The sequence below is a fragment of the Nocardia sp. NPDC127526 genome, assembly GCF_042672265.1.
In the GTDB taxonomy this organism is placed as follows: domain Bacteria; phylum Actinomycetota; class Actinomycetes; order Mycobacteriales; family Mycobacteriaceae; genus Nocardia.
The window spans coordinates 55659-112792 of record NZ_JBHXVO010000025.1 but is presented as its reverse complement, the minus strand read 5'-3'; the positions used below and the strand labels follow the sequence as shown (position 1 = coordinate 112792).

Sequence of the window (57134 nt, the reverse complement as noted above, 5' to 3'; positions counted from 1 at the left end):
TCGGAGTTCTCCCCCTCCCGCGCGTCGTGGTCCGGCTCGCCACCCCGGGTGGTGTGGAGACACCGACAAACCCCCACGCCGGGATGACAAGAGGGGTTCCCGCCGACAGTCGAAGACGTGGCGACAGGGGTGGCCTGGATGTCCTTGGGCAGCAGGAGGACCGCGGGTCCGCCGGCGAAAGCCGCCGCGATCGCATGGTCCAGCGCGCCGGGTAGGTCCCGCGCACGAGTGATCTTCGCGCAGAACCGTGATACCGCCCCGAAGATCCGCTCGGCATCCAGCAGCCCGGGCCCACCGCTGGTGTCCTGAAACGCCCCGCACCCTTCCAGCCCGGTCGGCGGCTGCCCCACCAGCGCCAACACCGGCACCCGCGAGTCGTAGGACTCCGCAAGGGCGGCAAGCAGATTCATTGCCCCGCCGCCGGAGGTGGCGGCCACCACCCCGAGCCGGTTGGTGGCGCGCGCGTATCCGTCCGCCATGGTGGCGGCCCCGAATTCGTGTTTGGCCACAATGCCGGTCATGACGTCCGGCCGCCGCTGCACCGCGTCGTAGACGTCCTCGATATTCGCACCGCCCACCCCGAAGAGGTGATCGGTGTGCTCCGCCAGCCGCGCGATGATGACGTCCGCGACCGTCCGGGTCACCGGTCCGCGTTCGGACATGATCCCCCCTCTCGAATTGCATTGTGCGCGATACATCGCACACAAGGTATCCAGGCCCTCGTCGCCCGGGCAATGTGTCCCGGGTCACGTTCTTGCTCGAAACATGCTGATAGACAGCACATTTGGGTGCACGAATACCCTGCCGCGGAATCCCGGCGGGGCAGCTGCTCATCCGGTAGAACGGATCGCGCGCCCGCTCGGTTCAATGCACTGGGGCAGGCGGCGCTGACCTGCGGAGTTGGCCGACATTTGCCCTGGTGTTGCCCGAATCGCAACCGCTAGCCCCCAAAATGGGCGGGAGGACGCAAAACGGTGGTTCGCCATATCCTCGGGCCATGGGGCTTTCGTGGCATTCCGCCGCGCCTCGTTCGATGAAGGGTCACCAATGCCACGCACGACACGGATCACCGTCATGCTGCTGTTCGCGGCATGGGTCGTCGACTACATCGACCGGACCGTGATCAACTTCGCGCTGCCGGCCATCGGTGAGGATCTCGGTCTCGACCACACCCAGCAGGGACTGCTGGTCTCGATCTTCTTCGTGGCCTACGCGGCCATCCAGGTCCCGGCGGGGCTGCTGGCCGATCGCTACGGCGCCCTGCGGGTCGGCGTGGTCGGGCTCGTCGCCTGGTCGATCTTCACCGGATTGACCGCGGTGGCCTGGTCTTTCGCGGTCCTGCTGGCCATGCGGTTCCTGTTCGGTCTGGTACAGGGCGTCTTCCCGGCGGCCGCCATCAAGGCGCTGGCCGAACGCAGTGTGCCCGAACAGCGCACCACCGCGACCGGATGGATGAACTCCTCGAATGCGGTGGGGATCCTGCTGGCCTCGGTGATCGCGGGCATCATGCTGCCGACCATCGGGTGGCGATGGATGTTCGCCATCATCTCCGTGCTCGGCGTGGCGGTCATCCTGGCCTGGCGCAAGTGGATGCCGGAACCGCTCACCCAGGACGTGCAGCCCGTCACCATGGGCCTGAGTTCGGCGGAACGGCGCAATGTGCTGTTCTCCCCGGCCATTCTGGGCTTCGCCGTCATCTTCTTCGGTTACGACGTGCTGGTGTGGGGCGTGACGGCGTGGACGCCGACCTTCCTGCACGAGGATCGCGGAATCTCCTTCGCCGCCATCGCCTTCGCCGCGGTGCCGTCCACGCTCGGCGCGGCGGCGGGCGTGGTGATCGGGGCGCGCATGTCCGATCGCCTGGGCGGGCGGCCGCGGGTGATCGTGGTGCCGTCCATGGCCTTCACCGCCCTGATGCTGTTCATCCTGCCGCGCATCGAGTACTTCCCGCTGTTCGTGGTCGCGGGCACGGCCATGACGCTGGTGGCGGGCATGGCCATGATGCCCGCCTTCTCGGTGCCGCTGCGGGCGCTGCCCAGCGCGTACATCGGCGCGGCGACGGGCGTCATCATCTTCGGCGGGCAGCTCGCGGGTGCGCTCAGCCCGTTCACCTTCGGCGTGGTGACCGACCACTTCTCCTACCAGACGGCCTTCGCCACCATGGCCATCGGACCGGCGCTGGCCATTGTCGCGGCCGTGCTGGTGCCGCAGACCGCCGAAGCGTTCCGGGCCTCGGTGGCGGGCCGCAAAAGACCCATGAGCCTGCCGCTCTGAGCCGGGTCAGGCCGCCCGGACGGCGGCGGCGCGGCGCGCGTAGCTGCCCGCCGAGCGGGTGATGGTGGGCAGCAGCAGCGAGGTCAGGATCATGTCCACGGGGAGCCGGAACAGGTCCAGCCGGTTGTGCACGAAGCCCACGGCCAGACCGGAATCCGGATCGGCCCAGCCGCCGGAGCCGCCCAGGCCGATGTGCCCGAAGGCGTGGGGCGCGCCCAGGGTGGGGAACGGATGATAGCCCAGGTGCCAGAAGGTCAGCGGGTTCGAATCGGGGCTGAGGCCGGTGCGGCGATCGAGGGCGCGCACGGTATCGGGGGCGAGCAGCTGCTGGCCGTCGAAGGCGCCGTCGCCCGCGATGAGGGCATAGATCCGGGCGATGGCGTCGGCGCTGAAAACGCCGGTGGCCGCGCCGTTGCGGGCGGTGCCGAAATCCGGGAAGGGGCCCAGCAGGGCGGCTTCGGCGCCCGCGACATGGGCGGAGCTGATGAGTGTGCCGAGCACCGGGATGCGGGTCACGGCGGCGGTGAGCGGCCGGCCCAGCCGGGTGCCGGTGAAGGACAGGGCCGGGCCCACCATCTCGGCCACGGCGGCGCCGGCCGGGTGGCCCAGGTGCAGGCCGGAAAGACCCAGCGGCTCGGCCAGTTCGACGCGGTACAGCTCCTCCATCTCCTGGCCGGTGATGGCGCGGGTCAGGCCGCCGAGCAGCCAGCCGAAGGTCACCGCGTGGTACATGGGCAGACCGCGGGTCCAGTCGGGCGTGGCCGCGGCCAGTCGCTGCTCCATGAGCGCGTGGTCGAGGACATCGGCCGGATCGTCGAGCAGCCGCCGCAGATCGCCCAAGCCGGCACGGTGCGCCAGCACGTCGCGCACGGTAATGGAATGCTTTCCGCCGTCGGCGAATTCGGGCCAGTACTCGGCGACCGGTACGTCGTAGTCGATCGAGCCGCGGTCGGCCAGGCGGTGGATCACCATGGAGGTGATGCCCTTGGTGGTGGAGAACGAGAGGGCGGCGGTGTCGGCCTCCCACGGGATTTCACCGGCGGCGTCGGCCGTGCCGGTCCAGATGTTCACCACCGGTTCCCCGCGCAGGTAGACCGCGAGCGCGCCGCCGGTGCGCACATAGCGCGAGAACAGCAGCGCGAAGGCGCGCACGGCGGGAGCGAAGGCGGGATCGGCGGCGCCGTTGATCCCGGTGGGCAGTGTGAACATGGCAAACCTCGTTGTCCGGCCGCGCGGGCGCGGCGCTCATTCGTCGAAGGTTATGTGCAGATCATCGGATTCCGGCAGGGTCTGGCAGGCCAGGGTGTAGCCCCGGGCGAGCTCCTCGTCGATCAGGGCCTCGTTCATGATCATGCGAGTGCGGCCCCGCCGGACACGGCACACGCAGGTCCCGCACGCGGATTCACGGCAGACATAGGGTGCGTCGATGCCGCGATCGAGCAGGACATCGAGCAGTTTGCGGTGCCGCGGCCAGGGCAGTGTGTGCGTCTCGCCATCGATCTCGACCTTCACGGTGGCGGTGTCGCCCGCCGGCCGCGCAGGGACCGGATCGGGAGCCGCCACGGGTTGGTGGTGCTCGAATGGATTGTCGGTGAGCGAGCGGTATTCCTCCTCGCGGATCGCACGCTCCGGTATCCGCAATTGTGCCAGTGCGTTCTTGGCGGCGGTAGCGAATCCCGGTGGGCCACAAAGGTATACATCAAACCGACGATATGGTTTGGCGAGCGTTCCGAGCCCGCGCGCGGTGGGGACGCCGCGTTCGGATTCCAGCCAGTGCAGCACCGTCAACCTGCGTGGATGGCGGCGCGCCAGCTCGCGCAGCTGGGCGGCGAAGATGATCGACCGCCGGTCGCGATTGGCGTACAGCAGCACGATCCTGCCCTTGCCGAGGGCGAGCGCGGACTTGAGAATCGAGAAAATAGGGGTAATCCCGCTGCCCGCCGCGCACAGCAGGAAATCGCGATTCCAGCTGCGCGGCACGAAGTTTCCGGCCGGCTCCAGCACGGTGAGCAGGGAGCCGGCCGCGAGGTTGTCGCAGATCCAGTTCGAGGCATAGCCGCCGGCGGTGCGCTTGACGGTGACGGTGGGACGGTCGCCGCAGTGCGGGCTGCTCGACAGCGAATAGCAGCGCGCCACCGAACCGGTACGCGCGCTGGGCACCCGCAAGGTCAGGTATTGCCCAGGCGCATAGGCGAATCGGCTCACGAGGTCGTCCGGAATGTCGAAGACCAGCGAGACCGCATCGGCGGTCTCCGTGACGACCTCGCGCACCTTGATCTGATGAACGCGGCTCATCCCGGCACTCTCCTACCGAGTAGATACTCACCTGCCGCCTGGATACGCTCCATCGAGAGAGGTTGTGTCATACGGCGATTGACGCCGGGCGCGAGGCGCAGCATGAAATAGCCCAGCCAGGCCTCGGCGCGCACCGGGACGACGGCCAGGTCGTAGCGCACCGCGCGCACCACGGCCCGGGCCACCAGATCCGGGCTCAGCGGCGAGAACGGCAGGCGGGCCGCGAATTCCTGGATCTCCCTGGCGATCTCCTTGCCGCGCGCGACCAGATCCGGGTCGACGCCGACGGTGACGGCGTGCTCGCCGATATTGGTATTGATCACGCCGGGGCAGATGGCGCTCACCCCAACCCCCTTCGGCGCCAGCTCCAGCCGCAGGCATTCGGTGAGCATCTTCACCCCGGCCTTGGACACCGAGTAGGCCGACATGACCGGGGTCGGGGTGAAGGCGGCCGCGGAGGCGATGTTCACGATGTGGCCGCGGCGGCCCTCGTCGATCATGAGCCGGGCGAAGGTGCGGCAGCCGTAGACCACGCCGAGCAGGTTGACGCTGAGCTGGAGCTCCCAATCCGCGGGCTCCAGATCCAGGAAGGCGCCGCTGACCAGGATTCCGGCATTGTTGACCAGGATGTCGGGGACGCCGTGGTCGGCGTGCACGTCCCGGGCGAAGGCCGTCCACGCCTCCGGATCGGTCACATCCAGTTGCATGGCCACCGCGCGCCGGCCGTCGGCCTGGATGGTGGCGACCGTCGCCAGGGCGGCGTCCTTGTCGATATCGGAGACGACGACCTGTGCGCCCATCCGGGCGAAGCGCTGGGCGACCGCCCGGCCGATGCCGCTGCCCGCCCCGGTGACCACGACCAGTCGCGGATCGATGTCGTTGACCTTCATGATGCTTCCTCCGACAGGACGGCGGGCGCGGGCACGGGCGCGCCCACGGTGTAGCGGTAGACGTCGAGATCGAAATGGCGGTTCTGCCAGTACATCTCGCCGTGGGTGGACGGCCGGAACGGGGAATCGCCGTGATTGTCGATGTAGTAGGTGTTGGAACCCGCGCACACCGGCGTGAAGAGGAAGTTCCGCTGCTGCCGTTTCAGGCAGGCGGCGAAGTACTCGTCGTGTACCTCCTGCCGGATCTCGATCTCGGTGGCGCGCCGGCGTTTCGATTCGGCGATGACCCGGCTCAGATGGGCGGCGGTGGCCTCGATCATCCAGATATAGGAGCCGAGCACGAAGCCGTAGGGGCCGGTGATGGTGAAGGCATTGGGGAAGCCCGGCACCGAGACGCCCTGATACGACTGGTAGCGGTGCTCGTCCCAGAACCGTTGCAGGTCCTTGCCATTGCGTCCGCGCACCGGGAACGGCGGCACCGCGCCCTTGTCCCAGAGTTTGAAGCCGGTGGCGCAGATGAGCACGTCGATCTCGTGTTCGCGGCCGTCGGCGGTGACCACGCCGCGCTCGGTGATGCGCTCGATGGACTCGGTGACGAGGCTGACGTCGGTGCGGTTGAACGTCTTCAGGTAGTCGTTGGACATGGACGGCCGCTTGCAGCCGAGACCGTATTTCGGCATGAGCCGTTCGCGCAGCACTGGATCGGCGACCTGCCGCCGCATCCATTGCCGCACCGGGATTTCCGCGAGCTTCCGACCGGTCTCGGTGAGCCAGGGCGGTCCGGCGACCATCCCGCTCATGGCCAGTTCGGTGCCGAGATTCCCCGCCAGCCGCAGCACCGATCGGATTCGCTTGTTGCCCAGCACCTGCCGCCCGAACCGGCCGATGGCGGCATCGGTCTTCGGGAACACCCAGATCGGGGTGCGCTGGAAGACGGTGAGATGGCGGGTCTCCCCCGCGATCGCCGGAATCAGCTGCAGGGCGGTGGCGCCGGTGCCGATGACGGCCACCCGCTTGTCCCGCAGCTCGACGTCGTGATCCCACAGGGCGGTGTGCAGGAGCGCGCCGCCGAAGTCCTGCAAGCCCGGGATATCCGGCATCTTCGGCCGTTCCAGCCCGCCGACGGCCAGCACCGCATAGCGCGCGGTGAGCTCCTGCCCGCCGTCGGTGGTCAACCGCCACAGGCTGTTCCGGTCGTCGAAGTCCGCGGCCACGACGGTGGTGTTCATGCGCAGCTTGTTCCGCAGACCGTACTTGTCGACCATGCTCTCGGCGTACTCGCGAAGTTCGGTGCCGGGCGCGAAGACTCGCGACCAGTCGCCGCGCTGCTCATAGGAGAAGCTGTAGATGAACGACGGGATGTCGACCGCCACACCGGGATAGGTATTGGCGTGCCAGGTGCCGCCCACCCGATCCCATTTGTCGACGATCACGAAGTCGTGGATGCCTTTGCGCTGTAGTGCGATACCGGTGCCGATGCCACCGAATCCGGCGCCGACCACGATGACCTCGTGGTCGGCCCGGCCCCCGGCGGGCGCACCCCAGCCGACGACGTTGCTCATGTGATTCCTCGAATCTAGTTACGGGCGTATTCAGCTCATGCGGTCGAGCAGCTCGCCGTCCGCCCCGAACAGTTCCCGCCGCCAGTGCTCGAGCAGGGCATCGGTATCGATGTCGTCGGGATGGAAGCCCGGCCGCATATAGGGCCGGATCTCCTTCATGAACCCGCGCACGATCGGGCCGCGATACAGCCGGATCGATTCGCGCAGCACCTTGATCGGCCGCCAGCTGTGCGGATCGCCGAGGATCGACGCGGCCACGCCGAGCGAGACGACCGGAATGGTGAAGGCGTAGGTGCCCGCCATGAGCACGATCCGCACGACCTCCGAACCGCCCGTGGCGCGGTACACGTCGAAGGCCACCGACTTGTGCTCGAGCTCCTCGAAGGCGTGCCAGTTCAACAGGTTCCACACCTCCGGGTCACCGGGGATGGCCTGGATATCCGGATTACCGAGCACCCGATTCGCCAGGGTGGAGGTGTAGTGCTCCGCCAGCGCCGTCACGGCCAGGTGCATGTGCCTCGGCACCAGGTTCTCGACCATGATCAGCGCACGCTCCCGCAGCGCGCCGGGCTCGAAGGTGAATACCCGCACGATCGGGAAGCCCATGTCGATGAGCTGCTCGTTGAGGGCCCGATGCTGGTTGCCGTGCATGGCCTCCTGGCCGATGAAGCCCGCCACGCGCTTCTTCAGCACGGGATCGGTGATCTCACCGGAGAATTTGCGCACCGAGCGGATGAAGGATTCCTCGCCCGGCGGGAACGCCCCCGACAGCAGCGCCACCAGATGCGTGAGCGGAATATCGTCCTGGACGAAGTGGTGGGCCATGGGTTCGGGCCGGCCGAACCGGAAGCGCATGCGCCGCACCTTCGGATAGGGGGTGGGGGACGCGGTGTCCTGACCGATCGCCATTGGTCGGTCCTTTCTCGATGGAGTTGTCCTACTTCAGGTGGTCGACGAGAGCGCCGTCCGCACCGAAAAGCTCGCGCTGCCAGCGCTCGAGCAGCGCGGTGGTGTCGATGTCGTCCGGGTGGAAGCCGGGCCGCATGTACTTGGCCAGGTCACCCATGAGCCCGCGGAAGATGGGGCCGGTGAACAGCTGATACGCCTCGCGGGCGATGCGCACCGGCTGCCGCCGCGCCACCGGATCGCGGGCCAGCGAAACCGCCAGGGAGCCATAGGTGAACGGGATGGTGAGCGCGTACAGCACCGCCATCACGCCGATCCGGGTGCTCTCGGTGCCGCCGACGGCGCGGAACACGTCGAAGGCCACCGACTTGTGCTCGAGTTCCTCGAGCGCGTGCCAGTTCAGCAGGTTCCAGAATTCGGGTGAGGCCGGAATGGCCTGGATCTCGTCACTGGAGAGCACCCGCTGCGCCAGCACGGCGGTGTAGTGCTCGGCCGCCGCGGTGGCCGCCAGATGCGCGAGCGGAGAGAGCCGGTTCTCGATCCGGCGGGCGCGGTCCTTGGCCTTCTCGGTATCGATCCATTCGATGGGATAACCCATTTCGAGGAGTTTGTGATTGAGCCGGCGGTGCTCCTGCCCGTGCATGGCCTCCTGGCCGACGAAGCCGCTGACCCGTTTCTTCAGGTCCGGATCCGTAACCTGCTCGGCCACCCGGCGGACCGAGCGGATGAAGGATTCCTCGCCGGGCGGGAAGCCGCCCGAGAGTCCGGCCACGAAATGGCTGAAGACCATATCGCCGTCGACGAAGTACTTGTCGTTCGAATCATGGTGCTCGAAGCGGAATCTGATCCGCCGAGCCTTGGGGTAGCTGAAAACGGTGCTGGCCATCTTGCCCATCCTTGGTGCAACACTGAGTACCTAGTACTGCGTGTTCGATGTGAGCTCAGTGTAGAATTGTCCCAGACAGATAGGCAAGGGGTGCGCCGTAACGGATCGAATTACAATCTGCCGCATGGCCTCCCACCCCAATCGCGACCGCCCGGCCGCCCCGAAGGGTGATGCCCGCTACGACCGCTGGCATTCGCATCGCGCCTCGGTGCGGGCCGAGCTCATCGAGGCCACCATTCGCGCCATCGATGAGCACGGACCCGATCTCTCCATCGACGATGTGGTGAAAACCGCTGGTATACCGCGCCCCAAGCTGTATCGCTTCTTCGGCGACAAGGTCGAGTTGCTGGCCGCGGTGAGCGGCCGGGTGCAGGAGCTGATCGTCGAGCGCGTCACCCCGCTGTTCGACCCGGCCGCCTCGGCGCGCGAGGCCATCCGCACGGCCCTGGCCGCCTATATCGATCTTGTCTCCGAGCGCCCCAACCTGTTTCGCTTCATTGTGAGCTCACACGTGGTCGCGGCCTATGGCGCGGCCCGTTTCCTCGAAGACGGGCGGCCACTGTCCGATACAGTTTCCGAGTTCCTCGCCGGCATACTGCGGGTCCGCGGCGCCGATGGGGACCATCTCCAATACAGCGTGGACGCACTGCTCGGCGCGATCGGCCTCGGCGTGCTGCGCTGGCTGAACGAACCGTTGATCAGCGGCAAGGAACTCGCCGATCAACTGGCCGCCTTCGCCTGGGGGGCGCTCTACGCCACGGCCGAATCCCGGGGGCTCACACTCGATCCCGACGAACCCCTGACCGCGTTCGCCGAACTCGCCGCCCCCGATCAGGCCTGACTCACGAACCGTCGGCCGCCATTTCGCGGCGCACGGTGGTGGTGATCTCCGAGGCGGTCATGATCATGGCAACCAGGAAGTCGACCAGCTGGGCGCGCTCGATCGCGAGATCGCCGCGCAGCCATTCGGTGATCAACTCCAGGCCGCCGTGGGCGATGGTGCGGGCCGCCAGTTCGGCGTGGATGCCGGTGACGGCCTCCTCGCCCAGCAGTTCGCGGCCCTGGGCGAGCATGGTCCGAGCAGCCAGATCGACCAGTTCCGTACGCCGGCGGCGCAATTCGTCGCCGGACTGGAATTCGACGACCAGGCGGCGGCGCACCGGATCGTCGGCGAGGACGGCCACGCCGTGCTCGACGACAGCGCGCAGGCGGATCCGGGTATCGGCGGGGGCATTGGCGATGACGTCGAACAGTCCGGCCATGAGTTCGGCCAGCTGGGCGTCCACCAGCTCGAACAACAACTGGTCGGTATCGGCGTAGCTCTCGTAGAAGTAGCGGTCGTTCAATCCCGCGCGGGTGCACAGCGCGCGCACCTTGAGTCCGGCCAGGCCCTGCTCGGCAATCAGCTCCCGGGCGGCCGCGCGCAGCTTCTCGCGCCGCTGGGCGCGCCGCTCATCGCCGCTCAGTCCGGCATATCGCCCCCGGTCCGATGCCATGTCACCACCACCTGTTGCCATGCCGCCGACTTTGGTGAAGACTATCACCAAATAGTCTGGTGAAGTCATTCACCAGAGTGGGATGCCTAACAGGAGGCACGCAATGGCGCGTACCGAGCAGTTGCCCGAACCGGTCGTCTTCCAGGAGCCGATGTTCAAGCTGGCCATGAAGATCCTGGCCCCCGGCGATATCCGGCCCACGCCCGAACAGCGCGACGCCTATCGCCGGTTCACCGAGCAGGGCGATCCGCTCGCCGACGCCGTCGTGGACATGTTCCGCCGCCTGCCCACCGGCCACGGCCGCAAACTGTTCGAGATCGCCCTGGAACGCGGCATCGACGCGGTGCCGGACGCGCCCGCCGAACTGCGCGCCTTCTTCGCCCACCTCGATGCCCCGCCCTTCTGGCTGGACCAGGCCAAACTCGACAAGGCCGCGCGGGTCTGCGGCCGGGTCAGCCCGTGGGCGACCAATCTGGCCCTGTCCATGTTCTCGCTCAATGGCGGCTATCTGGCCTCGCGGGCGGACAAGGTGCTGATCGGGACCGGCGGCCTCTCCGCCGAGAACATGGCCCCGCGCCGCGTGACCGAGACCGCCACCTGGTGGATGGATGTGACCGCGGCCGGCGGGATGGGACGCTTCCAGCCCGGCTTCAAGAACACCGTGCGGGTGCGGCTCATGCACGCCCAGGTGCGCGCGGGCATGAACCGCCGCGCGGACTGGGACTACGCGAACTGGGATCACCCGATCAACCAATCCCTCACGGCGGGCACGCTCATGCTGTTCTCGCTGGCCACCATTGCCGGCTGCCAGGCGCTCGGGTTGCAGTTCACCCGCAAGGAGAAGGCGGCCGTGTACCACCTGTGGCGTTATGTCGGCCATGTGATCGGCCTGGACCCGGAGATCCTGCCCGCCGACGAGACCGACACCTGGCGGCTGCTGTGGCTGCAGGCGGACTACGAATTCAAGCCGGACGCGGATTCGCGCGCCCTGTCCGCGGCGCTGGTCGGCGCGCTGCCCGCCATCTACGGCCTGGATCGCGGCGGCCCGGCCGGCCGCCTGGCCGGTCGCGCCTTCACCCTCTACTCGGTGTCCTACAGCCGAATCCTGCTGGGCCACACCAATTCCGACTTCCTCGGCATGCCCTACAGCCGCGTCTTCACCGCCGCCGTCCTGGCCACCGCCGCACTGAACGGCGCACTCGAGATCCCCCGCCGCGTGATTCCCGGCGCGACCCGGCTGGCCGAGCGACTCGGCCGCCGCACGACCGAGCGCATGATGGCCCGGTCCGTGCTGGCAACCGGCCCCGACCGCAGCTACGGCCGCCACGACCGGCTCGCCGAAACCCGCGCCGCCTGAACCACTCTCCCGCTCGGCGCCACGCGGGGCCGAGCGGGAACTCCGGTCAGGCGAGGCGGCGCAGATCCTTCGACTGCGCCTGCTCCAGACATTCGCCCAGGAAGCGCAAGGCGGGCCGGGCGAAGGCGAAGGCGCCGGTGACGTGTTCGCGGCGGTGCATGGTGTGCATGGTGACGTCCGCGCCGAGGGCCTTCCAGCTCTCGGCCAGGGCCACGGCCTGCGGGAACGGGATGATCTGCTCGGCGGTGCCGCCGGCGACCAGAACCGGTGCGGCCGGGGCGATTCCGCCCAGTTTGTTCTCTTGCAGGCGCGCCTTGACGGCCGGGACCTGGAACGGCGGCGTGTGACAGAAGGTGTCGACGTGGGTGGGGATCACCAGGCCGCCGGCAATGCCGACCACCGCCGCCGCGGCGGCATGGGTGCGGCGGAAGAGGGCGGCCAGGGCGCGACCCTGGGGCTTGAGGTATTGCAGGACATCGAGTTCCGGGTAGGCGGCGTCGAGGCCGAGCACGCCGTAGAACAGCAGGAAGGCGTAGGGGGTGCCGTCCAGGAAGGCGATCATGTCCTCCAGATCGGCGGGGGCGGAACCGATCGCGCCGCCGGCGAGCTCGAGGTCGGGAGCGTAGCCGGGCTGGAGTTGCAGCGCCCAGCCCGCGGCATTGCCGCCCTCGGAGTAGCCGTAGATGCCCAGTGGGCCGTCGGGGTCCAGGCCGGCGGCGGGCAGGCGGCGCGCGGCGCGCATGCTGTCCAGCACGGACGGGCCCAGCGAGCGGCCCATGACATAGGGGTGCGTGCCCGGATTGCCCAGTCCCGGATAGTCGGTGATGGCGAGCGCCCAGCCGCGGCGCAGGGCGGCCCGGATGAACAGCGATTCGTATTCCACGCCGAAGCGCAGCTGCCACGAGGAGGCGGCGATTCGGTCGGCCAGGCCCTGGGTGCCGACGGCGTAGCCGATGAGCGGCTGCGGGCCCGCGCCCCGCCAGGGTGCGCGCGGCACCAGCACGGTGCCGGTGACCTCGACCGGGTCGCCCGCGCCATTGGTGGAGGTGTAGGTGATGCGCCAGGCGCGGGCGGGAAGTCGCAGGCCGGGCAGCATCCGCGCGACCATCGGCGATGCCGCCAGCAGCCGGCCCGGAGCTCCCGCCGCCGCTTCGTCGATGCGGTGGGTGTATGCAGTCATCATTGCCTGCCCTTCTTGCACGAACGCGCCTTATGCAGTTGTCGCGCAATCGAATCCGGGCGTTAACGACTGTCCGGGACAGCGCGCATGATCGTTACCATACCCAACGCGAGAAAAAGTGACACCTCGTGTTGCAGTAACTCTCACTCACTGAGACAACACTGTGAAATACGCTCTTGCACCGCCATGTTGCCCACGGGGTGAGCACACCTCAGCGAATCCTGTTGATCTCGGGCAGCACCCGCGACACCTCCACGAATACGGCCGCCCTGCGGACCATTGCCGACCTCGCACCGGCGGAGATCGAAGCGCGGCTGTACGACGGACTGGTCGGACTGCCCGCCTTCATTCCCGGTGACCAGGCCGCCCCCGCCGCAGTGGCCGCGCTGCGGGCGGAGATCGGCGCGGCGGACGCCGTCCTGATCTGCGCGCCCGAGTACGCGGGCATGATTCCGGGCAGTCTGAAGAACCTGCTCGAATGGACCGTGGGCACCGGGGATCTGTACGGCAAGCCCGTCGCCTGGATCAATGTCGCGCACGAGGGGCGCGGCGATGCGGCGGTGGCCACCCTGCGCACGGTGCTGGGCTACGTCGGAGCCGATATCGCCGAAGCCGCGTGCGGGCGGATCACCGTGCTGCGCGACATGGTCGGCGCGGACGGGACGGTCGCCGATCCGAGCGTCCGGGAGCGATTGGCCATCGCGCTCACGGCATTGGCCGAACATGCGAGCATCGCCGAACCATCCGAGATCTAGATACCCCCATAGGGTATGACATGAATCACTAGGCGGAGGCATTCCGTCCAGATACCCCCCATGGGTATACAAATGGGACCGGATTTCCCTCTGCCAAGGAGTGATTCACATGTCCACCGCCAACCCGGCGCCACCGTCCTCGCGACGGTGGATCGCCCTCTCCCTCATTGCCCTCGCCCAGTTCATGGTCATCATGGACACCTCGATCATCGGCGTCGCGCTGCCGGAAATGCAGACGGCCCTCGGGTTCTCACAGGAGAACCTGTCCTGGGTCTTCAACGCCTACGTCGTCGTCTTCGGCGGACTGCTGCTGCTGGGCGGCAAGCTGTCCGACATTCTCGGCGCGCGGCGCATCTTCCAGCTCGGCTGGGCCGTACTCGGCGCCGGATCGCTGGTGGCGGGCATCGCCTCCACCGCCACGGTCGAGCTCATCGGGCGCGGCATTCAAGGTGCGGGCGCGGCGCTCATCGCGCCCTCGGCATTGACGCTGCTCATGATGCTGTTCGGCGGCAATCCGCGCGAGCTGACCAAGGCGTTCGCCGTCTACGGCGCGGCCGCGCCCGCGGGCGGCACCGCCGGTGTCTTCCTGGGCGGCGTCATTACCGAATACGCTTCGTGGCCTTGGGTTTTCTATATCAACATCCCCATCGCCCTGCTGGCGCTGATCGCCGCTCCCGCCCTGGTTCCCGGCGGCGCGCTGGCCCCGCACGGCTCGGTCGACCTGCTCGGCGCGGCGACCGCCACCCTCGGCCTCGGCGCGGCCGTGTTCGCCGTGGTCCGGGCGCCGGAAACCGGCTGGCTCTCCGGTGAGACCTGGGGCGTGCTGGGCCTGGCGGCCCTGCTGCTGATCGCCTTCCTCGGCATTCAGCTCCGCCGCAAGGATCCGCTCATGCCGCTGGCCATCTTCCGCTCCCCCAACCTCGGCGCGGCCAACCTGGCCCAGGTGCTGCTCGGGGCGGCATGGGTGCCCATGTGGTTCTTCCTGAACCTCTACCTGCAGCAGGTGCTCGGCTACTCCGCCTTCCCGTCCGGCGCGGCGCTGCTGCCCATGACCGCGCTCATCATGGCCGGCATGATCGCGCTGTCCCCGAAGCTGTTCGCCCGCTTCGGCGCTCGCACCATGATCATCACCGGTCTGCTGGTGCTGGCCGCCGGCCTGGCCTGGCTGTCGTTCATCCGCCCCGACGGCAATTTCTGGATCGACGTGCTGCCCGGTTCGCTGGTCGCCGCCCTGGGCATGTCCCTGGCGTTCGTCCCGTCCCTGCAGACCGCCATCTCCGCCGCGCCGCCGGAAGAGGGCGGCCTGGCCTCGGGCATCGTGAACACCGGCTACCAGATCGGCTCCGCGCTCGGCCTGGCCGCGGTGACCGCCATCGCCTCCGCCGCGGGCGCCGAAAAGCTCGGTGACACAGTGGCTCTCACCGATGGCTTCGCCGCCGCCTTCCAGTCGGCCGCCGTCATCGCCGTGGTGGCCGCCGTCGCGGCCGTGGCGACCTTCCGCCGCCCGGCCCGCACCGCCGAGGAGGTGAGCGTCAACGCCTGAGCACTGTCCCCCGCAACCCCGTGACACGACCCGGCGGAGATTTTCCGAATGGGGCCACGCACGGGGTTGCCGGGTATTTACTGGTGTAGACCGAACCGGCGCCGATCCGAGGGATGGTGCGGGATGGATGTGGGAATCTTCGGCGCGGGCCTGATCGGCCTGAGCCTGGCGGGACTGTTCGACCGTGCCGGGCATTCCGTGCACATCGCCAGCCGCCACCTGGAGGAATTAACGGCGACCCTGGCCGACAGGGGACTACGCCATACCCGGGCCGCCCCGGTGGACGAGGTCACCGACGCCGCGTCGCTGCTCGTCGGCGCGGTGCAGTGGAATCAGCTGGCGGCTCTCGCCGCCGAATTGCCGCCGCTCGACGGCAAGATCTGGATCGACCCGGCCAACCCGTTCGAACGCGATGCCTACGGCAATGTCACCGTCGTCGACACCGACAGCCGGCCGACCAGTGCGATAGTCGCGGAGCTGGTGCCGAAGGCCCAGCTGGTCAAGGCCTTCAACAACTTCACCACGCCGATGTACCGTTCCGGCCCGCTCACCTCGCTGGGCCGCATCGTCGCCCCGATGGCCGGTGATCACCCCGCGGCGCTGTGCCGCGTCGCGGAACTCGTCAAGACCACTGGATTCGTTCCGGTGGTCATCGGCAATATCGACGACAGCGTGGTGCTGGAACCCGGCGGCGCGCTGCGGCAGCTGAGCATCCCGCTGATTGCGCCCTAGGCTCCCGGGGGCCGATCAATCCTTGCGGGCCAGCCCGCCGAAGGCGCCGGAAACCTCCGGATGCTCGCCGACATCGGCCGGATTCTCCGGCCGCCACAGCGGCAGCAGCACCAGGCCGGGCTCGAGCAGCGTCCAGTCGTGGAAGTACGTCGCGATCGCGTCCTTGCTGCGCAGCGTGATCTCGGTGGAGGTGCGCCCGGACAGCTTCTGCGCATCCAGCACCTCCTGCGGCTGCCCATCGGCGGTGGCGTGCGTGATCGCCACATAGCTGCCGGGCGCGCACACCTCCAGCAGCCGGGCCACCGCCCCGGCCGGATCGGCCTCGTCCGGCACGAAATGCAGGACCCCGAGCAGCAATACGGCCACCGGACGCGAGAAATCCAGCAGCCGCACCACATCCGGCGCGCTCAGGATCGAATCCGGTTCGGCCACATCGGCATGAATGACGGCGGCATTCGGATTGCCGTCGAGAATGGCCTGGCTGTGCGCGACCGCGACCGGATCGATATCCACGTACACCACGCGGGCGTGCGGATTCCGGGCCTGCGCAACCTCGTGCACATTGCCGACGGTCGGAATGCCGGAGCCGAGATCGAGGAACTGGTCGATTCCGGCATCGGTCAGATACCGGACACAGCGGCGCAGCAGATCCCGGTTGGCGCGCATGGTCTCCGCGACATTCGGGGTGAACTTCTCGATCATGTGCGCCAATTCGCGATCGATCTCGAAATTGTGCATGCCGCCGACGAAGTAGTCGTACACTCGCGAGGCACTGGGGCGATCCAAATCGATGCCCTCGGGAGCCCAACTCGGTCTGGTCATCGCTTCGCAACCCTTCTGCACCAAGCTGCTTCACGGCCAATCATGAAGCGCCGCAATGGTATCGCAACCCGGACCGGCAAGGCGGCGTTCGCGGCCCGAGACTGGTCGGGCTACCATCAACCCCCATGGCGTCGGATCCCGGGGGTGGGCCGGAGCATGGCGGCCCGCACGCCGACTTGGTCGAACAGTGGGCAGCCGCGCTCGACAGCGGAGTCCGCGATCACGTGGTGCCCATGAGCCGGGCCGAGGCCCACGCCCTGCTGACCCGGCTCGCCGCGGGTTTCGCGGCCGCCGCGCGGGATGGCGCAACCCCGGATCGCGTGGCCGAACTGGGCGCGGAACTGGCGCGTGCGCATTTCGTCGGCAACGAGGTGCTGGGCCGCAGCGTCAGCGTGCTCGGGTCCTTCTTCGCCCGGGATGGCGCGGTACCGACCGACCGGATCGCGGAACTGCTGGGCGCATTCACCGCCGGCTATGTGCGCGCCTTCCGCACATGGCTGCTGGCGGAACAGGAAAGCGTGCGAATCGCCGAAATCACCGCACGCATGCGGGTGCAGGAGAAGCTGCGGGCGAGCGAGGCGCGGTTCCGGGCGGTGTTCGCCCAGGCCGGAATTGGGACCGGATTGTCCGATATGTCCGGTCGCATTATTGAAGTGAATACCGCCTTCGCGGAAATGCTCGGCTATACGCCGGCCGAGATGTGCGCCCTGGCGGTCACCGATCTCGCCCATCCCGAGGACGATCCGGGCATGTGGCCGCTGTACGCGGCGGTGCTGCGCGGGGATGTCGACAATGCCCAGATGGAGAAGGCGTATCCGCATCGCGACGGGCGCACGGTGTGGACGAATATCAATGTCTCGCTCATCCGCGACGATCACGGGGAGCCGCGGTACACGCTGATCCTGGTGGAGGACATCTCCGAACGGCGCGCACTGCGCGAACGCCTGCACTACCGCGCGCATCACGATCAGCTCACCGGGCTGGCCAATCGATCCCGGTTCTTCGACGCCCTGACCGCCGCCTTCGCCGAGCCGGATGCCCGCATCGGCCTCTGCTACGTGGATCTCGACCGGTTCAAGGCCGTCAACGACACCTTCGGCCACGCCATCGGCGACGAACTGCTGGTCCAGGCCGCCGGCCGGCTCACCGCCTGCACCGCCCCGGACCAACTGGTGGCCCGCATGGGCGGCGACGAATTCGTCATTCTGGTCCCGGATTCCGGCGGCGAGGTCGATCAGCTCGCGCACTGCGTGCGCCGCACCTTCGCCCGCCCGTTCGAGGTGCACGGGCACCGGCTCACGGTCACCGCCAGCGTCGGCACCGCGGCGGAGTTCGCGGCCCACACCACCGCCGACGATCTGCTGCAGGCCGCGGACTACAGCATGTACTGGGCCAAGGCCGCCAATCGCGGACCCGTGCGGCCGCTCTCGGCATCGCGGCACACCCTCGGCCGGGACACCCGGCACGCCGACGGCGGCGCGGTGCCCGCCAAGACCACCGAATAATGGCGCGAACTCGCCTCACAGCGCGCGCAACTGCGCCAGCACCTCGAATGCGACTTCCGCGGAATCGGACAGCGCGGCGATCTCCAGCACGGTGGCGTCGTGCAGCGCCGGATCCTGCAGCGCGAGGCCGTTGCCGAAGATGACCACATTCGCGCCGAGATCGGCGGCGATCAGCAGCTGCCTGGTGGCGACGCCCTCGCCCACCAGCAGATCCAGGCCCTCGCCGAGGAAGTAGAAGCGCCACGGCGGGCCCAGATCGGCGTCGTAGACCTGCTTGGTGCGCTCGACGATCACATCGCCCGCGGCCGCGATGGCGGCGACGATCTTGAAGTAGTCCGGCCCGTTCTCCGGCTTCGTCCCGATGGCGGCGAGGGAGTACGCCAGATCCACCGTGAGGTGCGCGTTGTAGCCCGACATGGCCGCCCGCGCCCCCGACAGCTCGCAGTTCGCCGCCAGCGCGAAATACCGCGCCCAGTGCGGTTCGACCACGCCGCCGGTGAATTCGGCGTGCAGATTGTCCAGGTAGCGGCGCAGCAGCTCGAAGCTGATGGCATGGGCGAACCGCCGGTCGGCGAAAGCGAGCGGATCGCGTTGCAGCGGCATGACCGCCACCTCCTCGACCCCGTCGAGCCCGATGCCGAACAGCCCGCGCCGGTCGCGATGCTCGGCCAGGATGCGGGTGATCCGCTGGTTACGCTGCACCGCGACCTCGAGCCGCTCGAGAGCCGCACCCGGCAGGTCCGAGGTATCCGATAGACGGGCTATGGTGGCAATCTCGCCGGTGGACAGTGGCGTCCCACAGGCGGCCGGCGCGGGTGCAATGCCCGCCGGGGCCGCGGCTCCCGGCGCGGCCGCGGAAACCGCCAGTACCGCAGCGCCGATCGCGATGAGGAGCCCGGGCCGGGCGGATGTTCGCACGGGCAAAAAGTGTACGGACCGGTCGGAAAATCAAGTGATTGCCGACATGCCTCGTCAGGGCACCTTGACAGGAAATCGTTCATAACTCCGCAACGGTGCGAATAGGCTCGGCTCGCTCATGGCACATTCGCGTCAGCGCAACAGCAAACATCCGGCGGTAGCGTCTTGGAGAACCATGACATCGCGTGCAAGACATATCGACAACACCCTGCTGGTGGACAGACCGGGCGAACCCCTGCTGTCCGAACTGGTCGAACATCTGCGCCAGAACCGCACCCTGCTACGGGAGGAATGGGCGCGCCGCATTACCCATGCTCAGCTGCTCACCGCCATGACGCCGGACGAGATCTTCTCCGAGGCCACCTCGGTCTACGACAACTACGTCGACGCCCTCGAGACCGGCAGCGTGGAGGCCCTGCAGAACTACGCCCGTGATCTGTCCGAGCGCATCATTCCGCGCGGCGTCGAGACCGACGAGGTGCTCGGCATCGTGCTGCTGCTGCGAGATGTGCTGGCGCGCTCGCTGTTCGAGAAGTACCAGTCCGATTTCGAATTGCTCAATCGGGTCCTCGACGCCTACGAGCCCGCGGCCAACCGCATCGCCAATACCGTCGGCGTCTCCTTCGTGGAGGAACGCGAGCGCATCATCCGCCAGCAGCAGGAGGCCATTCGCGAGCTCTCCACCCCGGTGCTCCAGGTGCGCGAGCAGCTGCTCATCCTGCCCATTATCGGCGTGCTGGACTCGCAGCGGGCCCGGCAGCTGACCGAACAGCTGCTGGGCGCCATTCGCGGCAATCGGGCCAAGGTGGTGGTCATCGATATCACCGGCGTGCCGACCATCGACTCCACGGTGGCGAATCACCTGGTCCAGACCGTGGACGCCTCCGGGTTGATGGGCGCCAGCGTCATCATCACCGGGCTGTCCTCGGAGATCGCGCTCACCCTGGTGGCGATCGGGCTGGACCTGTCGAAGATGAACGCGGTCGGCGACCTGCAGGGCGGTATCGAAGAGGCCGAACGACTGCTCGGCTACGAGGTGAGCCGCACCGCCGACACGCTGTGAGATCGCGTCGGCGGCACGGCTTTCCGGGCTTGCGGGCCTACTCGGCCACGTCCGGGAAGGCCTGCTGGCGGTGCCCGCCGCGCAGGGTGCCCTCCACATAGGCCGCCTTGCAGGCCCGGCGCGCGATCTTGCCGCTGGAGGTGCGCGGAATCGAGCCCGCCGGCACCAGCAGCAGATCCCGCACCGTCACGCCGTGCCGCTTGGCAATGGCGGCGCGCACCGTCTCCGCGATCGGCTCCGGATCGAGTTTCGCCGCGCCCGTGCCGCGTTCGGCCACGATCACCAGCTGCTCGGTGCCGGCCTCGGCGCGATCGCCGGCCTCGACCGGCATCTCGTCGGCCGAAACCGAGAAGGCCGCAACGAATCCGGGCCGCAGCGCGGTGCTGGACTCCTGGGCGCTGTACTCCAGATCCTGCGGATAGTGATTGCGGCCGTCCACGATCACCAGATCCTTGACGCGGCCGGTGATGTAGAGCTCGCCGTCGTAGTAGGCGCCGAAATCGCCGGTGCGCATCCACTTCGCGTCCGGCTCGGTGCCTTCGGCGTGACTGCCGTGCGGCTGGCGCGAGGTGAGCTTGTTGTGGAAGGTCGCCTCGGATTCCTCGGGGCGGCCCCAATAGCCGATGCCCATGTTCTGCCCGTGCAGCCAGATCTCGCCGACCTCGCCGTCGGGCCGTTCCGCGCCGGTCTCCGGATCCACGATGGTCGCCCACTGCGACAGTGCGACATAGCCGCAAGAAACCTGTGCCACAGCGTTTTCCGCGTCCGGATTCACCTCGGTCATACGGCCGGCATTGAGCTCGCCGCGGTCCACGTAGACCACCCGCGCCTCGTCGTCGCGCCGGGTGGCCGAGACGAACAGCGTCGCCTCCGCCATGCCGTAGCACGGCTTGATGGCGGTCTTGGGCAGCCCGTAGGGCTCGAAGGCCTCGTTGAACTTCTGCATCGAGGTCACCGAGACCGGCTCGCTGCCATTGATCAAACCGATCACCCGCGACAGATCGAGTTCCTCACCGGGCTTGGGCTTGCCCCGCACCGCCGCATGCTCGAAGGCGAAATTCGGTGCGGCCGCGTAGATCTCGGCCCCATCCTCCTGCGCCGCCAGCTCCTTGATCCAGCGGTAGGGCCGGCGCACGAAGGCACTCGGCGACATGATGGTGATGAACTTGCCGCCGAGCGAGGGCAGGATGACGGTGAGCAGGCCCATGTCGTGGAACATGGGCAGCCAGGTGACGCCGCGCGCCTTCTCGTTGATGCCGATGGCGCTGATCATCTGGAACAGGTTGGTGCCCACGGCCCGGTGGGTGATCTCCACGCCCGCCGGCGTCCGGGTGGAACCCGAGGTGTACTGCAGATACGCCACGCTGTCGATATTGATCTCCGGACGCACCCAGGTCTCGCCGACGCTGTCCGGGATCATCTCCACGGCGATGATGCGCGGGCGCTGCGGGGCGGGCAACTCCCGGAACAGTTCCCGCACCCCGGCCGCCGCCGAACCGACCGTGAGGATGGCGGCGGGCTGGCAGTCGTCGAGCACCGCGTGCAGCCGATCGGAATGCCCGTGCTCATCCGGTTCGAACAGCGGCACCGCGATATTGCCGGCGTACACCGCCCCGTACATGGCGACGATGTACTCCAGCCCCTGCGGACAGAGGATGGCGACCCGGTCGCCGGGCTGCGTGACCTGCTGCAACCGGGCGGCCACCGCGCGCAGCCGGACGCCGAACTGATTCCAGGTGAGTTCGAAGTACTCACCGTCGCGTTCGCGCGAATAGTCGACATAGCGGTAGGCGAGTTCGTCGCCGCACTCCGCGGTGTGATGGTCGACCAGGTCGATCATCGTCTTGTTGTCGGGGAGCGAGATGTTGCCGTGCTCGTCCAGAAAGTCATCGAAAGTGGTCTCGCCGATCATTCCCTATCCTTTTTCAACTCACAGCCATGACTGTGCAGTGACACCGAACAAAGATCGACACAGGAGCCCGGGAATTAGCTGGGGCTGAGGAAGACTAGCAGGTGCCACGGTCCCGGATACTCAGTACCGACCGAAGGCGAGCGCGACATTGTGCCCGCCGAAGCCGAAGGAGTTGTTCAGGGCGTAGTCGTAGGTGCCCGGCCGCGCCTGGCCCTTCACCACGTCGAGATCGATTTCGGGGTCCTGATTGTCCAAATTCAGCGTGGGCGGGATGATTCCGTCGCGCACCGCCAGCACGGTGAGCACCGATTCGAGCGCGCCCACGGCCCCGATGGAGTGCCCCAGCGCCGACTTGGGCGCATAGACCGCAGCGTGATTGCCGACCGCTTGCTGAATGGCATTGGCCTCGGCGGTATCCCCGATGGGCGTGGCGGTGGCGTGCGCATTGATATGCGTGACATCGGATTTCGAGATTCCGGCGTTCTCCATGGCGCGGGTCATGGCGCGCGCCGCGCCCGTGCCCTCCGGGTCGGGGGCGACGAGATGGAAACCGTCGGAGGTGATCCCCGCGCCCATGAGCCGGGCGTGAATGGTCGCGCCGCGGGCCTTGGCGTGCTCCTCGGTCTCGATCACCATGAGGGCGCCGGCCTCACCGAAGACGAAGCCGTCGCGGTCGCGGTCGAAGGGGCGCGAGGCCGCCTTGGGATCGTCGTTGCGGGTGCTCATGGCGCGCATCATGGAGAACCCGGCGATCGGCAGCACGTGGATGCCGCCCTCGACGCCGCCGGTGACGACCATGTCGGCATCGCCCATGACGATCATCTGCCAGGCATTGGCGATCGCCTCCGAACCGGATGAACAGGCCGAAACCGGCGTTCGCACACCGGCGCCCGCGCGCAGCTCGGTGCCGACCACGGCGGCCGCGCCATTGGGCATGACGGTCTGCACGGTCAGCGGGGAGACCTTGCGGTAGCCGCCGGTCTCGAGCTTGTCGCGCGCCACGATCAGGCACTCCGCGCCGCCCAGGCCGGTGCCGATGGCGACGCCGAGGCGGTCGCGATCGACCTCCGGATTGCCGGCGTTCTTCCACACCTCGCGCCCCAGCACCAGGGCCATCTGCTCGATGTAGGACAGGCGGCGTAATTCCGCCGGGCTGACCTGATCGCGCGGCGAGACCTTGAGGTGGCCGCCGATGCGCACCGGCAGTTCGAAATCCTGGACCCAGCTGTCCTCGAGGACGTCGATACCGCTCTCGCCGTTGAGTAGGCCCTTCCAGGTCGAGTCGACGTCTCCCGAGATGGAGGTGGTGGTCGCCAGGGACGTGACGACGACGTCGGGGAACTTGCGGCGGTTGGGCGTCTGCATGATCGTTCACTCTCCGTAGCAATGCTGCGGCGAACCTGATTTCGATCCGCGTGGCTGTCAAGGACTGTTTTGCAACTCGCGAACGCTCCCGGCCGCGAACACTGCGGCGGGTGTTGAAGCCAATCTCCGGCGAACTGGGCTAGATTATCCGAGGCTAAGCCGACCAGTCTCCTTGTGCGACACGCGGGACCCCGAAACCGTTCCAGGTGGTCCCTTTCGCCCACGGCGGCAATCGCCGGATCTTTCACCATCATTCCGCAGCGCCGAGCCATTTCGAGGGAGGCACACGAACGTGGCCAGGAATCTGACGCAGCTCGAGTTGCTCATCGAGTTGGAGCCTGTTGCCGAACAGAATGTGAATAGGCATCTATCCATGGCCAAGGACTGGCATCCGCACGACTACGTGCCGTGGGATGAGGGCCGCAACTTCGCAGCTATGGAAGGTGAAGACTGGGACCCTCAGCAGTCCAAGCTCAGCGAGGTCGCCAAGGCGGCCATGATCACCAATCTACTGACCGAGGACAATCTTCCCAGCTATCACCGGGAAATCGCCGAGAACTTCTCCCAGGACGGCGCCTGGGGCACCTGGGTGGGCCGCTGGACCGCCGAGGAGAACCGGCACGGCATCGTGCTGCGCGATTACCTGGTGGTGACCCGCGGCGTGGATCCGGTGGCCCTGGAGCAGGCCCGCATGATTCACATGACCAACGGCTACAACGCCATGCATCTGGTCCGCGACCGCGTCGGCCACAGCCACATCTATGCGGCTGCCGGATTCATGTATTCCGTCATCTATGTGACATTCCAGGAATTGGCCACTCGCGTTTCTCATCGCAATACCGGCAAAGTGTGCAATGACCCCATAGCGGACAGGATGCTGCAACGCATTGCCGCCGACGAAAACCTGCACATGATCTTCTATCGCAATATGGTCGGCGCCGCCCTGGACCTGTCCCCCGACCAAGCCGTCGAAGCCATCGCCAACATCGTCCAGCAATTCCAAATGCCCGGCGCCGGCATGCCCAACTTCCGCCGCAATGGCGTCCTCATGGCCAAACACGGCATCTACGACCTCCGCCAGCACCTCGAAGAGGTCATCCAACCGGTCCTCAAGAAGTGGAACATCTTCGACCGCACCGACTTCACCCCCCGCGGCGACTACTACCGCAACGTCCTGGGCCAGCACCTCGAAAAACTCCGCAAGGACGCCGTCCGCTTCGAAGAACAACGCGACCGCTCCCTCGCCCGCGAAGCCCAACGCCGAGAAAAGGATTCAGCCCTCATCAGCTGAACCCCCAGCTGGACAACCGATCACCGGGAACTGATGGCGGCATTTCGCGAGTAGCCCCCGCCACCAGTTCCCGGTCGGCGTTGTTTCAGAACAAGGTCATGGGATCGGTGGGGAGCGGCTCGGGCAGGGGCTCCAGGTCGGGGAGGTGGGTGCGGACCTCGGCGTGGAATTGGCGGGCGAGAGTGCGGGCCTGGGAGTTGTCGGGGGTGTGGATGAAGACGGTGGGAGAACGGCCTTCCCGGAGCCAGGCGACGACCGTGCGGATCCAGGGCTGCCAGCCGGCGATGGTGGCTTTGGGGTCGTCGCGGCCGTGGTAGCGGACCATGGGGAATTCGGTGAGGGCCCGGGTGCGGCGGGGGACGCGGGGCTTCTTGGACCAGGCCTCGTTTTCGGCGGCGCTGATGGGCGGGGTGGCGAACAGGACGGTGGTGTCGAAGGTGACCCATTCGGCCGCGGCGGCATTGAGGATCGATTCCAGTTGCCCGATGGCGCGGTCGTTCTGGAAGAAGGCCGGATGGCGGACCTCCACGGCGGCGCGGTAGTGGACGGGGAGGCCGTCGAGCAGGCGGGCCAGGGCGGCGAGGTCGGTGAAGGAGGCGGGGAGCTGGATCCACAGGGCGTGTAGACGGCGGCCCAGGGGTTCGACGGCGTCCAGGAACGTGGTCATCTCCTCGTCGATGCCGGTGAGGCGGCGATCGTGAGTGACGGTGCGCGGGAGCTTCACGACGAATCGGAAGTCGGGATCGGTTTGGCGGGCCCAGGATTCGACGGTGCGGCGTTGCGGGGTGGCGTAGAAGGTGGTGTTGCCCTCGACGGCATTGCACCACGAGGAGTAGGTGCGCAGGCGCTCGGCCGGGGGTAAAGGTCTCTCCTGCCAGTCCGGGTGTTGCCACATCGCGCATCCCACGTACAACCGCATAGCTGCCACGTTAGGTCAAGGACTTCTTCGGTCGCAGCCAACCGAAGGTAAGCTCCACCGCTCGCCGCCAGTTGTCGTATTCCTGCGCGCGCAGGCGCGGGTCCATGCGCGGCAGCCATTGGGCCGCCACCCGCCAGTTGTGGCGCAGCCCTTCGAGATCCGGCCAGTAGCCGACGGCCAGGCCCGCCGCGTACGCCGCGCCGAGGGAGACGGTCTCGGCGACGATCGGTCGCATGACCGGTATGTCGAGCACATCGGCCACGATCTGCATGAGCAGGTTGTCGGAGGTCATACCGCCCGCCACCCGCAGCGCCGCCGCGTGCAGGCCGGAATCGGCGTTCATGGCCTCCACCACGTCGCGGGTCTGCCAGGCGGTGGCCTCCAGCACGGCCCGGGCGATGTGTCCCTTGGTGACATAGGAGGTCAGTCCGATGATCAGCCCGCGCGCGTCGCTGCGCCAATGCGGCGCGTAGAGCCCGGAGAAGGCCGGGACCAGATAGCACCCGCCATTGTCTTCGACTGTGCCCGCGAGGGTTTCGATCTCGGGCGCACTGGCGATCAGGCCGATGTTGTCGCGCAGCCACTGCACCAGCGAGCCGGTGACGGCGATCGGCCCTTCCAGGGCGTACACCGGCTCCGGGCCGATCTGATACCCGATGGTGGTGAGCAGGCCGTGCTGTGACCGCACCAGCTCCCGGCCGGTGTTCATCAGCAGGAATCCGCCTGTGCCATAGGTGCATTCGGTCTCCCCGGGCGCGAAACAGGTCTGCCCGAACAAGGCCGCGTGCTGATCGCCGAGCGCGGCCGCGATGCGCACGCCCGGAACCACCCGCCGCGCCGTGCCGAACTCGCCGGTCGAGGGTTCGATGCGCGGCAGCATGGCCTTCGGAATATCGAAGAACCGCAGCAGTTCGTCGTCCCAGTCCAGGGTTTCGAGATTCATCAGCAGCGTGCGCCCGGCATTGGTGACATCGGTGACGTGCACCCCGTGGTCCGCGCCGCCGGTGAGATTCCAGATCAGCCAGGTCTCCATGGTCCCGAACAGCACCTCCCCGCGTTCGGCGCGATCACGCAGTCCCGCAACGGAATCCAGCAGCCAGCGCAGCCGCGGCGCGGCGAAGTAGGTGGCCAGGGGCAAGCCGCACAGCTCCCGAATGCGTTCCGCCCCGGGCGCTTCGCGCAACCGGTTCACCAGCTCCTCGGTGCGCACGTCCTGCCACACGATGGCCCGCCCGATGGGCGTCCCGGTGCGCCGGTCCCACACCACCGTGGTCTCGCGCTGATTGGCGATCCCCACCGCCGCCACCTGCTCGGCCGTGATCCCCGAATCCCGCAGTGCCGCAGGGACGACGCGCTCGACATTGCGCCAGATCTCCAGCGCGTCCTGCTCCACCCACCCGGGCCGCGGATAGTGCTGCCGATGCTCGCGCTGCGCCACCCCGGCCAGCCGGGCGCGCTGATCGAACAGGATGCACCGCGTGGAGGTGGTGCCCTGATCGATGGCGAGCACATATCGTTGCGTCATTCCCGGCCGCTCCCGTCCCGCGCGACATTCACTGTGCGCCACCAAGATCTCGTGAAACCGCCTGCGCCGCATCGCGAACCTGGCCGACGAATCCGGGCCGGAACCGCAGCTGCCCGTCGCAGAGCTGATCGATCGGCCCGCTGATGCCGATGGCGCCCACCACCAGCCCGCCGCGCCCGCGCACCGGCGCGGCAATGCTCGCCTCCGCGGACCGGTACTCGCCGATATCCCCGGCCCACCCGGTCCGGCGCACCTCGGTCAGCGCCCGGCCCAGCACGGCCCGGTCCACGATGGTGCGGTGGGTGAAGGCGGGCAGCTCGCCCTCCCGCACGGTCGCCGACAGCTGCGAGTCGTAGGCCAGCAGCACCTTTCCCAAGGCGGTCGCGTGCGGCGGCAGCGTCGTCCCCACTTCCAGGGCCTGCTCGGTGTTGTCGGGCCGGAACACGTGGTGCACCACCGACACCCCGTTGCCCACCGGGGCGGCGATCCGCACCGACTCCCCGCTGCGCGCGGCGAGCGCGTCCGCCCGATTGATGGCACGCGATCGCAACTCATTGGCATCCAGATATCCCCCGCCGAGCTCATGGATGGCCGACCCCAGCTGATATTTCCCGCTGACCGGATCCTGCTCGACGAACCCCACCCCCTGCAGCGTCCGCAGAATGCCGTGCGCCGTCGGCTTGGCCAGTCCCAGGGCGGCCGCGATCTCCCCGACGCCGAGCCGCCCGGACCCGCGCGCGAGCAGCTGCAACATGGCGGCGGCGCGCTCGATCGACTGAATCGAACCCGGCATGCTCGTAACCTATCAGCAAACCGTTCGGCATTGTCGAACGCCTGCCCTGGAGTGGAACGCGATCACTTCGTAGCGTGGACGTCGGGCCCGGCCGCGACCGCGCTCACCAGGGCAAACGGACTCAATGACGAGGTTCCGGAAAGGATCGCGATGACGCAGTACGTCGGGGCCATTGATCAGGGCACGACCTCCACGCGCTTCATGGTTTTCGACCACGGCGGCAATGTGGTTGCCCGCCATCAGCTCGAACACGAGCAGATCATGCCGCAGGCCGGCTGGGTGGAACACAATCCGGACGAGATCTGGGAACGCGCGCGCACTGTGATCAAGAGCGCCCTCGCCGGGGCCCGCCTCACCGCCGCCGATCTGGCCGCGGTCGGCGTCACCAATCAGCGCGAGACCACCATTGTGTGGAACCGCCGCACCGGACGCCCCTATTACAACGCCATCGTCTGGCAGGACACCCGCACCGACCGCATCATCGCGGAGGTGGAGAAGGCCGGGCACGGCGATCTCATTCGCGAGAAGGCCGGTCTGCCGCCCGCCCCGTACTTCTCCGGCGGCAAGGTCAAGTGGATCCTCGACAATGTCCCGGGCGTGCGCGAGGACGCCGAGCAGGGCGACGCGCTCTTCGGAACCCCGGACTCCTGGATCATCTGGAACCTCACCGGCGGCACCCGCGGCGGCGTGCACATCACCGATCCGACCAATGCCTCGCGCACCATGCTCATGGACCTCGAAACCTTGGACTGGGACGAGGAGCTGCTGGCGGTCTTCGGAATTCCGCGCGCCATGCTGCCCGCCATCGCGCCGTCCTCCAATCCCGAGGGCTTCGGCATGACCAATCCCGACGGACCGTTCAAGGGCGCGGTCCCGATCGCCGGCGTGCTCGGCGATCAGCAGGCCGCCACCGTCGGCCAGGTGTGCTTCCGCCCCGGTGAGGCCAAGAACACTTACGGCACAGGGAATTTCCTGATGCTGAATACCGGTACAGAGATTGTGCACTCCAAGCACGGCCTGCTGACCACCGTCGCCTACCAGTTCGGCGACGACAAGCCGGTGTACGCCCTCGAAGGCTCCATCGCCGTCACCGGTTCGGCCGTGCAGTGGCTGCGCGATCAGCTCGGAATCATCTCCGGCGCATCGCAGATCGAGAATCTGGCCCGGCAGGTGCAGGACACCGGCGGCGTGTACTTCGTGCCCGCCTTCTCCGGCCTGTTCGCCCCGTACTGGCGGCCCGATGCCCGCGGTGCGATCGTGGGCCTGTCCCGGTACTCCAACAACGCCCACTTGGCCAGGGCCACACTGGAATCCATCTGCTACCAGACCCGCGACGTGGTCGAGGCCATGCAGCGCGATTCCGGGGTCAAGCTCGAAACCCTGCGCGTGGACGGCGGTGTCACCGCCAATGAACTGGCCATGCAGATCCAGGCCGACTTCCTCGGTGTCCCGGTCTCGCGCCCGGTGGTCGCGGAGACCACCGCGCTCGGCGCGGCCTACGCCGCCGGCCTGGCCGTCGGATTCTGGAACAACACAGACGAACTCGTCGCCAACTGGCACGAGGACAAGCGCTGGCAGCCCACCTGGGACGAGGCGAAGCGCGAACGCAAGTACGCCCGCTGGCTGAAAGCCGTTTCGCGCACCCTCGACTGGGTCGATATCGATGAAGACGACGAGTAGCGCTGCCCCCGATGACTCAAAACCCCGATAACAAGGAGCATTCCGTGTCCGCACAACTGGATCCCGCCTACCGCGCCCGGGCCATCGATGCGCTCGGCGACACCGAAATCGACGTTCTGGTCATCGGCGGTGGAGTGACCGGCGCGGGCGCCGCGCTGGACGCCGCCGCCCGCGGCCTGTCCGTCACCATGGTCGAGGCGCGCGACTTCGCCGCCGGCACCTCGAGCCGGTCCTCCAAGCTCATCCACGGCGGCCTGCGCTACCTGGAGATGCTCGACTTCATCCTGGTCCGTGAGGCTTTGAAGGAACGCGGCCTGCTGCTGAGCAAGCTGGCCCCGCACCTGGTGCACCCGGTGTCCTTCCTCATCCCGCTGCAGCACCGCGTCTGGGAGCGCGCCTACATCGGCGCCGGCGTGGCCCTCTACGACACCCTCGGCGGCGCGCGGGCGGTGCCCATGCACCGGCACATGTCCCGCACCAAGGCCCTGGAACTGGCTCCGGCGCTCAAGGACGACGCCATGACCGGCGCCATCCGCTACTACGACGCCCAGGTCGACGATGCCCGCCACACCATGATGCTGGCCCGCACCGCCGCCCAGCACGGCGCGACCGTGCTCACCCGCACCAAGGTCACCGGGCTCATCCGCGAGGGCGAGCGGGTCGTCGGCGCGAAGGTCGAGGACCTGGAAACCGGTCTGGAGCACACCATCCGGGCGCGCACCGTGATCAGCGCGACCGGCGTGTGGACCGACGACATGATCAAGATGACCGGCGTGGAGTTCCCGTTCCACGTGCGCATGTCCAAGGGCGTGCACATCATGGTTCCGCGCGAGCGCCTGGACATGGGCACCGGCCTGATCATGCGCACCGAGAAGTCCGTGCTGTTCGTGATCCCGTGGGCCGAGCACTGGATCATCGGCACCACCGACACCGACTGGACCCTGGACAAGAACCACCCGACGGCCAGCGCCGCGGATGTGCAGTACATCCTCGACCACGTCAATGCCGTGCTGCGCGAGCCGCTCACCCGCGCCGACATCGTCGGCACCTACGCGGGCCTGCGCCCGCTCATGACCGGTGCGTCCAAGCAGACCTCCAAGCTCTCCCGCGAGCACGCGGTCGCCGAGCCGGCCCCCGGTCTGTTCGTCATCGCGGGCGGCAAGTACACCACCTACCGGGTGATGGCCGCCGATGTGGTGGACGCCGCCGTCGAGACCCTCGGCAGCGACGCCCCGCGCTCGACCACCGAGAACCTGCCCATCCTGGGCGCGGTCGGCTACCAGGACATGCTCGCCGACCTGCCCGGCGTGGCCGCGCGCGCCGACCTCCCGGTCGAGGTCGTGGAACACCTGCTGGGCCGCTACGGCTCGCTGTCGGAGAACATCTTCGACCTCATTGCCGCGGTTCCCGCACTGCGCGAACCGATCCGGGGCGCCGAGGACTACATCGCCGCCGAGGCCGTCTACGCCGTCACCCACGAAGGCGCGCTGCACCTCGACGACATCCTCACCCGCCGCACCCGCATCTCCATCGAGGTGCCCGATCGCGGCCTGGAGGCGGCCGGCGAGATCGCCCGCCTCATCGCCCCGCACCTGGGCTGGGACGACGAGCGCACCAATGCGGAGATCAACCGCTACTACGACCGCGTGCACGCCGAACTCGCCGCCAATGAAGCCCGCGACGACGAGTCCGCCAATGCCGCGCGTCTAGTCGCCGCGCGCTGATCCGATCCGCGTACACAATTTCACAGGCGAACAGCGCCGCACCGGAATATTCCGGCGCGGCGCTGTCCGGCGTTTCCGGGAATCGAATAGTGCTGCACCTCCGGGCTTTTCGATAATGATTGCGGACTTGTGTCCGAAGCGCATTACCCCCTAGCGTGTTTCTACAGATTTGCTGGACAAAGGACCGTAAAGTCTTGTCCGGACTGGCAGCGACGCCGAACGGGAGGCGCATCGATGGACTTCAGCTCTATATTCGTCAGTGAGGCACTGGGTACCGGTGTCCTGATCCTGCTCGGCGCAGGCGTCGTAGCCAACGTATTGCTTTCGAAGTCGAAAGGCTTCGACGGAGGCTGGCTGCTCATTACTTTCGGCTGGGGTCTCGGCGTTTTCGCGGGCGTGTATGTCGCCTACAAGACGGGCGGTCATCTCAATCCCGCGGTCACCATCGGCATGCTGTTCAGTGGCGCATCGGAGTACGCACCGGGAATTCCGGTGAACTTCGTCAATACCGTCGCCTATATTTCCGCCCAGCTGGTGGGCGCCTTCCTCGGCGCGTGCGTCGCGTACCTGGCGTACAAGAAGCACTTCGACGAGGAACCCGACGAGGGCAAGAAGCTGGGCATCTTCTCCACCGGCCCGGCCATCCGCTCCTACTCCTGGAACTTCGTCACCGAGGTCATCGCCACTTTCGCCCTGGTCTTCGTGATCCTGGCCTTCGGCCACACCCCCAGCGGCCTCGGCCCGCTGGCCGCGGCCCTGCTGGTCGTCGGCATCGGCGCCTCCCTGGGCGGCCCGACCGGCTACGCCATCAACCCGGCCCGCGACCTCGGCCCCCGCATCGCCTACGCGCTGCTCCCGACCACCCGCTCGGCCAATGTGCTGCCCAAGCGCCTGCCCGCCGACGTCAACTCCGGCGGCGGCGCCCACTCGGTCGTCGACGAAAGCCCCGGCGCCCCGGTGTCCTCGACCCACAAGAATGCCGACTGGTCCTACTCCTGGGTCCCGGTCCTCGGCCCCCTCGTCGGCGGAGCCCTCGCCGGCCTGGTCGCCCAGCTCTACCTCTAGCCAATGTGAAACGACGCCGACCGGGAACTGATGGCGGGGGCTACCCGCGAAATGCCGCCACCAGTTCCCGGTGATCGTTTGTCCAGACCCTGGCTAGGCTGCGGGGAGGACTGACGGGAGGAGTCGCGTGGGCTGGACGCGGGGTATCGAGGTGCCGGATGGCGAGCGGTGGAACGGGAATATCCACTATCACCGGCTTCTGGTGGAGGCTGTGCCGACGGGGGGAGCCGTGCTCGATGTCGGGTGCGGTGAGGGGATGCTCGCTCGGCGGCTGCACGCGCGTGGTGCGCGGGTGACGGGGATCGATCTCGACGAGCCGGGTATCGAACAGGCCCGGAAGCAGTCGCCGGGTGGGGAGATCGAGTACGTGTGCGGGGATTTCCTGACCCACCCGTTCGAGCCGGAGTCGTTCGACGGAATCGTCTCGGTCGCGACGCTGCACCACATGGACGCGGCCGCCGGTCTGAAGCGAATGCGGGAATTGCTCCGTCCGGGCGGAACTTTGGCGGTCGTCGGCCTCGCCCGTGATGCGCTGCCCAGGGACCTGCCCTGGGCTCTCGCGGGCATCACGGGCTTCACGTGGTTTCGCTTGACCAAGACGAAGTGGGAGCACCCGTCACCGATCGTGTGGCCGCCTCCGGTGACCTACCGGGAGATGGCGGCCATCGCCCGAGACATCCTGCCCGGAGCCCGATTCCGCCGCCACGTGATGTGGCGGTATTCCCTCACCTGGACCAAGCCCCCGGTGTGAAACAACGCCGACCTAGGGAGTTGGCAACCGGGCTACTCGTGAAGCACCACCGCCGCGAACTACTGAACTAGTTTCGAATTCCCGGTACGATGGTGCCATGGCCACCCGAACCTTCCCGTTCTCCACGCTGATCAACAAGCAGACCAGCGTGTTCCCCGCGCTCGACGATGCTGATGTAATCCTCGAGCGGCGTGACGCGGAGAACCTGGTGCTGATGCGCTCCGAGCGATTCGAGGCCATGGTCAAGGGGTTGGGTCTCGCAGCTCGTTCACTGGCGATCGTCGCCAGAGCCAACCGCGAACTCGCCGAGGAGGTCTTCGCCGAGGAGCTGCCCTGGCTGACCTGGCTTCCACTGGAAGCCCGCCCCCAGTGCGTCAAAGAGCTCCTGGATCACTTGCTCGCCGGCGCGGAAACCGGTCTGCTGCTCCCATTCTCACGCGCACTGCGCGAATGGCAATCGACCGCCGAAATCTACTCCGATCCCGAGCTCACGCGACGGCTACGCGGACCATTCGATACGGCCGATGCGGTTGACGTCGAGCGTCCGGGTAGCGCCGATGGCTGACGGACTCGGGAGAGGAGATGAAGTCCGGAGACCGACTGGCTGGTCCACTCCGGTTCGACCTCGGCCGGGTCGTAGTGGAGGGCGGCGCACTGGAGCAGTGGCAATACGAGGTGACCGGCGGGGGCCGAATCTGGTACGCGATCGACGATGAGCGGCGAGTGCTGTATGCCTTGGCGGCTGCCGCAGGCCGACGGCAGCCCTCCAACTGGCGCGCGAATGTCGGTGGGGGTTGCTAGTTTTCGCGTCACATCAGTTGACGTGAGGCACGGAGCAGAGCATGACCAGCGGGGCGACCACTTATCTCGAACTGTCCGAGGACAGCGGGTCGGCACACAAGTTCTATGAAGTTGTGGTGGCGGGGACGGAGGTCACGATTCGGTATGGGCGGATCGGGGATGCGGGGCAGCGGACGGTGAGTTCGTTCGCCACGGTGGAGAAGGCGCGGGCGGCTGCGACCAAGAAGATCAATGAGAAGATTCGGAAGGGGTATGCGCCCGCGGTGATGGGGGCGCGGGGGAAGCGGCCGGTGACGCGGCGGGCCATTGTCAGTCAGCGGTCGACGGCGAAATCGGCGCCGGTGCTGTGGACCTTCGATTCGGGCGCGGCGGCGTTCGGGATCTTCGTGGACGAGCGGCGCTGCTGGGTGGGCAATGAGAGCGGTGATGTGTTCACGCTGACGCCCGGCGGTGAGGTGACGGGGCGATTCAAGCTGCCGGATGCCGTGAAGTGCATTGTGGCGGACGACTTCTGGATCTACGCCGGATGTGACGACGGCCGGGTGTACGACCTGTCGGGGAAGGTGCCGCGCGCGGCCTACGATATCGCGGCCAATGTCGACATCTACTGGCTGGATATTCACGACGGCATCCTCGGCGTCTCCGACCGGCAGGGCGGGCTGACGGTCATCGACCACGAGGAGGAATCGCTGTGGTCGCGGCGCAGCACCGGGAACTCCGGGTGGATGGTGCGCATCGACCGGGAAGGCGTGTACCACGGGCATTCCGACGGCGTCACCACATACGACCTGGCCAGCGGTGACCAGCGGTGGCAGGTGGGCACGAACGGCTCGGTGCTGTTCGGCTGGCAGGAGGCCGATGCGGTGTACGCGGGCACCAGCCACAATCAGGTACGGATGGTGGCCAAGAACGGGCAGTCCGAACGCACCTATCAATGCGATGCGGCCGTATTCTCCTGCGCCACGTCACCGGACGGGCGTTACGTCTTCGCCGGCGACAACTACTCCTCGGTGTACTGCTTCGACTCCTCGGGACAGCGACTGTGGAAGCTGGCCACCCGGTGCGGGTCGGCGTATTCCATGCAGTATCACGACGAGAAGCTGTACCTGGTCACCACCAATGGCACCCTGGCCTGCCTGGATGTCAGCGAGACGGCCATTCGCGACGCGGAGCAGGGTGTGCTGCCGCAGACGGTTTCGGTGAAGGCGCCGGAGATCTCCGCGGTAACCCCCAGTGCCACCGTGGAATTGGTGGCCGAGGCCGGTGACGGCATCGTGGTGGAATGCGTGCAGGAGGGGACCAACCTGCGCGTGCACGTCGTGTCCGCCGGTTACCGGAGCAACTGGAATGTCCAGTTCCCCCGCGAGATTCGCGAGGCGGGGGCGCGCTATGTGGTGGACGCGGTCGCCGAATCGGCCCGCGGCGGGTTCTACCGCGTCCGCGGCGATATCCGCCGTCTGGGCTGACGGCGGCGGTCAGGCGCCGAGACTGGAGAGCTCGCCGGGATTGGCGCCCAGCTGCACGAAGTGATCGTGATCGACCTCGACGAAAATCGCCCGGCCGGTCGCGATCACGGTGTCGCCATCGGTGAGCACCGCATCGATGAACAGTTTGCGGCCCTCCCGGGCGCTCAGCATGGAAGTTACGACGAATTCTCGATGCAACCGGGCCGGGGCCTTGAAGTCCACATCCAGCTTCACCGTGACCGCCGGCTGCTGCAGCGGGAACAGGATGGAGCCGCAGGCCTCGTCCAGGGCGGCGGCGACGATCCCGCCGTGCGCCACCCCCGGCGCCCCCTGATGCCGGTGATCCAGCATGAATGTGCCACGCACGAGGTCACCCCGCCGCACGAAGCTGATGAGCGGCGAGGCCGGGTTCGACGGGCCGCATCCGAAGCACCCGTGGTGGTGCGGCGGGAACGGACCGTCGGCGAACCGCTCGCCGAGCGGCAGCGCTGCCGCGGCGCGATCTTCCTCCATTCAAAAAAGTTAACCCAGATTCATCAGCAAAGCGAGTCACATCCCGTCATCCCGGCATGCTTTTGGCCGGGATCCACACCGGTGGATTCCGGCCAAGAACGCGCCGGAATGACGAGGACGGCCTTCCACCAGGAGTTCAGCTCTTGGTCGCGGCCTTACCACTCTTGGCCTTGCCGCTGCTCTTGCCGTTCTTGGCGTGGCCATTGGTGTTCTTCGCGGTCATGATCGAGCCCTCGCTCGTCTTGTCCCGCTCGCGATGCACCGCCTCGACGAGCAGCCCGGAGTCGTCCGCGTCGATGCGCACGGTGTCGCCCGGGGCCAGCGCGCCGTCGAGGATCTTCTTGGAGAGGTTGTTGTCCAGCTGCTTCTGCACCGTGCGGCGCAGCGGTCGGGCGCCGAATTCGGGCTGATACCCATTGTCCGCCAGCCAATCCATGGCCTGCTCCGACACATCGAGCTCGATGTCCTGAGCGCGCAGCCGCCGCCGCGTGCCGTCGAGCACCAGGTCGACGATCTCGCGCAGCTGCGACTTGTCCAGCCGGTGGAAGACGATCTGCTCGTCGAGCCGGTTGAGGAACTCCGGCCGGAAGTGCTTGCGCAGCCGCTCCTCCAGCTGCGGCGTAATCGAGTCCAGGTCACCGTCTTTCGCGGACAGGATGAGATCGGAGCCGATATTGCTGGTGAGGATGACAATGGTGTTCTTGAAATCCACGGTGCGACCCTTGGAATCGGTGACCCGGCCGTCGTCGAGCAGTTGCAGCAGCACATTGAACACATCCGGATGCGCCTTCTCGACCTCGTCGAACAGGATCACCGAATACGGCTGGCGGCGCACCTTGTCGGTGAGCTGCGCGGCATCGTCGTAGCCGACGTATCCGGGCGGCGCGCCCACCAGCCGCGACACCGTGTGCTTCTCCTGGAATTCGCTCATATCGAAGCGAATGAGCCGGTCCTCGTCCCCGAATACCGCCTGCGCCAAGGCTTTCGCCAGCTCGGTCTTGCCGACGCCGGTCGGTCCCAGGAACAGGAACGAGCCGATGGGCCGATCCGGATCCTTCAGCCCGGCGCGGGCGCGGCGCACCGCCTCGGCGACCGCCACAATGGCCTCCTCCTGCCCGATGACGCGCTTGTGCAGCACCTCTTCGAGTCTCAGCAGCTTCTGCCGCTCCTCCACGGTGAGATCCGCGACGGGAATGCCGGTCTGCCGCGACACCACCTCGGCGATATCGGTGACCGTCACCTCCTGCACCTCCACCGGTGCGTCGTCGGCCGCGGACTTCTGCTCCGCCTTGGCGATCTCGGCTTTGAGCTCGTTCGCCTTCTCGTAGTCCTCGGAGGCGACCGCGGCGTCCTTCTCCCGCCGCAGCCGCGCCAGCTTCTCCTCCTGCTCGCGCTCCTTCGGATCCGGTGTGCGGGTGCGCAGCCGCACGCGCGCACCGGCCTGATCCACCAGATCGATGGCCTTGTCCGGCATGAACCGGTCGGTGAGATAGCGATCGGACAGCTCGGCCGCCGCGATGAGCGCCTCGTCGTCGTAGCGCACCTGATGGTGCTCCTCGTACACATCGACCAGTCCGCGCAGGATCTCGATGGTGTCGGCCACCGACGGCTCGGACACCATGACCGGCTGGAAGCGGCGCTCCAGGGCCGCGTCCTTCTCGATGTACTTGCGATATTCGTCGATGGTGGTGGCGCCGATGGCGTGCAGTTCACCGCGCGCCAGTGCGGGTTTGAGCATATTGCCCGCGTCCATGGACCCCTCGCCGCCACCGCCCGCGCCGACGATGGTGTGCAGTTCGTCGATGAACACCACCAGTTCGTCCGAATGCGCGCGCACCTCGTCGAGCACCTTGGTCAGCCGCTCCTCGAATTCGCCGCGGTACTTGCTGCCCGCCACCATCGAACTCACGTCCAGCGCGATGACCCGCCGATCGGCCAGCGTCGCGGGCACGTCCCCATTGACGATGCGCTGCGCCAGGCCCTCCACGATGGCCGTCTTGCCGACGCCCGGATCGCCGATGAGCACCGGATTGTTCTTGCGCCGCCGCGACAGGATCTCGACGGTCTGCTCGATCTCCTGCGCCCGCCCGACCACCGGATCGACCTTGCCCGCCCGCGCCTCCGCGGTGAGATCGCGCCCGTATTCGTCGAGCGTGGGCGTATCGCTGGGCTCCTTGTGGCCGGGCGCGGCCGGTAGTTTCGCCCCCGACAGCGCCTGCGCGGCCGCGGTCTCCGGATTGCCGGCGATGCCGAGCAGGATGTGCTCGGGCCCGATGTAGCTGCTGCCCGCCTCGGCGGCGCTGCGCTGGGCATTGCGCAGCGCGACCTTCGCCGCCGGGCTCAGCGCCAGCGCGTGCCCGCCCCCGTGCGCGCCGATCCCGCTGCCGGCCGCGGCCCGCATCTGCTCGCGCAGTTCCTCGGGGTCCCGGCCGATTTCGGCGATGATGCTCGCGGCCGGTTCCACCTCCGCGGCCGCGTAGAGCAGGTGCTCGGGGGTGATCTCCGCACTCCCCCAGTCATGGGCGGCCTGCCGGGCGCTGTCCACGATCTGCTTCGCGCTCTCACTCAGCAAACGACTCAGATCGATGCGCTGCACCGGCGGCTGCGCCGCCATACCGGATCCGAAGAATCGCTGGAAGATATCGTCGAAGGAGTCGAACGAACCCCTGGAACTGGGCCAACCCTGAGTCATAAGCACCTCGCGGCGTCAGGCGGCGCGCCGAATCCCAGTCGTGATCAATAAGGCATCGACGCGACAGCAAACGAATGGCGAACTCTCTGCCCACAGTAGTAGCCTCAGGCCCGACGGCAACCCGCCGTGATGAGTTTGTTTCGACTCTCTGGTCCGTCAGGAGCAACCCGATGACCACGATCCACGACGAGCTCGACGCGCATGCCACAGCGGTGGCCGACCAGGTCGTCGGGTGGCGGCATCACCTGCACCAGCATCCGGAACTGTCCAATCGCGAGGTGAATACCGCGGCCCTGATCGCGGATCATCTGCGGTCCCTGCGGCTCGACGAGGTGCGCACCGGTATTGCCGGGCACGGGGTGGTCGGGGTGCTGCGCGGTGGGCAGCCCGGTGATCGGGTCATCGCGCTGCGCGCCGATATCGACGCCCTCCCCGTGCCCGATCTGTGCGGGGTCGACTTCGCATCGCAGGTCACCGACCAGGACTATCCCGGCGGGCCGTTCCCCGTCTCGCACGCCTGCGGTCACGACTGCCACACCTCGATGCTCATGGGCGCGGCGACCGTTCTCGCCGCGGTGCGCGAACAGCTGCCCGGCACCGTGGTTTTCGTCTTCCAGCCCGCCGAGGAGGGGCCGCCGGTCGGCGAAAAGGGCGGGGCCGCAGCGATGCTCGCCGAGGGCGCGCTCGACGATCCCGCGCCGACCATGGTGTTCGGCTTCCACGTGGTCCCACTTCCCAAGGGCTGGATCGGATATCGCGCCGGGGTGCAGTTCAGCGCGTCCTGTCTGGTGAAGATCACCATCACCGGTCAGCAGGTGCACGGGTCCACCCCGTGGATGGGCATCGATCCCATGCCCGCCGCCGGCGCCGTGCTCACCGGTATCGGCCAGCTCTACCGCCAGGTGTCGGCCTACGACCCGGTGACGGTGACCATCGGGCACGTCGAGGACGTGGGGCGGTTCAATATCATCGGCCAGACGGTGACGCTGTGGGGCACCATTCGCGCGGCGGTCGAGGCGGACATGCCCGAGGTGCAGAAGCGCCTGGAGACCCTGGCCGCGCATACCGCGCAGGCCTACAACTGTTCGGCCACCGTGGAATTCATGCAGGATGTGCCCGCGGTGCACAATGAGCAGTCGTGGATCGACGCCGGTCTGCCGACCTTCCGGCGGGTGGCGGGCGCCGACAAGGTGATTCCCGCGCCGCCGACGCTCGGCTACGACGACATCTCGGAGATGGTCAACAAGTACGGCGGTCTCTACGTCATGCTCGGCGTGCAGGATGTGCAGATCAGCGCGAGCGGAACGCCGTCACCGATGCCGGGCGGGCGCGGTATCGCCATGAACCACAACCCGCACTTCTACGCCGACGACGGCACTCTGGTCACGGGCGTGCGGCTGCACGCGCAGGTGGCCTACAACTATCTCAGCGGCGCGCTGAGTCCCGCTCGTCAATAGGCGCCGACGGGGGAGAACGGCGCGTAGTCGCGGACGTGGCCCTCGATCCAATCCCACAGCGATTTGGGGTCGACGGGCACACCGCGCTGCAGGACCAGGCGCCAGCCGTCCGGTCGCTTCTCCCAGATGTCGCCGTCGCGATCGACATAGAAGCCGACGTCCTCCGGCTCGGCTCCGGCCGCACCGAATCCAGCGGGAAATTGGTGCATCACGCCACCACCCTTCTCAATCTTGCTTCCATCCAGAAGTATCCGACTCCGCTCTTCCGGCTCACTTCCGATCGAGTTGTGCTGCGGCGTAACACTGTTAGCATTGCGAACATATTCGCTTATCATAAGAAAAAACTAAGTCCGGCCCCTGGCCGTAACTATTCGACAACTCTTTGGCAACCTTTTGGCATCTCAGGGTTTATGCGAGATAGTGCTCTTCTTGCGGCGAACGTCCAGTTTGCTTTCGGTTCGAGGAGGGCAGCCATGCGAGGACCTGAGGTCCGGGTGCTCGGCCCCCTGTACATGTCGCTGGACGGCCGCGAAATTCCGCTCGGAACTCCCATGCAGCGCGCCGTACTCGGTCGCCTCATCGTCGCCCACGGCCAGGTCGTCAGCACCGAACGCCTGATCGAGGACCTGTGGTGCGGGCAACCGCCGCCCAAGGCCGCCTCGGTGCTGCAGGTGCACATCCACACGCTGCGCCGGCTGTTCGAACCGGATCGGGCGCGGCGCGCGCCCTCTCGGTGCATAGTGTCCGAATCGTCCGGTTACGCCCTGAAGATACCCGAGAGTTCCATCGATGCCTGGCATTTCGAGGAGCAGCTGCGAAACTATCGGGAACTGATCAGCAAATCCCAGGTCCGGCCCGAAGCGACGGCCCGCAACACCATGCTGGACTCCGTCCTCACACACTGGCACGGGCCCGCCCTGGAAGCCTTCGCGGACACCGAATGGGCTGTCGCGGAGGCCGATCGGCTCACCGATCTGCACCTGACCGCCGTGGAACTCAAGGCCCAGGCCGAACTCGAATTGGGCCGCGCCGGGGAGGTGGTCATCGCACTGCGCGGGCTGTTCGACGAATATCCGGGACGCGAGGAATTGGTACGGCTGCTCGCGGTGGCGCAATACCAGCTCGGGCAGCAGCTGGAGGCGCTCAACACAATTCGGCGCTCCCGGGAATTCCTGGGCGCCGAATTCGGGATCGATCCCGCGCCCGCGGTGCGGCATCTGGAGACCGCGATACTCACGCACTCGACCGATCTGACCCCGCCGGGCGGGCTGCCCCCGCTGCCGGTGGAATCACGGCTGCTGGTGCGCGACCGCCCCGCGCCGACCTGGTCGCTGACCGCCATGCTGCCCGGCATCGTGGACGAGAGCCGGGCCGTGGTGCTGCCGGGCGGCGGTTTCGACCCGACGGCCGAAACACCCTGCGCCACCGGCTATACCGCCGAATTGTCGGAGCTGCTCACCATTGCCGAGAGCGCCCGCGGCCGGCGGCTGCGGCTGGTGTGGGTGGCCGGCGAGGCCGGGATCGGCAAGACCACGCTCGCCGAAACCGCGCTCGCCGCCTTGGCAGCGACCGGTTGGACGGTGGCGACCGGCAACTGCCCGGAGGTCGACGGCGCACCGGCGGCCTGGGCGTGGTCGGAGATACTGGCCGACCTCGACGCGCTCACCTCCGCCGCCGAAGCCCTCGGCGCCGACGACGCCTTCACCATGTCCCGGACCCTCGCGCAGCGATGTAAGCGCGCGGCCGCCACCGAACCCGTGGCGATCCTGCTCGAGAACGTGCACCGCGCCGACACCGCCACGCTGCAGGTGCTGCGCCAGCTCACCACCTGGCTGCGCGAGGACCCGGTGCTCATCGTGGTCACGCTGCGCCGCTCGCAGGCCGGGCCGGGGGTGCACACCACCGCGGCCGCGCTGGCGCGGCATACCGTCGCCTGGTTCGATCTCACCGGGCTGGATCCGGCCGGGACCAGGCGGGCCGCCCGGGCCGCCGGGCTGCGCGTGCTCGGCGACGACCTGCTCGCCAAGCTGCACGAACGGACCGGCGGCCACCCGCTGTTCATTCGCGAGCTGGCGAAACTCATGGCCGCCCAGGGTGATTCGGATGAGATTCCGGAATCCATCCGCGAGCTCATCGAGGAGCGCATCGCGCGGCTGCCCGCCGGGGTCGCCGACGTGCTGCGGCACATCTCGATCTGGGGCGAGGGCCTCGACCTGGCCATTCTGGGCCTGGCCACCGGAATTGCGGAAGACACCCTCATCGACCTGATCGCCGCCGCCGAGGCCGCCGGTCTGGTCGCCACCGGCCACACCGGTCGCATCGCCTTCGCGCACGCCCTGATCCGTGAGGCCGTCCATCTCGGCATCCCCGCGCTGCGCCGCGGCCGGATGCACTGGGCCGCACTGGAACTGCTGGAATCGCTGGCCGACTCCCATCCCGCGGTGGCGCGCGATCCGGATATCCTGGCCCACCACGCCATCCTCGGCGCCAGCCCCGAGACCGCCGCGCATGCCATCGAATACGTGCGCGCGGCCGCCGCCGTCCACGCGAACCACCGCGAGCGCACCGAAACCGTGCGCCTGTGCCGAGCCGCCGTCGAACTCCACGAACTGGCCGGCCACGCCGCCGCGCACGCCGACCGCCCCGACCGCATCGCGCTGCTGGACGCCCGCTGCGCCCTGGTCACCGCCCTCGCCTACGCCAACCGGCACCACGAGGCCCGCATCGAACGCGCCCGCGCCCTCACCCTGGCCACCCGCCTCGACTCCCCCGACCTCATCGCCCGCGCCCTCACCTGCTGGCGCGCCCCGGTCATCTTCGCGATCCGGGAGTGGACCGCCCCCGATCACCGCCTGCGCCACGCCCTTTCCCACGCCCTGGCCCGCTACGGGGTCCCTGCGCCGTGGCACGATCCGGGAGCCCCGGGTCCCGCCGCGCCCATACCCGCCACCGCCGCCGTTCCGCCGAATGCTGTTCCGCCCACCTCGTGGATCTCGCTTCCGCCACCGGAGTTCCCGCCGCCCGGAGATGCTGCCGCGCGAACGCGGTCCCCCTGGTCGCACAGCCCGGGGGCGGCCGACAGGACCGCCGGAGGGGGCGGTGAAATCGCAGCCGACCGCAGTTCACCTGTGGCCGAGAACGGTTTGCTCACCGCCGAGGGCGGTTCGAACACGAGCGCGGGCCCCTCGACCGGCGGTGCAGGCGGTGGGGTCGCGGGGAGAGATGCCGAACCGGAGGGGCGGCAGGGGGCGGAGATGCTGGTGCGGTTGCTGGTCGCGGCGACATTCGAGGCCGGGTTCGAGGAGTACGAGGGGGCGGGACGGGCGCTGGCGCGGCGGGCGCTGGCGGTGGCGCGGGAGGTCGGGGAGCCGGAGTTGGTGTGCGCGGCCGTCAATGCGCTGACATATCTGGAGTTCGATTTCGGGACGGAGTTCGGGCGGCTCGCGGCCGAACTGGAGCGGGCGGCGTCGGTGGGCGGGCTGGCCGAGTATCGGGCGCTGGCGCACTACCTGGGGTATCGGGCGGCGGTGGCGCACGCGGATCTGCGGGCGGCGGGGCGGCGGGCGGCGCACGCGGTGGAGTGCGCCGATGAGGGGCAGTTGCAGCCATTGCTGGATCTGGTGAGCTGTTTCGCGGCGACGATGGAATTGCTGCGGGGCGACGTCGATCTGGCGGAGCGGTTGTATGCGCGGTTCGGGGAGCGGATGACGCGGTCCGGGACGGCCAACCAGGATGAGGCGAAGGTGTTCTGCGCGCTCGCGATCGGATGGGCGCGGGGGGATTTGTCCGGGCTGGTGGGGCGATTGGCCGAAAACTACGCGGCCTTGCCGGACGCGTTCGGTCCGGCCTATGCGCTCGCGCTGCTGCACGCGGGCGAAACCGAGCGGGCGCGGAAGGTATTCGAGGCGGCGGATCCGGTGGCGAGTTGCCCGTATCCGGTGTGGATGTCGGCCATGCTGGCGCGGGTGGCGGTGGCATTCGGGGCGGGCGCGACGATTCGGGAACTGTACGAATACCTTTCGCCGCATACCGGGACGCTCATCGGCATCGAGACCGGCATGACCGCATTCGGCCCGATGGACACCGTATTGGCGGAGCTGGCCGAAGCGCTCGGCGATACCGCCGCGGCGGACGCGCATCGCGCGCGGGCACAGCGGCTGATTGATCGCATTCGGAAGGAACTTCCCGATACCGGAAAGTCACTGCTGCGGGCCGCCTAGGTCGGCAACCAGCGGAAATTCCGGAATCGAGGGTTTCAGCCCGGGGGTTTCGGCGCGACATTGCGGGCATATGACAGAAGCCGGTGACCCATGATCACCGGCTCCGGCCGAAATTCACCTGCTCCGCGTTTTGCCGCGCTATTTCTTCGCCCGCTGGTACGCGTCGACGATCTCGGCCGGGATGCGGCCGCGCGAGGAAACCTGGTGGCCCTGCGCCCGCGCCCATTCCCGGATGGCGGTGCTCTCCTCGCGGTCCACGGCCGGGCGGGTACGGCCGCCGGCCACCTTGCGCTTGGAACGGCCCACCTTGCGGGCCTTCTCCGTCCAGGGCTCGAGAGACTCCCGCAGCTTGCCGGCGTTCTTGATCGACAGGTCGATCTCGTAGTCCATCCCGTCGATCGAGAAATAGACGGTCTCGTCGGCCTTCGATTGACCGTCGTAGTCGTCAACCAGAGTTACGGTGACTTTCTTTGCCATGGACTGCCCTTCCACGTAGGTTGCCGCTTTTCGCCGAAATGCTAATGCCGTGGGATGCAGGTTTCAAACCAGGCGCGTTTGGAATTCCACGAGATCAGACAATTCTGCTATTACCGCAGAGACCGACCGGTCTTCAGCGCACGCGGAATGCGGTCAACCGCCACCCGGAAGGTCCCCGCACAATGTGCGCGGCCAGCGCGAAATGCCGCGCGCCACGGTCGTATCCGGCGCAAACTTCGGCGGCCGCGGGCCCCGACATGATCACATCCACCCTGGTGAGGACCGCGACCCCGAGCTCGAGCCCGGGCACCAGACGCGCGTTCACCACCGTGCGCACCGCCTCGACCACGGTCGATACCGCGAGCGGGCGCAACTGCACCACGGAACGGCGCCCGTCGAGCACCTCCAGCGCCACCCGCACCACCGCTGTTGCGAATTGCCTTGCCGCAGCGTCGACTTCGACGGAGTGGCAGGATTTCGCAGGGTGCGAAGCCCGGATTATCCGTTGTAGACCAATCGTTCCCGGCCGCCGGGAAACCGCATTCGAGGTGACGCTATTGCGACACGACGGCGATGGCGGCGCCTGCTCCGCCCGGCCGCCGGGACACGGGCGCAGCGGTGGTTCCGACTCCGGTGCGGGCCGCAGGAATCCACCCTCGAATGCCATCGCAGCTCCCCTCGACGCGAGCAGTCGACCCATAACGGCCGGGGCGACCGCTCCTCGGCAACGTGATGGTGTCAGCCTGGCACGCGGATGCACGCGGGTAGACCACTGCGCGAACTTCGCGCACCCGGCCCCCAGCGTGTCGCGTTCGGGACGCCGGCCTCCGGCCGACGCGGGTCAGACCCGCTGCAGGGCCTCCGCCGCGCGCACCGGCCGCAGCGTCCGGCTCAGATTGGCGCGCATGGTGGTAGCCGCGTCGAGCACGTAGTTCTGCCGCACCCGCCACGGTCGCCGATCGCCCTGGCGCGGGAACGCCGCGATCGAGCGCTGAATGTAGCCCGAGGCCAGATCCAGCAGCGGCCGCTCGTCCAGGGCGCGATCCGGCCGCGGCGCCACCGCGGCGTAGCCATTGCGGTCCATGTACCCGAGCACCCGGCAGACCAGTCGCGAGCTGAGATCGGCGCGCAGCGTCCAGGACGCATTGGTGTAGCCGATGCACACCGCGAAATTGGGGATGCCGGTGATCATGGTGCCCTGCCAGACGAATTCCTCGCTCAGGCGCACGGGCGCGCCGTCGACGGTCAGCTCGATGCCGCCGAAGGCGAGCAGTTGCAATCCGGTGGCGGTGACGACGATGTCCGCCGCCAGCACCTTGCCGGACTTCAAGCGGATGCCCTCCGGCACAAAGGTTTCGATGTGATCGGTGACCACCTCGGCCTTGCCCTTGCGCATGGCCTTGAAGAAATCCGCGTCCGGCGCCGCGCACAGCCGCTGGTCCCACGGATCGTAATCCGGGGTGAAATGCTCGGCCACCAGCGCCGGATCCTTCAGGATGCGGGTGGTGAGCCCGGTGAGCATCTTGCGCGCGGATTCCGGGCGCCGCCGGCAGTACTGGTAGAAGCCCACATTGAACAGGATGTTCTTGGTGCGGATCACCGTGTGCGCCAGTTCCGCCGGCAGCAGCTCGCGAATCCGGTCGGCGAGCCTGTCGCGGCCGGGGACGGCGGAGATCCAGGTGGGGCTGCGCTGCAGCATGGTCACCCGCTCGGCCTGTTCGGCCATGGCGGGCACCAGCGTCACCGCGGTCGCGCCGCTGCCGATGATCACGACCTTCTTGCCGGCGTAATCCAGGTCCTCCGGCCAGAATTGCGGGTGCACGACCGTGCCGGTGAACTCGTCGAGGCCCGGAAACTCCGGTTCGTAGCCGTGCTCGTAGTCGTAGTAGCCCGAGCACGAGTAGAGGAACCCACAGGTCAGCGTCCGCTCCTCGACGCCGTCCGGGGTGCGCACCGCGAGCGTGAGCGTCCACCGGGCCGCGGCGCTGTCCCATTCCGCCGCAATGACTCTGGTCCCGTAGCGGATATGCCGGTCGATGCCGTTCTCGGTCGCCGTCTCGGTGATGTACCGCAGGATCGACGGCCCGTCGGCAATGGATTTGGCATCGCGCCACGGCTTGAACGGATAACCGAGGGTGAACATGTCCGAGTCCGAGCGAATGCCGGGATACCGGAACAGATCCCAGGTGCCGCCGAGTGCGTCGCGCGCCTCGAGAATCGCGTAGCCGCGGCCCGGATGTTCGGTGTGCAGACGGTAGGCCGCGCCGATGCCGGAGAGCCCGGCTCCGACGATCACGACATCGAGGTGTTCGGCGCTGACGGGAGTCGCGGAGCTCATGATCTCCAGTCTCGGCCGGTCACGGGCCCCATTCTTGACTCTGCGCGACAAGTATTTGATCCTGGACGACATGTCGGTGATCCGGTCCGCGGGCCTGCGCGGCTTCCGCGCCACGGTGGCCGAACTGGGCGGCAATGCCGAGGAGTTCGCCGCCGCCTGCGGGCTGCCCATCGCCGCCCTCGACGCCGATGATCTGCTCGTTCCCGATCACGCGGTGGGCGCGGTGCTCGAGCTCGCCGCGCATCGGCTGCACTGCCCGGATCTGGGCCTGCGCACCTCCCTGCGCCAGGATCTGGCCATGCTCGGGTCACTCGCGCTCGCCATTCGCAATTCGCCGACCCTGGCGCACGTCTTGGAGTGCACCTCCCGCTACCTGTTCGTGCACGCCCGCGCGCTGAGCCTGACCATGGTGCCGGATCCGTACGGGGATCGCGGCGTGATCGCCCTGCGATACGGCGTCACCGCGCCCGGTGAGCCGACACCGGTGCAGGGCACCGATCTCGGATTGGCGTTCGTGCATCACACCATTCAGCAGCTGGCCGAGGAGCGGTACGGGCTGCGCTCGGTCGAGCTGCCGTACCGGCCCGCCGCGCCCATTCGGGTGTACGAGGAATTCTTCGGCGCGCCAGTGCGAATCGAACGCCCGGCCGCCCTGCTGCGGGTGCCGAGCGCGCTGGCCACCCGCCCGCTGTCCGGCGGGGACGAGAACCTGCACCGGCTCGCCATGGCCTTCCTGGCGCAGCAGTCCGGCGGCGCGGCCCAGGCCCTCGCGCCGCGGGTGCGGGCCACGCTGCAGAAGCTGCTGGGCACCACCGCGCCCGAAATCGGCGCCGTGGCACGCCTTCTCACCGTCCATCCGCGCACCCTGCAACGCCGGCTGGCCGCCGAGGGCACCTCCTTCGCCACCCTGCTCGACGAGGTGCGCCGTGGGGAGGCGCATCGCTATCTGACCACCACCGATATGCCCATGAGTCAGGTGGCCTCGCTCCTCGGACTCGCGGAACAGTCTGTTTTCACTCGCTGCTGTCAGCGCTGGTGGGGCACAACGCCCTCCGCCGTTCGTAAAGGCGGCTGATCCGATACAGCCCTCCCCACAAGGAGTTTGCGGGTTGCCCGCGTGTCGATCCGGGCGTGTATTCGATCATGGGAGCAGGATGGGCGTGGTGATAGCCGAATGCCCCTCCTGCAGTTGGCCCTCTCCGACGGCCGTGTCCTCGCACCGCTCCGTGCAGTACATGCGATGTGTGTGCGGGCAATGGCTGATCACCCTGCACGGCAAGGTCGTCGGCGCGGCCGGGGGCAGTACCTTCAGCGGCACCGACCCGCTGGCGCAGATCGCCGGGGTGCGCGATTAGCCCGGTGCGCGGTTAGCGCTGCGCCCGATCAGTTCGCCGGCACGAAGATCCGCACGGCCTCGATGCGCGTGCCGTGATCGGCGAAATCCAGCTGGGCGATGCCGCGGCCCTTGCCGGTCTCCACGCTCGCGGTGACATGGCGGCCCGCCGCGATGGGCTTGCGCCAGCGCAGGCCCTTGGCGCGGGTGGTGAAGTCCTCCAGTGACATCGGATCGCCGGTCGCCCAGCGCAATTGCGGGACCGGCGCGAGCCCCGCGCGGGCGGTCGAGACCTCGCCGCGCCCGACCGCGTCCAGCAGCCGCCCCGCCGCCGCCTTGCCCGCCGCGCCGACCCCGCGCATGCCCTGCATGAATCCGACTGCGCCGCCGACGCCTTGATTGCCGAGCAGCTGCGGACCCAGCTTGGCCCCGGCCAGCAGCCCCTGCGCGCCGGAGCCCAGCAGCTGCCCGATCATGCCGGGCAGCTCCCAATGCGCCCGCAGCGCACCGATTCTCAGCGCGCCGTCCACCTCGGCCAGGTCGTAGCGCAGATGCATGGGCACCCGCAGGGTGACCCCGGTGGACATGGTGGTGGCGATGGTCAGATCCCGGAACACCGTCATGCCGCACACCACGTCCGCGTCCACCTCGAACGCGATGCCATTGGGCGCGATGAAGGTGTCGTAGAACCGGTCGATGGCGGCCCGCCCGATATGCGGCCGCGAGCCGACCGGATCCTCGACGCTGCCGTGCTCGGCGAACAAGCCCACCCACGCCGCCTTGTCGTGCACGCCCACCGCGCGCGGGGAGGCTTCGACGGTCGCCAGCAGTTCGGCGGCGGTGGGATGCGCGGGCACGGTGACCTCCAGGTGGTGAAGCGAGCGCGCGCGATGTTACCGGCTACTTCACGCCGATGGGCTTACCGAAGAAGGATGCGAAGGTCTCGCCGAAGGTGGACGCCAGCAGGGCGGTGCCATTCGGATCCAGGGCCAGCCAGCCCGCATCGGTGATCGAGCAGCCCTGTTGCGCCGGAACGCCTTCGAGGCGATCGCGCATCCAGAGCATGGCCGGGCCGGCGCCGGAGATCTCGGTGGCGACGTGCTCGCCGAAATGCTCGCGCGTGTATTGCACGCTCGCCGACGGGTTTCGGCAGTAGGTGTCGACGAGAGTGTTGACCTGCCCGACCGGGATGATCTCGTCCGGATTGGCATTCCAGATGTACATGGGCATATCCGGGACCGCCTTGCCCATACGGGTCTTGTCGATCACGTCGACCACGGCCGGATGCCGCATGGGGTCGCCGGGGACGCGCAGCATGCCCTTCAGATTCAGGAACGGCAGCAGCGAGGAGACGTACTGGACGCACAGACCGCTCTGCACGAAGGACAGGCCCTTGCCCAGTAGGTCCATGTTCTCGTTCACGAAGCGCGCGAAGTCCGGGTATTCGCGGGTGAGGCCGTTGACCGCGGCGAGCACCAGACCGGAGGTGGCCTGGCCGTTGGCGACATTCAGGACGACGCCCAGATCGGCGGGCACACCGCCTTCGGCCGCGGCGACGATATTCAGTTCCGGGGCGTAGGACTGCTTCAGCTCCGCCGCGTGACCGGTGACGATCGCGCCGCCCGAATAGCCGTACATGCCGATCCGGGTGTTCTCGGCGAGGCGCAGGGGCTCGAAGGCGGTGGCGGCGCGAATGCCGTCGAGGGTGATGCGGCCGCCCAGCGGACCGGCGGCATAGGCATTGTCGAGGCCCTGGTGATCCGGAATCACCACGCCCCAACCCTGTTGGAGCGCGCCCTGCGAGATGATGAATTCGGCGGGCACCACGATCTGGCCCACGAAGGAGGCGACCGACCACTGCTGCACCGCGTAGGACGGCGCACAGTATCCGGCCAGCGAGTCCTCCGCGATCTGCATGGAGACCAGCTTGTCCGGGGCCGACCCGCGCGGCTTGAGCACGGTGGCCACCGCCGGGATGGCCTCGTCGCGGCTGTTGTTCGAGCGATAGGACAGCTGCCAGGCGTCCACATTGAGCGGGATCAGGCCGAAGTTGGCGACACTCACCTGCCGGGCGGCGATGATCTCGCCGGGGGCCTTGCTCGCCACCAGGTCGGCGGGCGGGTTGTAGAAGGCCGGGTCCAGTTCCTGCGGCACCGGGATCGGGGCCGCGGGCCGCACCGGGACCGGCTCGTCCGCGCTCGCCGCGGACGGCAGCAGGGCCGTCGTCGCCATCATCGCCATCGCAGTCGCTGCGATTCCGGACCGCAGCACGGCCTTCCAGCGCGCCGTATTCCGCCTCATCAAGTCCCCGTGCCCTCCGCATCAATGTGAGACCACTGCGTCTCACACGGTCCGCAGACTATTGCACGACAGTGACCTGGATCGCAATAGCCGGATTGCCGCGCCGGTAGCTTCGACTACGTGTCCCGGTATCCACGCGTCGTCGCCGCGGTCGCGGCCCTGGTGCTGCTGATCGCCGGCCTCGGGTTCGCGGGCCTGCCGGTCTTCGTGCACCCGCAACTCGATCCGCTGCGCCCGGCCGATGCCATCGTGGTGCTGGGCGGCACGGCCTACGAGCGATTCGATCTCGGGCTGGATCTGGCGCGGCGCGGGCTCGCGCCGGAATTGATGATCTCGCGATCCACCGGTGCGGACGATCACGTCATGGATCGATACTGCGCGGGGGATTTCGACTTCGCGGTCTCGTGTTTCGTCCCGGATCCGTGGACCACCCAGGGCGAGGCTCGCGAAATCGGGCGGCGGGCGAAAGCCCGGGGCTGGCGTCACCTCATCGTGGTGACGAATACGCCGCATGTATCCCGCGCACGATACATCGTGGGACGGTGCTTCGACGGGGAATTGACGATGGTCGCGAGCCCCAGCGATTCGGGTCTCGCGTACTGGGCATGGATGTATGTAAGGCAGTCCGCCGGTTACCTGCGGGCGTTTCTGCAACCCGGATGCTGAAGCCGAAAGTTGGGCACCATAAACGCAATTGAGGGTTAGGATGAGCGCGGGCAAGGGTAGCGCGTCTGTCTCGGGGGTGGATGCGGGTGCGGAAGGATTTCCGGTGCGTATCGACGACCTGAGTGCCGTACGGGACACCGATCTCGTGGCCGACGTGTGCATAATCGGCTCCGGTCCGGCGGGGCTGACCATCGCCACCGAACTGGCGGGTAGCCGACTACGCGTTCTGGTGCTCGAGAGCGGGGGGCTCGAACTCGCGCCGGACACCGAGGAACTCAATGATATCGACAATGTCGGCGCACCCCGCGCGATGCCATACAGCAACGCGCGCAACAGAATTCTGGGCGGCAGCTCGCAGACCTGGAGCGGGCGGTGCGCACCGCTGGACGAGCTGGACTATGCCGTGCGGGACTGGGTGCCGTCCTCGGGCTGGCCCATCGGGTATGCCACGGTGGAGCCGTATCTGAACAGGGCCGCAACGCATTTGGGGCTCGGGTACGGCGGTGGGTATACCGGCGACCGGTTCTGGGAACTGGCCGGTCGGACGCCGCCGGTCCAGGACCTGGACCGGCGCTGGCTGCGGCCGTACTTCTGGCAGATCAGCAAGGATCCGGCGGATCCATTCGACAGCAAACGCTTCGGCGCGCATGTCGCCGGAATAACCGCGGACAATGTCCGAATTATTGTCAATGCCACCGTGACCCATATCGATACGAATCCACAGGGAACACATGTGGAATCATTGCGGCTCGTCGATGCGGAAGGCAGACCCCGGCTCGCCAGGTCGGCGCGAATTGTCCTGGCCACCGGCGGAATAGAAAACGCGCGCCTATTGCTGGCCTCGAATCGAATCGCGCCCGCCGGTGTCGGAAATCGCCACGATGTGGTCGGCCGCTACCTGCTCGACCACCGTTGCGGCGTCGTGGGCACCCTCGACCCGCTGACCTCAGCCGAAGCGCGCGACCGGTTCGGCAAATACGTAGTCAAATCCCGCACCGGAAAACACACCTTCCTGCACGGCGTGGCCCTCTCCCCCGAACTACAAGCAGCCGAGGGACTTCTCAACTGCGCCTTGTGGATTCAAGAAGTCCCCGCCCACGACGACCCCTGGGAAGCGGTCAAGAACCTGCTGCGCGGCCACCTCACCGCACGCGACGCCCGCACCGTGGTCACCAATCCCGGCCTGCTCCTCTCCGGCGCCAAGCGCCGCCTCATCGACCACACCGGCCTCCCCCGCAAGCTCGAGCACGTCGAACTCCGCTGCATGGTCGAACAGGCCCCCCACCCCGACAGCCGAATCACCCTGAGCGACAAGGTCGATCGCCTGGGCATCCCCCTCGCCCGCGTCGACTGGAAACTCAGCCCCCTCGAGGACGCCACCGTCCGCCGCGCCGCCGCCCTCGTCGCCGGCGAATTCGCCCGCCTCGGCTTCACCCCACCCGAACTCCACGAATGGGTCCGCGAAGCCAGCCCCCTCCCCGCCCACCTCACCGACTGGGCCCACCCCACCGGCTCCACCCGCATGTCCACCGACCCCCGCACCGGCGTCGTGGACCCCGACTGCCGAGTCCACGACATCGACAACCTCTACATAGCCGGCAGCTCCGTCTTCCCCACCAACGGCCACGCCAACCCCACCCTCACCATCGTCGCCCTGGCCGTCCGCCTGGCAGACCACCTGCGCCACTGACATTTACCGGTGTGGGTTGGCGAGCCTGGGCTGAATCGGCCCCGGCGGCGGCAATAGCCCCGCGCGCGGGGTGCATTGCTCGACGATGCGGGCCGCGAGATCCGGCAGGAACGGCTCCAGCGCCACGGCAATCGCGTGACAAGCACGCAGCAGGGTGGCGAGAACGACATCCAGCTCGCTGCTCACACCGCCGTGCCCCTCCGCAGCGCCGAGTTCCCACGGCCGAATGACCTGGATGTACCGATTGGCCTCCACCGCGATGGCCCATATCGCCCCCGTCGCGCGGCGAAAGTCGAAGTCCGCGAGCGCGGAGTCGACGCAGACGCCGACCTCGTCGATGGCGCGCAACAAGCCCTCCGCCTGTGGCACAGCGACTTCCGCCCCGAGCGGCCGGCCGTGCCGGTAGCGATGAACCAAGCCCAACGTCCGGTTGACCAGATTGCCGATGCCATTGGCGAGTTCGGTATCGGCGCGGTGCACGAGGCGGTCCACCGTGAAATCGACGTCGCCGACCCGGGGAGGCTCGCGAAGCAGCCACCAGCGGACGGCATCGGTGCCGTAGCGGTCGGCCAGCTCGATCGGGCCGATGGCGGTTCCCGCAGACTTGCTGATCTTGCGGCCGTCGACGGTGAGGTAGTCGTGCACGTGAATGTGCGTGGGCAGCGCCTGACCGGCCGACAACAGGATCGCCGGCCAGTACACCGCATGGAAACGGATGACGCCCTTGCCGATCAGATGGATTCGCTGATCGGCCTCGGTCCACCAGCGCCGGACCCCCGCACCACCGCTGCCGTACCCCAGGGCGGTCAGATAGTTGCCCAGCGCATCCCACCAGACGTAGATCACCTGATCGGGGTCGCCGGGAACCGGAATCCCCCAGCCGCGAGCCCGGCCGATGGATCGGGATACCGAGAAGTCCTCCAGCCCCGCGGCAATGAAGGCCAGCACCTCGTTGCGCCGCTCGGCGGGCTCGATCCGAATGACGTCCGCGGTAATGAGATCGAGCAGCCGGTCGGCATAGCGCGACAAGCGGAAGAACCAGTTGATCTCCGAAATCCGTTGCGGCTCGGTGTCATGCTCGCGGCAGCGGCCGCCGGTGAGTTCCGCCGGCGTGTAGAACTGTTCGCAGCCAACGCAATACAAGCCGTCGTAGTGCTTCCGGTAGAGATCGTCCGATGCGGCGCAGGCTCGCCACAGCGCTTCCACCCCCGGCCGGTGCCGGGCATCGCTGCCGGTGTGGAGCACATCGTCGACCGATAAGGACAACGGGCGCGGTAGTGCGGTGAACGCGGCGGCATTCGCTTCGACGAACTGGCGCACCCCGATACCGGCCCGCTCCGCGGCCAGCACGTTCTTCAGTGAATTGTCGTCGGTGCCGGTCTGGAACCGGACACTCGCACCACGGCCGCGATGGTGGCGAGCGAGCACGTCGGCCTGCACGAGTTCGAGTGCGAAGCCCAGATGGGGGCGAGCGTTGACGTAGGGGATGGTGGTGGTGATGTAGGTGTGCGTCATCGGAACCTCCGGTGCGATGGGGAGGGGCTCCGGCCGCGGACATGCATCGAGGCCCCGGGTGAACAGGGCCTCGAGATGTTCGTTCGCGCAGCGTCAGTGGCCCCGTCAGCGGGGCATCATCACCGGGTGAGCGAACGTGGTCATGCTGAAGATGTTATCCGAGAAGCCGATTGGCGGCCGCTGGATTACTGCTTGGGGAGGGCGAGGCTCATGCCGCCTACGTCGGCGACCTTCCAGCCGTTGGCGGGGTCGACGGTGACGTTGTAGGTGACGGTGGTTTGGACGCCTTCGGGGTTCTGGGCGTTGGTGGAAGTTACGTTGAGGAAGACGTTGACCTGGTAGACGCCGTTGTCGTGGCCTATCACCTTGGCTGTCACGGGGGTGGCGGAGGAGGTCCACTTCAGGGGGACCAGGATTTCCTGGAGTTTGGGGGCCGTGGCGTCGAATTTGTTGGCCAGGGTGGGGGTGGTGTTGGCCTTCAGGCGGGTGGTCCAGGAGTTCAGGTCGGAGAAGTTGATGTTGGAGGCGCCGACGGAGTAGTCGGTGGCGACCTGTTCGGCGTGCTGTTCGTCGGCGGCCTTGGCGTCGCGGTCGGAGAGTTCGCCGCGGGCGGACAGCCACAGGGCCGTGGTCGCGACCAAGGCGCCGACGAGCAGGACCGCGGCGGCTGCGAAGGCCAGGGTGGAGAGCTTCAGCTGAACCGTCTTGGGCGTCGGCTCCGGTGCGGCGGTCCTGGTCGCCGCGGCCGCGGGGGCAGACTTGGCGAACTCGACCTTGGGGGTCGCGGCGGCGGGCTCGGGGGCGGAGACGGCGGCGGCCTCCGCGTCGACCGCGGGCTTCGGATCGGCGTCGTTGGACATCTGCGTTCTCCTTCTGGGACTTACTTGACGTTGACCTGCACGCGGACGGCACCGTCGCCGGTGCTCGCCAGTGCTTGCGAGATCAGGGAGCTGATATCGATCTGCGGGGCCGAGGTGCGGGCCGCGTCGACGAGCGGCTGCAGTTGGGGGGCCAGGGTCTTCAGTTCGGGTCCGGCCTGCTGCAACCAGTCGGTCAGCCTCGCCAGGAAGGTGGCCAGCCCGTTGCCATCGACATATGCCTCGGGTCCGGGGGCCGCGTCGACGAGTCTACCGACTGCTGCGACCAGGTCATTGAGAGACTGTGCGAACTGGACGAATGCGGGGGCGGCCGCGGCGGTGGCTTCGGGGATGCCGTCCATATTCATGGCGGTGGCCTGGAAGCTGTTCAGTAGCTGCGCGATTTTGGGTTCGCGGCTCATAATGGCGGCGGCCAGTAGGTCGCCGGCGCGGGTGAGCGGGGGCATGGCGGATTCGGTGTCGTCGAAGGCCGCGCCCAGGGTGCTCGCCAGGGAGGCGGCCACCTTCGGGTCCAGCTGGTTCATGACCTGGTTGACCAGGCGAGACACTTCCGGGATGGACAGCGGCGACTTCACCGCCGAGGTATCGAGCCGCTGGCCGTCGGTGAGGTACGGGCCATTGCCGGTTTTGGGACGGAATTCCACGTAAGGCTCGCCCAGGGCGGAGAGCTGCTCGATGCTGATGACGCTGTCCGTGGGCACCTTGCGGTCGGCGTCCACGCGGAAGCCGACCTCGACGCCCGCCGCGGTGCTGTCCACCGAGGTGATCTTGCCGATCTTCATGCCGGTCAACAGGATCGGCGAACCCACGCTCAGACCGCCGGAGTTGGCCAGCACCATGGAGGCATTGGTGTACTCGGCGAAGGGATCCGCGCGCACCACGCCGAAGGTCAGGTAGCTCGCGCCCACCACGGTGACGGCGGCGATGCCGCCCAGCGACGCCAGGGAACCCCACTTCATCGAACGGCTCCGATCATGCGCAGGGTGGAGAGGATATTGCCGACCTGGTCGTCACGGGACACCGAATCCACCTTGATACCGGTGACATTCACCTTCGGCCCCTGTTCCACGAACGGGATCAGCTTGTCCCGCAACAGCGAAACCAGCAGCATCAGGTTCGACGACTGCGACAGGTCCAGCGGGCTACCCGAGAAGGCCAGCGGCACGAAAGCTTTCGCCGCCGCATCCCCGGAGGTGGCGATGGGGGCCAGCCAGGTCAGCGAACCGCCGAGCTGGCCGAGGACGGCGAAGATCTGGGTGACGCCCGCGATCGAGTGGGCGATGCCGTTCATGGCGTCCACCGATTCCTGGGTCAGCTGGTGATCCAGGAAGTCGGCCCGGTCGTGCAGCACCTGCGCATTGAGTCCCAGGCCGTTCAGCAGCGAATCCACATCGTCGAGATTGGCGGCCAGATCCACGGCATTGGCGGCCGCGTTCTGCGCGATCCGCTTGGTCTCATTGGGGTCCTGCGGCAGCACCGCATTGAACCGATTGATGATGTCCTGCAACTGATTCACGGCGCCGCCCTGGGTGAAAGCGGCCAGCGCGGCCATGGTGTCCTCGAGCTGCACCGCCGGGC

The 57134-nt window shown here is 67.8% G+C and carries 50 protein-coding genes (1 of these 50 only partly in view); 22 read left to right on the top strand and 28 right to left on the bottom strand.

All coding sequences use genetic code 11. From position 1 onward, the window contains the following. On the bottom strand, positions 1-662 hold a 662-nt coding region (locus ACFVIV_RS30410; RefSeq protein WP_379202206.1), incomplete at its 3' end, for a thiamine pyrophosphate-binding protein. Positions 663-1047: 385 nt separating this feature from the next. Here ACFVIV_RS30410 and ACFVIV_RS30405 point away from each other — a divergent pair. Next, positions 1048-2274 (top strand): MFS transporter, encoded by a 1227-nt coding sequence (locus ACFVIV_RS30405; protein ID WP_379202205.1) that lies wholly within the window; start codon positions 1048-1050, stop codon positions 2272-2274. A gap of 6 nt (positions 2275-2280) precedes the next feature. On the opposite strand, the gene ACFVIV_RS30400 is transcribed toward ACFVIV_RS30405, so the two are convergent. From ACFVIV_RS30400 to ACFVIV_RS30375, 6 genes are read right to left on the bottom strand one after another with little or no spacing between them, the layout of a single operon-like run. Beyond that, on the bottom strand, positions 2281-3483 hold the full coding sequence (locus tag ACFVIV_RS30400; RefSeq protein WP_379202203.1) for a serine hydrolase domain-containing protein: 1203 nt from the start codon (positions 3481-3483) through the stop codon (positions 2281-2283). 36 nt (positions 3484-3519) lie between these two features. After that, positions 3520-4569 (bottom strand): 2Fe-2S iron-sulfur cluster-binding protein, encoded by a 1050-nt coding sequence (locus tag ACFVIV_RS30395; RefSeq protein ID WP_379202201.1) that lies wholly within the window; start codon positions 4567-4569, stop codon positions 3520-3522. Beyond that, positions 4566-5459, bottom strand: coding sequence for an SDR family NAD(P)-dependent oxidoreductase (locus tag ACFVIV_RS30390; protein WP_379202199.1), 894 nt, complete (start codon positions 5457-5459; stop codon positions 4566-4568). Before ACFVIV_RS30390 ends, ACFVIV_RS30395 begins: the two co-directional genes overlap by 4 nt. Beyond that, positions 5456-7021 (bottom strand): flavin-containing monooxygenase, encoded by a 1566-nt coding sequence (locus ACFVIV_RS30385; protein ID WP_379202197.1) that lies wholly within the window; start codon positions 7019-7021, stop codon positions 5456-5458. The genes ACFVIV_RS30390 and ACFVIV_RS30385 overlap by 4 nt, the downstream gene beginning before the upstream one ends. Positions 7022-7051: 30 nt before the next feature. Beyond that, complete coding sequence (locus ACFVIV_RS30380) at positions 7052-7930, bottom strand: metal-dependent hydrolase (RefSeq protein ID WP_379202195.1); 879 nt, start codon at positions 7928-7930, stop codon at positions 7052-7054. Positions 7931-7958: 28 nt separating this feature from the next. Then, on the bottom strand, positions 7959-8813 hold the full coding sequence (locus tag ACFVIV_RS30375) for a metal-dependent hydrolase (RefSeq protein WP_379202193.1): 855 nt from the start codon (positions 8811-8813) through the stop codon (positions 7959-7961). 124 nt (positions 8814-8937) lie between these two features. Here ACFVIV_RS30375 and ACFVIV_RS30370 point away from each other — a divergent pair, with 124 nt between their 5' ends. Next, positions 8938-9654 carry a TetR/AcrR family transcriptional regulator gene (locus tag ACFVIV_RS30370; protein ID WP_379202191.1) on the top strand — a complete coding sequence of 239 codons (717 nt, stop codon included), beginning with the start codon at positions 8938-8940 and terminating at the stop codon, positions 9652-9654. Position 9655: 1 nt separating this feature from the next. On the opposite strand, the gene ACFVIV_RS30365 is transcribed toward ACFVIV_RS30370, so the two are convergent. Further along, positions 9656-10309 carry a TetR/AcrR family transcriptional regulator gene (locus tag ACFVIV_RS30365; RefSeq protein WP_379202189.1) on the bottom strand — a complete coding sequence of 218 codons (654 nt, stop codon included), beginning with the start codon at positions 10307-10309 and terminating at the stop codon, positions 9656-9658. A gap of 103 nt (positions 10310-10412) precedes the next feature. Between ACFVIV_RS30365 and ACFVIV_RS30360 the strand changes: the two genes are divergently transcribed. Further along, positions 10413-11666 (top strand): oxygenase MpaB family protein, encoded by a 1254-nt coding sequence (locus ACFVIV_RS30360; RefSeq protein WP_379202187.1) that lies wholly within the window; start codon positions 10413-10415, stop codon positions 11664-11666. A 46-nt stretch (positions 11667-11712) separates the two neighbouring features. On the opposite strand, the gene ACFVIV_RS30355 is transcribed toward ACFVIV_RS30360, so the two are convergent. Beyond that, on the bottom strand, positions 11713-12849 hold the full coding sequence (locus ACFVIV_RS30355) for a lipase family protein (protein ID WP_379202185.1): 1137 nt from the start codon (positions 12847-12849) through the stop codon (positions 11713-11715). Between the two features lie 197 nt (positions 12850-13046). On the opposite strand from ACFVIV_RS30355, the gene ACFVIV_RS30350 reads away from it, so the two are divergent. The 3 genes from ACFVIV_RS30350 (at position 13047) to ACFVIV_RS30340 (ending at position 15876) form a co-directional block, all read left to right on the top strand. Further along, positions 13047-13601 carry an NADPH-dependent FMN reductase gene (locus ACFVIV_RS30350; RefSeq protein ID WP_379202183.1) on the top strand — a complete coding sequence of 185 codons (555 nt, stop codon included), beginning with the start codon at positions 13047-13049 and terminating at the stop codon, positions 13599-13601. Between the two features lie 109 nt (positions 13602-13710). After that, positions 13711-15144, top strand: coding sequence for an MFS transporter (locus tag ACFVIV_RS30345; RefSeq protein WP_379202181.1), 1434 nt, complete (start codon positions 13711-13713; stop codon positions 15142-15144). Positions 15145-15267: 123 nt separating this feature from the next. Beyond that, complete coding sequence (locus tag ACFVIV_RS30340) at positions 15268-15876, top strand: NADPH-dependent F420 reductase (RefSeq protein ID WP_379202179.1); 609 nt, start codon at positions 15268-15270, stop codon at positions 15874-15876. Positions 15877-15891: 15 nt separating this feature from the next. Here ACFVIV_RS30340 and ACFVIV_RS30335 read toward each other — a convergent pair whose 3' ends face one another. Beyond that, entirely contained in the window at positions 15892-16698 is an 807-nt protein-coding gene (locus ACFVIV_RS30335) for an SAM-dependent methyltransferase (RefSeq protein WP_379202177.1), read from the bottom strand. Between the two features lie 125 nt (positions 16699-16823). Here ACFVIV_RS30335 and ACFVIV_RS30330 point away from each other — a divergent pair, with 125 nt between their 5' ends. Then, complete coding sequence (locus tag ACFVIV_RS30330; RefSeq protein ID WP_379202175.1) at positions 16824-18203, top strand: diguanylate cyclase domain-containing protein; 1380 nt, start codon at positions 16824-16826, stop codon at positions 18201-18203. A 15-nt stretch (positions 18204-18218) separates the two neighbouring features. Here ACFVIV_RS30330 and ACFVIV_RS30325 read toward each other — a convergent pair whose 3' ends face one another. Continuing rightward, complete coding sequence (locus ACFVIV_RS30325) at positions 18219-19121, bottom strand: DUF5995 family protein (protein ID WP_379202173.1); 903 nt, start codon at positions 19119-19121, stop codon at positions 18219-18221. Positions 19122-19296: 175 nt separating this feature from the next. Here ACFVIV_RS30325 and ACFVIV_RS30320 point away from each other — a divergent pair, with 175 nt between their 5' ends. Next, positions 19297-20184, top strand: coding sequence for an STAS domain-containing protein (locus ACFVIV_RS30320; protein ID WP_379202171.1), 888 nt, complete (start codon positions 19297-19299; stop codon positions 20182-20184). Between the two features lie 37 nt (positions 20185-20221). Here ACFVIV_RS30320 and fadD32 read toward each other — a convergent pair whose 3' ends face one another. Next, a complete protein-coding gene (gene fadD32, locus ACFVIV_RS30315; RefSeq protein WP_379202169.1) occupies positions 20222-22096 on the bottom strand; it encodes a long-chain-fatty-acid--AMP ligase FadD32 in 1875 nt (624 codons plus the stop codon). 120 nt (positions 22097-22216) lie between these two features. Further along, positions 22217-23461 carry a KasA/KasB family beta-ketoacyl-ACP synthase gene (locus ACFVIV_RS30310; RefSeq protein WP_379202167.1) on the bottom strand — a complete coding sequence of 415 codons (1245 nt, stop codon included), beginning with the start codon at positions 23459-23461 and terminating at the stop codon, positions 22217-22219. A 292-nt stretch (positions 23462-23753) separates the two neighbouring features. On the opposite strand from ACFVIV_RS30310, the gene ACFVIV_RS30305 reads away from it, so the two are divergent. Beyond that, positions 23754-24752 (top strand): acyl-ACP desaturase, encoded by a 999-nt coding sequence (locus tag ACFVIV_RS30305; RefSeq protein WP_379202165.1) that lies wholly within the window; start codon positions 23754-23756, stop codon positions 24750-24752. An 85-nt stretch (positions 24753-24837) separates the two neighbouring features. Here ACFVIV_RS30305 and ACFVIV_RS30300 read toward each other — a convergent pair whose 3' ends face one another. From ACFVIV_RS30300 to ACFVIV_RS30290, 3 genes are read right to left on the bottom strand one after another with little or no spacing between them, the layout of a single operon-like run. Then, entirely contained in the window at positions 24838-25671 is an 834-nt protein-coding gene (locus ACFVIV_RS30300; RefSeq protein ID WP_379202164.1) for a DUF72 domain-containing protein, read from the bottom strand. Between the two features lie 10 nt (positions 25672-25681). After that, the gene (glpK, locus tag ACFVIV_RS30295) at positions 25682-27196 is read right to left on the bottom strand and encodes a glycerol kinase GlpK (RefSeq protein ID WP_379202162.1); all 1515 of its coding nucleotides are present in this window, start codon (positions 27194-27196) and stop codon (positions 25682-25684) included. 28 nt (positions 27197-27224) lie between these two features. Further along, positions 27225-27989: an IclR family transcriptional regulator gene (locus ACFVIV_RS30290; protein WP_379202160.1), complete on the bottom strand. Its 765-nt coding sequence runs from the start codon at positions 27987-27989 to the stop codon at positions 27225-27227. 150 nt (positions 27990-28139) lie between these two features. On the opposite strand from ACFVIV_RS30290, the gene glpK (ACFVIV_RS30285) reads away from it, so the two are divergent. From glpK (ACFVIV_RS30285) to ACFVIV_RS30255, 7 genes are all read left to right on the top strand, one after another. Continuing rightward, the gene (gene glpK, locus ACFVIV_RS30285; protein ID WP_379202158.1) at positions 28140-29669 is read left to right on the top strand and encodes a glycerol kinase GlpK; all 1530 of its coding nucleotides are present in this window, start codon (positions 28140-28142) and stop codon (positions 29667-29669) included. A gap of 11 nt (positions 29670-29680) precedes the next feature. Next, positions 29681-31393: a glycerol-3-phosphate dehydrogenase gene (gene glpD, locus ACFVIV_RS30280; RefSeq protein ID WP_379202156.1), complete on the top strand. Its 1713-nt coding sequence runs from the start codon at positions 29681-29683 to the stop codon at positions 31391-31393. Between the two features lie 234 nt (positions 31394-31627). Then, the gene (locus tag ACFVIV_RS30275) at positions 31628-32458 is read left to right on the top strand and encodes an MIP/aquaporin family protein (protein WP_379202154.1); all 831 of its coding nucleotides are present in this window, start codon (positions 31628-31630) and stop codon (positions 32456-32458) included. 127 nt (positions 32459-32585) lie between these two features. Further along, on the top strand, positions 32586-33209 hold the full coding sequence (locus tag ACFVIV_RS30270; RefSeq protein WP_379202152.1) for a class I SAM-dependent methyltransferase: 624 nt from the start codon (positions 32586-32588) through the stop codon (positions 33207-33209). 97 nt (positions 33210-33306) lie between these two features. Next, complete coding sequence (locus tag ACFVIV_RS30265; RefSeq protein WP_379202150.1) at positions 33307-33774, top strand: hypothetical protein; 468 nt, start codon at positions 33307-33309, stop codon at positions 33772-33774. A 17-nt stretch (positions 33775-33791) separates the two neighbouring features. Further along, positions 33792-34010, top strand: coding sequence for a hypothetical protein (locus tag ACFVIV_RS30260; protein ID WP_379202148.1), 219 nt, complete (start codon positions 33792-33794; stop codon positions 34008-34010). A 41-nt stretch (positions 34011-34051) separates the two neighbouring features. Then, positions 34052-35476, top strand: a complete 1425-nt coding sequence (locus tag ACFVIV_RS30255; protein ID WP_379202146.1) for a WGR domain-containing protein — start codon at positions 34052-34054, stop codon at positions 35474-35476. 9 nt (positions 35477-35485) lie between these two features. Here ACFVIV_RS30255 and ACFVIV_RS30250 read toward each other — a convergent pair whose 3' ends face one another. Next, positions 35486-35989 carry a PaaI family thioesterase gene (locus ACFVIV_RS30250; protein ID WP_379202145.1) on the bottom strand — a complete coding sequence of 168 codons (504 nt, stop codon included), beginning with the start codon at positions 35987-35989 and terminating at the stop codon, positions 35486-35488. 136 nt (positions 35990-36125) lie between these two features. Continuing rightward, positions 36126-38681 (bottom strand): ATP-dependent Clp protease ATP-binding subunit, encoded by a 2556-nt coding sequence (locus ACFVIV_RS30245; protein WP_379202143.1) that lies wholly within the window; start codon positions 38679-38681, stop codon positions 36126-36128. 170 nt (positions 38682-38851) lie between these two features. Between ACFVIV_RS30245 and ACFVIV_RS30240 the strand changes: the two genes are divergently transcribed. Then, positions 38852-40138, top strand: coding sequence for a M20 family metallopeptidase (locus ACFVIV_RS30240; protein ID WP_379202141.1), 1287 nt, complete (start codon positions 38852-38854; stop codon positions 40136-40138). Here the strand turns inward: ACFVIV_RS30240 and ACFVIV_RS30235 are convergent. Further along, the gene (locus ACFVIV_RS30235) at positions 40132-40350 is read right to left on the bottom strand and encodes a hypothetical protein (RefSeq protein WP_379202139.1); all 219 of its coding nucleotides are present in this window, start codon (positions 40348-40350) and stop codon (positions 40132-40134) included. The genes ACFVIV_RS30240 and ACFVIV_RS30235 overlap by 7 nt on opposite strands. Before the next feature lie 261 nt (positions 40351-40611). Between ACFVIV_RS30235 and ACFVIV_RS30230 the strand changes: the two genes are divergently transcribed. Next, entirely contained in the window at positions 40612-44358 is a 3747-nt protein-coding gene (locus ACFVIV_RS30230) for a BTAD domain-containing putative transcriptional regulator (protein WP_379202137.1), read from the top strand. Positions 44359-44496: 138 nt separating this feature from the next. Here ACFVIV_RS30230 and ACFVIV_RS30225 read toward each other — a convergent pair whose 3' ends face one another. The 3 genes from ACFVIV_RS30225 to ACFVIV_RS30215 all read right to left on the bottom strand — a co-directional run bounded on the left by ACFVIV_RS30225 (position 44497) and on the right by ACFVIV_RS30215 (position 47173). Then, positions 44497-44835: an Lsr2 family protein gene (locus ACFVIV_RS30225; RefSeq protein WP_379202135.1), complete on the bottom strand. Its 339-nt coding sequence runs from the start codon at positions 44833-44835 to the stop codon at positions 44497-44499. Positions 44836-44968: 133 nt separating this feature from the next. Beyond that, a complete protein-coding gene (locus tag ACFVIV_RS30220; protein ID WP_379202133.1) occupies positions 44969-45502 on the bottom strand; it encodes an Rv3235 family protein in 534 nt (177 codons plus the stop codon). A 174-nt stretch (positions 45503-45676) separates the two neighbouring features. After that, positions 45677-47173, bottom strand: a complete 1497-nt coding sequence (locus tag ACFVIV_RS30215; RefSeq protein ID WP_379202132.1) for a flavin-containing monooxygenase — start codon at positions 47171-47173, stop codon at positions 45677-45679. 34 nt (positions 47174-47207) lie between these two features. Between ACFVIV_RS30215 and ACFVIV_RS30210 the strand changes: the two genes are divergently transcribed. Together ACFVIV_RS30210 and ACFVIV_RS30205 are read left to right on the top strand one after the other, a co-directional pair. Then, positions 47208-48248, top strand: coding sequence for an AraC family transcriptional regulator (locus tag ACFVIV_RS30210; RefSeq protein ID WP_379202130.1), 1041 nt, complete (start codon positions 47208-47210; stop codon positions 48246-48248). 151 nt (positions 48249-48399) lie between these two features. Next, positions 48400-48528 (top strand): hypothetical protein, encoded by a 129-nt coding sequence (locus tag ACFVIV_RS30205; RefSeq protein WP_379202128.1) that lies wholly within the window; start codon positions 48400-48402, stop codon positions 48526-48528. Between the two features lie 28 nt (positions 48529-48556). Here the strand turns inward: ACFVIV_RS30205 and ACFVIV_RS30200 are convergent, their stop codons facing one another. After that, complete coding sequence (locus ACFVIV_RS30200) at positions 48557-49363, bottom strand: nuclear transport factor 2 family protein (protein WP_379202126.1); 807 nt, start codon at positions 49361-49363, stop codon at positions 48557-48559. Positions 49364-49406: 43 nt separating this feature from the next. Beyond that, complete coding sequence (locus ACFVIV_RS30195; protein ID WP_379202124.1) at positions 49407-50807, bottom strand: lipase family protein; 1401 nt, start codon at positions 50805-50807, stop codon at positions 49407-49409. 120 nt (positions 50808-50927) lie between these two features. On the opposite strand from ACFVIV_RS30195, the gene ACFVIV_RS30190 reads away from it, so the two are divergent. Together ACFVIV_RS30190 and ACFVIV_RS30185 are read left to right on the top strand one after the other, a co-directional pair. Then, entirely contained in the window at positions 50928-51473 is a 546-nt protein-coding gene (locus tag ACFVIV_RS30190) for a YdcF family protein (protein WP_379202122.1), read from the top strand. A 103-nt stretch (positions 51474-51576) separates the two neighbouring features. Further along, positions 51577-53163: a GMC oxidoreductase gene (locus ACFVIV_RS30185; RefSeq protein ID WP_379202120.1), complete on the top strand. Its 1587-nt coding sequence runs from the start codon at positions 51577-51579 to the stop codon at positions 53161-53163. 3 nt (positions 53164-53166) lie between these two features. Here ACFVIV_RS30185 and ACFVIV_RS30180 read toward each other — a convergent pair whose 3' ends face one another. The 4 genes from ACFVIV_RS30180 to ACFVIV_RS30165 form a co-directional block, all read right to left on the bottom strand. After that, positions 53167-54678, bottom strand: coding sequence for a methionine--tRNA ligase (locus ACFVIV_RS30180; protein WP_379202118.1), 1512 nt, complete (start codon positions 54676-54678; stop codon positions 53167-53169). A 185-nt stretch (positions 54679-54863) separates the two neighbouring features. Then, positions 54864-55538: a hypothetical protein gene (locus ACFVIV_RS30175; RefSeq protein WP_379202116.1), complete on the bottom strand. Its 675-nt coding sequence runs from the start codon at positions 55536-55538 to the stop codon at positions 54864-54866. A 20-nt stretch (positions 55539-55558) separates the two neighbouring features. After that, positions 55559-56515: an MlaD family protein gene (locus ACFVIV_RS30170; protein ID WP_379202114.1), complete on the bottom strand. Its 957-nt coding sequence runs from the start codon at positions 56513-56515 to the stop codon at positions 55559-55561. Further along, on the bottom strand, positions 56512-57134 hold the 3' portion of the coding sequence (locus tag ACFVIV_RS30165) for an MlaD family protein (protein WP_379202112.1). It continues 427 nt past the right edge of the window; only the last 623 of its 1050 coding nucleotides appear in the window; the start codon falls outside the window, past its right edge; it ends in the stop codon at positions 56512-56514. Before ACFVIV_RS30165 ends, ACFVIV_RS30170 begins: the two co-directional genes overlap by 4 nt.

Bases quoted from the DNA above. Each gene is read 5' to 3' on its own strand.
- ACFVIV_RS30230 (WP_379202137.1), top strand. From the start codon at position 40,612: ATGCGAGGACCTGAGGTCCGGGTGCTCGGCCCCCTGTACATGTCGCTG.
- ACFVIV_RS30245 (WP_379202143.1), bottom strand. From the start codon at position 38,681: ATGACTCAGGGTTGGCCCAGTTCCAGGGGTTCGTTCGACTCCTTCGAC.
- ACFVIV_RS30360 (WP_379202187.1), top strand. From the start codon at position 10,413: ATGGCGCGTACCGAGCAGTTGCCCGAACCGGTCGTCTTCCAGGAGCCG.
- ACFVIV_RS30195 (WP_379202124.1), bottom strand. From the start codon at position 50,807: ATGAGGCGGAATACGGCGCGCTGGAAGGCCGTGCTGCGGTCCGGAATC.
- ACFVIV_RS30175 (WP_379202116.1), bottom strand. From the start codon at position 55,538: ATGTCCAACGACGCCGATCCGAAGCCCGCGGTCGACGCGGAGGCCGCC.
- ACFVIV_RS30390 (WP_379202199.1), bottom strand. From the start codon at position 5,459: ATGAAGGTCAACGACATCGATCCGCGACTGGTCGTGGTCACCGGGGCG.
- ACFVIV_RS30340 (WP_379202179.1), top strand. From the start codon at position 15,268: ATGGATGTGGGAATCTTCGGCGCGGGCCTGATCGGCCTGAGCCTGGCG.
- ACFVIV_RS30225 (WP_379202135.1), bottom strand. From the start codon at position 44,835: ATGGCAAAGAAAGTCACCGTAACTCTGGTTGACGACTACGACGGTCAA.
- ACFVIV_RS30265 (WP_379202150.1), top strand. From the start codon at position 33,307: ATGGCCACCCGAACCTTCCCGTTCTCCACGCTGATCAACAAGCAGACC.
- ACFVIV_RS30335 (WP_379202177.1), bottom strand. From the start codon at position 16,698: ATGACCAGACCGAGTTGGGCTCCCGAGGGCATCGATTTGGATCGCCCC.
- ACFVIV_RS30405 (WP_379202205.1), top strand. From the start codon at position 1,048: ATGCCACGCACGACACGGATCACCGTCATGCTGCTGTTCGCGGCATGG.
- ACFVIV_RS30355 (WP_379202185.1), bottom strand. From the start codon at position 12,849: ATGATGACTGCATACACCCACCGCATCGACGAAGCGGCGGCGGGAGCT.
- glpK (WP_379202158.1), top strand. From the start codon at position 28,140: ATGACGCAGTACGTCGGGGCCATTGATCAGGGCACGACCTCCACGCGC.
- ACFVIV_RS30220 (WP_379202133.1), bottom strand. From the start codon at position 45,502: ATGGCATTCGAGGGTGGATTCCTGCGGCCCGCACCGGAGTCGGAACCA.
- ACFVIV_RS30380 (WP_379202195.1), bottom strand. From the start codon at position 7,930: ATGGCGATCGGTCAGGACACCGCGTCCCCCACCCCCTATCCGAAGGTG.
- ACFVIV_RS30260 (WP_379202148.1), top strand. From the start codon at position 33,792: ATGAAGTCCGGAGACCGACTGGCTGGTCCACTCCGGTTCGACCTCGGC.
- ACFVIV_RS30290 (WP_379202160.1), bottom strand. From the start codon at position 27,989: ATGCCGGGTTCGATTCAGTCGATCGAGCGCGCCGCCGCCATGTTGCAG.
- ACFVIV_RS30215 (WP_379202132.1), bottom strand. From the start codon at position 47,173: ATGAGCTCCGCGACTCCCGTCAGCGCCGAACACCTCGATGTCGTGATC.
- ACFVIV_RS30300 (WP_379202164.1), bottom strand. From the start codon at position 25,671: ATGCGGTTGTACGTGGGATGCGCGATGTGGCAACACCCGGACTGGCAG.
- ACFVIV_RS30170 (WP_379202114.1), bottom strand. From the start codon at position 56,515: ATGAAGTGGGGTTCCCTGGCGTCGCTGGGCGGCATCGCCGCCGTCACC.
- ACFVIV_RS30310 (WP_379202167.1), bottom strand. From the start codon at position 23,461: ATGCAGACGCCCAACCGCCGCAAGTTCCCCGACGTCGTCGTCACGTCC.
- ACFVIV_RS30375 (WP_379202193.1), bottom strand. From the start codon at position 8,813: ATGGCCAGCACCGTTTTCAGCTACCCCAAGGCTCGGCGGATCAGATTC.
- ACFVIV_RS30180 (WP_379202118.1), bottom strand. From the start codon at position 54,678: ATGACGCACACCTACATCACCACCACCATCCCCTACGTCAACGCTCGC.
- ACFVIV_RS30400 (WP_379202203.1), bottom strand. From the start codon at position 3,483: ATGTTCACACTGCCCACCGGGATCAACGGCGCCGCCGATCCCGCCTTC.
- glpD (WP_379202156.1), top strand. From the start codon at position 29,681: ATGACTCAAAACCCCGATAACAAGGAGCATTCCGTGTCCGCACAACTG.
- ACFVIV_RS30365 (WP_379202189.1), bottom strand. From the start codon at position 10,309: ATGGCATCGGACCGGGGGCGATATGCCGGACTGAGCGGCGATGAGCGG.
- ACFVIV_RS30345 (WP_379202181.1), top strand. From the start codon at position 13,711: ATGTCCACCGCCAACCCGGCGCCACCGTCCTCGCGACGGTGGATCGCC.
- ACFVIV_RS30240 (WP_379202141.1), top strand. From the start codon at position 38,852: ATGACCACGATCCACGACGAGCTCGACGCGCATGCCACAGCGGTGGCC.
- ACFVIV_RS30395 (WP_379202201.1), bottom strand. From the start codon at position 4,569: ATGAGCCGCGTTCATCAGATCAAGGTGCGCGAGGTCGTCACGGAGACC.
- ACFVIV_RS30250 (WP_379202145.1), bottom strand. From the start codon at position 35,989: ATGGAGGAAGATCGCGCCGCGGCAGCGCTGCCGCTCGGCGAGCGGTTC.
- ACFVIV_RS30385 (WP_379202197.1), bottom strand. From the start codon at position 7,021: ATGAGCAACGTCGTCGGCTGGGGTGCGCCCGCCGGGGGCCGGGCCGAC.
- ACFVIV_RS30330 (WP_379202175.1), top strand. From the start codon at position 16,824: ATGGCGTCGGATCCCGGGGGTGGGCCGGAGCATGGCGGCCCGCACGCC.
- ACFVIV_RS30255 (WP_379202146.1), top strand. From the start codon at position 34,052: ATGACCAGCGGGGCGACCACTTATCTCGAACTGTCCGAGGACAGCGGG.
- ACFVIV_RS30275 (WP_379202154.1), top strand. From the start codon at position 31,628: ATGGACTTCAGCTCTATATTCGTCAGTGAGGCACTGGGTACCGGTGTC.
- ACFVIV_RS30320 (WP_379202171.1), top strand. From the start codon at position 19,297: ATGACATCGCGTGCAAGACATATCGACAACACCCTGCTGGTGGACAGA.
- ACFVIV_RS30370 (WP_379202191.1), top strand. From the start codon at position 8,938: ATGGCCTCCCACCCCAATCGCGACCGCCCGGCCGCCCCGAAGGGTGAT.
- glpK (WP_379202162.1), bottom strand. From the start codon at position 27,196: ATGACGCAACGATATGTGCTCGCCATCGATCAGGGCACCACCTCCACG.
- fadD32 (WP_379202169.1), bottom strand. From the start codon at position 22,096: ATGATCGGCGAGACCACTTTCGATGACTTTCTGGACGAGCACGGCAAC.